The sequence below is a fragment of the Pigmentiphaga sp. genome (genome assembly GCF_033795525.1).
GTDB lineage: Bacteria > Pseudomonadota > Gammaproteobacteria > Burkholderiales > Burkholderiaceae_B > Pigmentiphaga.
Genome location: NZ_JARYGM010000014.1, coordinates 1 through 57671, shown reverse-complemented (window position 1 = coordinate 57671; position 57671 = coordinate 1). Strand labels below are relative to the sequence as shown.

The 57671-nt window shown below is 65.5% G+C and carries 45 protein-coding genes (1 of these 45 running past the window's edge); 36 read left to right on the top strand and 9 right to left on the bottom strand.

The annotated features are described in order from the left end of the window. The 3 genes in view from QHC78_RS19815 to QHC78_RS19805 are tightly spaced (at most 2 nt apart) and all read left to right on the top strand, a layout consistent with a single transcriptional unit that may run on beyond the window. Nucleotides 1–607, top strand: partial view of an ABC transporter permease subunit gene (locus QHC78_RS19815; RefSeq protein WP_319747656.1) — the 3' portion only. Its footprint begins 605 nt before the window's first position; only the last 607 of its 1212 coding nucleotides appear in the window; its start codon lies off the left edge, out of view; the stop codon is at nt 605–607. Beyond that, nucleotides 604–1407: an ABC transporter ATP-binding protein gene (locus tag QHC78_RS19810; RefSeq protein WP_413816495.1), complete on the top strand. Its 804-nt coding sequence runs from the start codon at nt 604–606 to the stop codon at nt 1405–1407. The genes QHC78_RS19815 and QHC78_RS19810 overlap by 4 nt, the downstream gene beginning before the upstream one ends. 2 nt (nt 1408–1409) lie before the next feature. After that, the gene (locus tag QHC78_RS19805) at nt 1410–2144 is read left to right on the top strand and encodes an ABC transporter ATP-binding protein (protein WP_319747654.1); all 735 of its coding nucleotides are present in this window, start codon (nt 1410–1412) and stop codon (nt 2142–2144) included. Nucleotides 2145–2178: 34 nt separating this feature from the next. Here QHC78_RS19805 and QHC78_RS19800 read toward each other — a convergent pair whose 3' ends face one another. Next, the gene (locus QHC78_RS19800) at nt 2179–3318 is read right to left on the bottom strand and encodes a branched-chain amino acid ABC transporter substrate-binding protein (protein ID WP_319747653.1); all 1140 of its coding nucleotides are present in this window, start codon (nt 3316–3318) and stop codon (nt 2179–2181) included. A gap of 139 nt (nt 3319–3457) precedes the next feature. Between QHC78_RS19800 and QHC78_RS19795 the strand changes: the two genes are divergently transcribed. The 3 genes from QHC78_RS19795 (at nt 3458) to QHC78_RS19785 (ending at nt 5852) form a co-directional block, all read left to right on the top strand. Then, nucleotides 3458–4321, top strand: coding sequence for a ParB N-terminal domain-containing protein (locus tag QHC78_RS19795; RefSeq protein WP_319747695.1), 864 nt, complete (start codon nt 3458–3460; stop codon nt 4319–4321). Nucleotides 4322–4484: 163 nt separating this feature from the next. After that, nucleotides 4485–5624 carry a DUF4382 domain-containing protein gene (locus QHC78_RS19790; RefSeq protein WP_319747693.1) on the top strand — a complete coding sequence of 380 codons (1140 nt, stop codon included), beginning with the start codon at nt 4485–4487 and terminating at the stop codon, nt 5622–5624. A 24-nt stretch (nt 5625–5648) separates the two neighbouring features. Beyond that, nucleotides 5649–5852, top strand: coding sequence for a hypothetical protein (locus tag QHC78_RS19785; RefSeq protein WP_319747651.1), 204 nt, complete (start codon nt 5649–5651; stop codon nt 5850–5852). Nucleotides 5853–5903: 51 nt separating this feature from the next. Here the strand turns inward: QHC78_RS19785 and QHC78_RS19780 are convergent, their stop codons facing one another. Next, on the bottom strand, nt 5904–7013 hold the full coding sequence (locus QHC78_RS19780; protein ID WP_319747650.1) for an alkene reductase: 1110 nt from the start codon (nt 7011–7013) through the stop codon (nt 5904–5906). A 188-nt stretch (nt 7014–7201) separates the two neighbouring features. On the opposite strand from QHC78_RS19780, the gene QHC78_RS19775 reads away from it, so the two are divergent. The 5 genes from QHC78_RS19775 (at nt 7202) to QHC78_RS19755 (ending at nt 14160) form a co-directional block, all read left to right on the top strand. Continuing rightward, nucleotides 7202–8377: an HPP family protein gene (locus tag QHC78_RS19775; protein ID WP_319747648.1), complete on the top strand. Its 1176-nt coding sequence runs from the start codon at nt 7202–7204 to the stop codon at nt 8375–8377. Between the two features lie 147 nt (nt 8378–8524). Then, nucleotides 8525–10222 (top strand): putative bifunctional diguanylate cyclase/phosphodiesterase, encoded by a 1698-nt coding sequence (locus QHC78_RS19770; protein WP_319747646.1) that lies wholly within the window; start codon nt 8525–8527, stop codon nt 10220–10222. Next, nucleotides 10222–11709, top strand: a complete 1488-nt coding sequence (locus QHC78_RS19765; protein WP_319747644.1) for an HDOD domain-containing protein — start codon at nt 10222–10224, stop codon at nt 11707–11709. The genes QHC78_RS19770 and QHC78_RS19765 overlap by 1 nt, the downstream gene beginning before the upstream one ends. 29 nt (nt 11710–11738) lie before the next feature. Beyond that, complete coding sequence (locus QHC78_RS19760; RefSeq protein WP_413816498.1) at nt 11739–13655, top strand: DUF2157 domain-containing protein; 1917 nt, start codon at nt 11739–11741, stop codon at nt 13653–13655. Continuing rightward, nucleotides 13648–14160 (top strand): GDYXXLXY domain-containing protein, encoded by a 513-nt coding sequence (locus tag QHC78_RS19755; protein ID WP_319747640.1) that lies wholly within the window; start codon nt 13648–13650, stop codon nt 14158–14160. Before QHC78_RS19760 ends, QHC78_RS19755 begins: the two co-directional genes overlap by 8 nt. A 39-nt stretch (nt 14161–14199) precedes the next feature. On the opposite strand, the gene epsC is transcribed toward QHC78_RS19755, so the two are convergent. After that, nucleotides 14200–15120, bottom strand: coding sequence for a serine O-acetyltransferase EpsC (epsC, locus tag QHC78_RS19750; RefSeq protein ID WP_319747638.1), 921 nt, complete (start codon nt 15118–15120; stop codon nt 14200–14202). A 231-nt stretch (nt 15121–15351) separates the two neighbouring features. Between epsC and QHC78_RS19745 the strand changes: the two genes are divergently transcribed. The 6 genes from QHC78_RS19745 (at nt 15352) to QHC78_RS19720 (ending at nt 20711) form a co-directional block, all read left to right on the top strand. After that, nucleotides 15352–16503: an ABC transporter substrate-binding protein gene (locus QHC78_RS19745; protein WP_319747636.1), complete on the top strand. Its 1152-nt coding sequence runs from the start codon at nt 15352–15354 to the stop codon at nt 16501–16503. 248 nt (nt 16504–16751) lie between these two features. Continuing rightward, nucleotides 16752–17633, top strand: coding sequence for a branched-chain amino acid ABC transporter permease (locus QHC78_RS19740; protein WP_319747635.1), 882 nt, complete (start codon nt 16752–16754; stop codon nt 17631–17633). 14 nt (nt 17634–17647) lie between these two features. Further along, nucleotides 17648–18514: a branched-chain amino acid ABC transporter permease gene (locus QHC78_RS19735; protein ID WP_319747633.1), complete on the top strand. Its 867-nt coding sequence runs from the start codon at nt 17648–17650 to the stop codon at nt 18512–18514. A 9-nt stretch (nt 18515–18523) separates the two neighbouring features. Further along, entirely contained in the window at nt 18524–19303 is a 780-nt protein-coding gene (locus QHC78_RS19730) for an ABC transporter ATP-binding protein (protein ID WP_319747632.1), read from the top strand. After that, on the top strand, nt 19300–20013 hold the full coding sequence (locus QHC78_RS19725) for an ABC transporter ATP-binding protein (RefSeq protein ID WP_319747630.1): 714 nt from the start codon (nt 19300–19302) through the stop codon (nt 20011–20013). Before QHC78_RS19730 ends, QHC78_RS19725 begins: the two co-directional genes overlap by 4 nt. A gap of 209 nt (nt 20014–20222) precedes the next feature. Then, complete coding sequence (locus QHC78_RS19720; RefSeq protein ID WP_319747628.1) at nt 20223–20711, top strand: histone; 489 nt, start codon at nt 20223–20225, stop codon at nt 20709–20711. Between the two features lie 83 nt (nt 20712–20794). On the opposite strand, the gene QHC78_RS19715 is transcribed toward QHC78_RS19720, so the two are convergent. Continuing rightward, nucleotides 20795–21532, bottom strand: a complete 738-nt coding sequence (locus QHC78_RS19715; protein WP_319747627.1) for an ABC transporter ATP-binding protein — start codon at nt 21530–21532, stop codon at nt 20795–20797. A 73-nt stretch (nt 21533–21605) separates the two neighbouring features. Here QHC78_RS19715 and QHC78_RS19710 point away from each other — a divergent pair, with 73 nt between their 5' ends. Next, nucleotides 21606–21962: a hypothetical protein gene (locus tag QHC78_RS19710; RefSeq protein WP_319747625.1), complete on the top strand. Its 357-nt coding sequence runs from the start codon at nt 21606–21608 to the stop codon at nt 21960–21962. Here the strand turns inward: QHC78_RS19710 and QHC78_RS19705 are convergent. Continuing rightward, nucleotides 21950–22933 carry a threo-3-hydroxy-L-aspartate ammonia-lyase gene (locus QHC78_RS19705; protein WP_319747624.1) on the bottom strand — a complete coding sequence of 328 codons (984 nt, stop codon included), beginning with the start codon at nt 22931–22933 and terminating at the stop codon, nt 21950–21952. The two genes, QHC78_RS19710 and QHC78_RS19705, sit on opposite strands and share 13 nt — an antisense overlap. Before the next feature lie 380 nt (nt 22934–23313). On the opposite strand from QHC78_RS19705, the gene QHC78_RS19700 reads away from it, so the two are divergent. The 3 genes from QHC78_RS19700 to QHC78_RS19690 all read left to right on the top strand — a co-directional run bounded on the left by QHC78_RS19700 (nt 23314) and on the right by QHC78_RS19690 (nt 27354). Then, nucleotides 23314–24036, top strand: coding sequence for a TerC family protein (locus tag QHC78_RS19700; RefSeq protein WP_319747622.1), 723 nt, complete (start codon nt 23314–23316; stop codon nt 24034–24036). Nucleotides 24037–24288: 252 nt separating this feature from the next. Further along, the gene (locus tag QHC78_RS19695; protein ID WP_319747620.1) at nt 24289–25929 is read left to right on the top strand and encodes a sulfatase-like hydrolase/transferase; all 1641 of its coding nucleotides are present in this window, start codon (nt 24289–24291) and stop codon (nt 25927–25929) included. Between the two features lie 24 nt (nt 25930–25953). After that, the gene (locus QHC78_RS19690; protein ID WP_319747619.1) at nt 25954–27354 is read left to right on the top strand and encodes an MFS transporter; all 1401 of its coding nucleotides are present in this window, start codon (nt 25954–25956) and stop codon (nt 27352–27354) included. A 22-nt stretch (nt 27355–27376) separates the two neighbouring features. Here the strand turns inward: QHC78_RS19690 and QHC78_RS19685 are convergent, their stop codons facing one another. Together QHC78_RS19685 and mdtD are read right to left on the bottom strand one after the other, a co-directional pair. Further along, nucleotides 27377–28279 carry a recombination-associated protein RdgC gene (locus QHC78_RS19685; RefSeq protein ID WP_319747617.1) on the bottom strand — a complete coding sequence of 301 codons (903 nt, stop codon included), beginning with the start codon at nt 28277–28279 and terminating at the stop codon, nt 27377–27379. Nucleotides 28280–28329: 50 nt separating this feature from the next. Next, on the bottom strand, nt 28330–29748 hold the full coding sequence (gene mdtD, locus QHC78_RS19680) for a multidrug transporter subunit MdtD (RefSeq protein ID WP_319747615.1): 1419 nt from the start codon (nt 29746–29748) through the stop codon (nt 28330–28332). A gap of 135 nt (nt 29749–29883) precedes the next feature. Here mdtD and QHC78_RS19675 point away from each other — a divergent pair, with 135 nt between their 5' ends. From QHC78_RS19675 to QHC78_RS19650, 6 genes are all read left to right on the top strand, one after another. Then, nucleotides 29884–30102, top strand: coding sequence for a dodecin (locus QHC78_RS19675; protein ID WP_319747614.1), 219 nt, complete (start codon nt 29884–29886; stop codon nt 30100–30102). A gap of 159 nt (nt 30103–30261) precedes the next feature. Beyond that, nucleotides 30262–30900 carry a PepSY-associated TM helix domain-containing protein gene (locus tag QHC78_RS19670; protein ID WP_319747612.1) on the top strand — a complete coding sequence of 213 codons (639 nt, stop codon included), beginning with the start codon at nt 30262–30264 and terminating at the stop codon, nt 30898–30900. Nucleotides 30901–30913: 13 nt separating this feature from the next. Next, a complete protein-coding gene (locus QHC78_RS19665; RefSeq protein WP_319747610.1) occupies nt 30914–31426 on the top strand; it encodes a DUF2271 domain-containing protein in 513 nt (170 codons plus the stop codon). A 31-nt stretch (nt 31427–31457) separates the two neighbouring features. Next, nucleotides 31458–32267, top strand: a complete 810-nt coding sequence (locus QHC78_RS19660; protein WP_319747609.1) for a DUF4198 domain-containing protein — start codon at nt 31458–31460, stop codon at nt 32265–32267. Between the two features lie 97 nt (nt 32268–32364). Further along, on the top strand, nt 32365–33387 hold the full coding sequence (locus QHC78_RS19655) for an FAD:protein FMN transferase (RefSeq protein ID WP_319747607.1): 1023 nt from the start codon (nt 32365–32367) through the stop codon (nt 33385–33387). Further along, nucleotides 33384–35009, top strand: coding sequence for a sulfite reductase subunit alpha (locus tag QHC78_RS19650; protein WP_319747605.1), 1626 nt, complete (start codon nt 33384–33386; stop codon nt 35007–35009). The genes QHC78_RS19655 and QHC78_RS19650 overlap by 4 nt, the downstream gene beginning before the upstream one ends. On the opposite strand, the gene QHC78_RS19645 is transcribed toward QHC78_RS19650, so the two are convergent. Next, nucleotides 35010–36425 (bottom strand): MFS transporter, encoded by a 1416-nt coding sequence (locus QHC78_RS19645; protein ID WP_319747603.1) that lies wholly within the window; start codon nt 36423–36425, stop codon nt 35010–35012. 105 nt (nt 36426–36530) lie between these two features. Here QHC78_RS19645 and QHC78_RS19640 point away from each other — a divergent pair, with 105 nt between their 5' ends. Beyond that, nucleotides 36531–37739: an MFS transporter gene (locus QHC78_RS19640; protein WP_319747601.1), complete on the top strand. Its 1209-nt coding sequence runs from the start codon at nt 36531–36533 to the stop codon at nt 37737–37739. Between the two features lie 9 nt (nt 37740–37748). Here QHC78_RS19640 and QHC78_RS19635 read toward each other — a convergent pair whose 3' ends face one another. After that, entirely contained in the window at nt 37749–38147 is a 399-nt protein-coding gene (locus tag QHC78_RS19635) for an ankyrin repeat domain-containing protein (RefSeq protein WP_319747600.1), read from the bottom strand. A 329-nt stretch (nt 38148–38476) separates the two neighbouring features. On the opposite strand from QHC78_RS19635, the gene glgA reads away from it, so the two are divergent. The 8 genes from glgA (at nt 38477) to treY (ending at nt 57533) form a co-directional block, all read left to right on the top strand. After that, complete coding sequence (gene glgA, locus QHC78_RS19630) at nt 38477–40003, top strand: glycogen synthase GlgA (RefSeq protein WP_319747598.1); 1527 nt, start codon at nt 38477–38479, stop codon at nt 40001–40003. Beyond that, nucleotides 40003–43173 (top strand): alpha-1,4-glucan--maltose-1-phosphate maltosyltransferase, encoded by a 3171-nt coding sequence (locus QHC78_RS19625; RefSeq protein WP_319747596.1) that lies wholly within the window; start codon nt 40003–40005, stop codon nt 43171–43173. Before glgA ends, QHC78_RS19625 begins: the two co-directional genes overlap by 1 nt. A gap of 23 nt (nt 43174–43196) precedes the next feature. Then, a complete protein-coding gene (treS, locus tag QHC78_RS19620; protein WP_319747594.1) occupies nt 43197–46592 on the top strand; it encodes a maltose alpha-D-glucosyltransferase in 3396 nt (1131 codons plus the stop codon). After that, entirely contained in the window at nt 46570–48771 is a 2202-nt protein-coding gene (gene glgB / locus QHC78_RS19615; RefSeq protein ID WP_319747592.1) for a 1,4-alpha-glucan branching protein GlgB, read from the top strand. Before treS ends, glgB begins: the two co-directional genes overlap by 23 nt. 4 nt (nt 48772–48775) lie before the next feature. After that, entirely contained in the window at nt 48776–50863 is a 2088-nt protein-coding gene (gene glgX / locus QHC78_RS19610; RefSeq protein WP_319747590.1) for a glycogen debranching protein GlgX, read from the top strand. Nucleotides 50864–50935: 72 nt separating this feature from the next. Further along, nucleotides 50936–52726, top strand: a complete 1791-nt coding sequence (gene treZ, locus QHC78_RS19605) for a malto-oligosyltrehalose trehalohydrolase (RefSeq protein ID WP_319747588.1) — start codon at nt 50936–50938, stop codon at nt 52724–52726. After that, the gene (gene malQ / locus QHC78_RS19600) at nt 52723–54843 is read left to right on the top strand and encodes a 4-alpha-glucanotransferase (RefSeq protein ID WP_319747586.1); all 2121 of its coding nucleotides are present in this window, start codon (nt 52723–52725) and stop codon (nt 54841–54843) included. The genes treZ and malQ overlap by 4 nt, the downstream gene beginning before the upstream one ends. Further along, nucleotides 54840–57533 (top strand): malto-oligosyltrehalose synthase, encoded by a 2694-nt coding sequence (treY, locus tag QHC78_RS19595; RefSeq protein WP_319747584.1) that lies wholly within the window; start codon nt 54840–54842, stop codon nt 57531–57533. The genes malQ and treY overlap by 4 nt, the downstream gene beginning before the upstream one ends. Nucleotides 57534–57671: the final 138 nt, after the last annotated feature.

Genomic DNA, 57671 nt, shown 5'->3' with positions numbered 1-57671 from the left:
ATCGGGGTCGACCGTGCACGTGCTGGGCTTCAGCCTGCCATCGGTCAATGCCTACTATTTTCTTTTCCTGGCATTGTGCGCGACCAGCATCTTCATCTCGGTACGCTTGCAGCATTCGCGGCTGGGGCGTGCATGGGTGGCCCTGCGCGAGGACGAGGTCGCGGCGGCGGCCATGGGCATCAATACCCGCAACGTGAAACTGCTCGCGTTCGGCATGGGTGCCACCTTCGGAGGCGTGGCCGGCGCGATGTTCGCCGCGTTCCAGGGATTCGTGTCCCCAGAGTCGTTTTCCTTGACCGAGTCCATTGCCGTGCTGGCGATGGTCGTATTGGGCGGCATCGGCCATATTCCAGGCGTCGTGCTGGGCGGCATTTTGCTGGCGGCGCTGCCGGAAGTGCTGCGGCATGCAGTAGAGCCGCTGCAGCAGGATTTGCTGGGGCGGGTATGGGTGGATGCCGAAGTAATGAGGCAGCTGCTCTATGGATTGGCCATGGTGTTGATCATGCTGGCTCGGCCGGCCGGCTTGTGGCCCTCGCCCCGGCCGGAAGACCGGCCCGAGGCCGATCATCCGCATGGCAACGAAGCGGTCGGCGAGGTGAAGGCATGATGCCTGCCACCGTATCCGAAGAGGCTGTCGCGGGGGCCGCGCAACCCTTGCTCGAGGTGCGCGGCGCAAGCAAGCGGTTCGGCGGCCTCCAAGCCCTGTCCGACGTCCGGCTACGCATCCTGCCCGGGCAGATCTATGGCCTGATCGGCCCCAACGGTGCGGGCAAGACCACCTTCTTCAATGTCATCACCGGGCTTTATTCGCCCGATGCCGGCAGTTTCGAACTGCGCGGCATTGCCTATACGCCGTCGGCGCCGCACCGCGTGGCCAAGGCGGGTATTGCCCGTACCTTCCAGAACATCCGCCTGTTTGGCGATATGACGGCCCTCGAGAACGTGATGGTGGGCCGTCATGTGCGGACTTCGCAGGGCGTATTCGGCGCCGTATTCCGGCACCGCGCAGCCCGTGAAGAAGAAGCCGCCATCCGCGCCCGCGCGCGCGAGCTGCTCGAATTCGTAGGCATCGGCCACTTCGCGAACCGTACCGCACGCCATCTTTCCTACGGTGACCAGCGGCGGCTCGAGATCGCGCGCGCATTGGCAACCGATCCGCTGTTGCTGGCGCTGGACGAGCCCGCCGCGGGCATGAATCCCACCGAAAAGCTGGCGTTGCGCGAACTGCTTCAACGCATACGGAACGATGGCCGGACCATCCTGTTGATCGAGCACGACGTCAAGCTCGTCATGGGCCTGTGCGACCGCATCACCGTGCTGGACCATGGACGGGTTATTGCCGAGGGCCCGCCGTCCGCGGTGCAGAAGGATCCGGCCGTGATCGCGGCGTACCTGGGGGCCGGCTGACGATGGCGACCGTATCTGCAAACATCCTGGCCGTCCACGACCTGCGGGTGGCCTACGGCGGCATCCAGGCCCTCAAGGGGGTGTCGCTGGACGTGCACCAAGGCGAACTGGTGGCGTTGATCGGTGCCAACGGCGCGGGCAAGACCACGACCCTCAAGGCCATTACGGGGACCTTGCCCCGGAGCACAGTGGAAGGACACATCGATTATCTGGGCCAGCCTCTGAAGGGCTTGAAGTCCTTCCAGCTGCTCGAGCGCAGGCTGGCCATGGTGCCCGAAGGACGCGGCGTGTTCGCGCGCATGAGCGTGAAGGAAAATCTCCTGATGGGGGCCTATACCGTTTCCGACAAGCGGCAGGTCGCCGAGGACATCGAGCGGTGGTACCAGGTTTTTCCCCGCCTGAAAGAGCGGGCGTCGCAGTCCGCCGGCGCCCTGTCCGGCGGCGAGCAGCAGATGCTGGCCATGGCGCGGGCCCTGATGTGCCGCCCCCGGCTGCTGCTGCTGGACGAGCCTTCCATGGGGTTGGCACCGATGATGGTGCAGCGGATTTTCGAGGTGATCCGCGAGGTGTCCGCGCAGGGCGTGACCATCTTGCTGGTGGAGCAGAACGCGCGGCTGGCGCTGCAGGCGGCGCACCGGGCCTACGTGATGGAGTCCGGCTCCATCATCATGAGCGGCCCCGCCGCGGCCATGCTCGACGACCCGCGCATCCGGTCGGCCTATCTGGGCGAGGAGTGAGCGGATCCGCCGGCGCGGATCCGCAAACCCGCAGCTACTTCGTAACGGCGAGCAGCGTGCGCTGGCCGCCCTTGTAGGTATAGAGCGTCAGCGCCCCGTCCTTCAGGTCGCCCTTGCTGTCGAAGGCAATGTTGCCGGTAATGCCCTTGTAGCTGATCTTGGCCAGTTCCGGCAGGTATTTGCCCGGTTCCCAGGAATCGGCCTTTTGCATGGCGGCGACGACGGCCATCGTCGCGTCATAGGCGTACGCGGCGTTATAGACCACATCGATGCCGTAACGCTTTTTGTAGGCGGCGCGGAAATCGTCCAGGCCCTTTTTCTCGGACTCCTGAACGCCGCCCGCCTCGGCGCAAATCACTTGTTCCTCGCCCAGGCCAGCGCCTGCCAGGCCGGGCAGCGAGCCGGTGCAGATGCCGTCGCCGCCCATGAATTTCGAAGTGATGCCCAGCTGTTTCATCTGCCGCAGCATCGGTCCGCCCACGGCGTCCATCCCGCCGAAGAACACCACGTCCGGCCGGCGCGCCTTGATGGCGGTAAGGATGGCGTTGAAATCGGTGGCCTTGTTGTTGGTGTACTGGTTCGAGACGATCCGGCCGCCGGCGGCTTTCACGCCTTTGGCGAATTCCTCGGCCACGCCTTGCCCGTATGCCGTGCGGTCATCGATGACCGCAATGTTCTTGGCTCCCAGCGTCTTGACTGCGTACTGGCCGAGCACGTTGCCCAATTGCGCGTCGTTCGCCACCACCCGGAACGCGGTCTTGAATCCTTGCTGGGTGTAGCGGGGGTTGGTCGCAGACGGCGATACCTGGGGGATGCCGGCGTCGGCATAGATCTTGGAGGCCGGAATGGTCGTGCCGGAATTCAGGTGGCCGATGACCGCGGCGACCTTGGCGTCGACCAGTTTGGTGGCGGCAGCGGTTGCCTGCTTGGGGTCAGCCGCATCGTCCTCGGCCTGCAGCTCGAAGCGGATTTTCTTGCCCCCGAGCGTGATGCCCTTGGTATTGAGCTGCTCCACCGCCATGCGCGCGCCATTCTCGTTGTCCTTGCCCATATGGGCGTCGGGACCGGTGATCGGACCCACGTGGCCAATCTCGACGATTTGCTCCTGGGCGCTGGCGCCTGCTGCGAGCAAGAGGCCGCTGAAAAGCGCGGCGGCGGGGAACGTATGCTTCATGGGTTTCCTTTGTTGTGGTGGCAGATACGGGACCAAGGCCGCCCGCGGCGGGCGTGTCGCGGCCTTAGTATGCTCCCATCGGCGCGCCGCGGGGAAGGGTGTGGATTACACTGCCGGGCGATCCGCAATGAAGGTCCCGATGGAAATAGAAATCAACGAAGAGTTGCGCGCCTATATCGATCCGTTGACCGCGGACGAATACGCGGCGCTGGAGAAAAGCCTGCTGGCCGAAGGATGCCGGGATGCCTTGGTGCTCTGGGGCAATGTGCTGGTCGACGGGCACAATCGCTACGGCATCTGCAAAAAGCATGGCATCGAGTTTCGGACGGTGCAGAACAGCACTTTCCGGTCCATGGATGACGTCCGGCTGTGGATGATCGACAATCATCTCGGCCGCCGGAGCATTTCCGATTTCCAGCGAGGCGTCCTGGCCCTGCGCAAGAAGGAGATCCTGGAGGCGCGCGTGGCGGCGAACCCTTCCGATGCCGCGTCCGTCGCCCCCGGACCGGACCAGGCGCCCGCCGCGCCATCCGACAGCGGGCAGCCGGCGGCCAGGGCAGCCCAGCCGCTGGCGACGCGCCAGGCCGTGGCGAAAGCGGCACGGCTGAGCCCCGCCACCGTCAGCCAGATAGAGAAAATCCAGAAAGCGGCGGCTCCCGAACTGGTGGCGGCGGTCAGATCCGGCACCATTTCCATCAGCGCCGCCGCGGCCGTCGCGTCACTGCCCGCCCAGGAGCAGGTCGCCGCCGTCGCCGAAGGAAAGGAAGGGCTGCGGCGAACCGCCCGCCAGTTGCGCGAGCAAAAAGCGAAGCTGCGGGTGCCGGACGGTGCGGCGGCCGAGGGCGGGGTGCAGGACGCGCAAGGGGACTTGCCTCCCGAAAGCACGGATGTGGACGAACTGCAACGCCTGGTCCGTGCCCTCAGGGCCGAGAACGCCGAGCTGAAGAAAAGGGTGGCGAACCTGGCCGTAGCACTCAAGGAAGCGCGGAGCGGCAAGGAATAAGACCTCGCCTTGCTCATTTGTAAGATCGGCGGCCCCGCCCGTTTACACAGCTTACACGCGGATTACACGGTATCTGCATCACCGGACGTATGCTCAGCCGGCGTTCACATTACCTAAGGAGATCGCCGTGGCAAGCAAAAAAAATCTGTGGGGCACGCTGCTCATGGGCTGTGCCGGCGTGGTCGGCTTGACGGCGTGCGGGGGAGGCGACGACTCGTCCGCTCCGGCGCAGGGCACGCTCCAGGTCTCGATGACCGACGCGCCCGCGTGTGGTTTTGACAACGTCTATGTAACCGTCAGCAAAATCCGCGTGAACGGCAATCCGGATGCGGACGAAAGCGGTTCCGGCTGGGTCGATATACCGGTCACGCCGGCTCGCCGCATCGATCTGCTCTCGTTGACCAACGGCGTGCTGGCGACCCTAGGCAAGGCCGCATTGCCGGCCGGCGAATACCAGCAGATACGCTTGGTCCTGGCCCCGACTGCGGGCCAACCGTACGCGAATGCCGTGGTGCAGACGGGCGGGGACGGGGCCGAAATCGCTTTGTCCACGCCCAGTGCCGCGCAGAGCGGCTACAAGATCATCCGCCCCTTTACCGTGGCGCCCGATACCCTGACCGACCTGGTGCTGGATTTCGACGCCTGCAGATCCATCGTGGCCCGCGGCAACGGCGGATTCAACCTCAAGCCCGTGGTGACGGCCATCCCCATGGTCGTGAGCGGCAAGATCCAGGGGTATGCGCCCGCGGGCTCCTATGTTTATGCGGAGCGCGGCGGCGTTGTGGTCAAGGGGACGGTAGCGACGAGCGCCGGCGCTTTTACCTTGTCGCCTGTCGAGCAGAGCAGCACGGCCGGGGACGTCGATGTCGTCGTCGTGCCGCCCGCGCAGGCGTCGGTCGGCGTGGGCATCATCCGGTCGGTGCCGGTGACCGCCGGGACCAGCACGACAGTGTCGACGCAAGCCCGCCCCATTTTGCCGCCTGCCTCGGCATGGGCCACCGTTTCCGGAACCGTGACGCCGCTGAGCGCCGAAGCCACGCTGCGCGCACTGCAGGCGACGGGCGGCGCGACCTTCGAAATTGCTTCGACTTTTGCGAGCCCGGCAACCGGCGCCTATAGCATGAGCTTGCCGGTGGCCGGCCCAGCCGTCGGTACGTACCAGACGACGCTGCCCATTCCCTTGACGCAGGACATGACGGCGGCGGGACGCTATACCGTGGAGGCTGCCAGCGCAGCCGGAGCCGTGCAGTCCGCACAGGTCGACCTGGGCGCGGGGCCCGCGACGCGTGATTTCGCGTTCTGAATTCGTTATTTTGGAGAAACAGCCATGAAGTCCTTTCTCATTGCCATCGCAGCGGCCGCTTCCCTTGCCGGTTGCGCCGTTTACACCCCGAGCGGTGTGGTGGTGGCGCCGGCACCCGGCGTCTACTACGAGTCCCCCGGTTACTACTACGATGTTCCCGGGTACTACGATTACCGACCGGGCCCCCGGTTCTGCCCGCCGGGGCAGGCCAAGAAAGGCCGGTGCTGATAGGCTGCTGCGGCGCGGCACACGGTTCGCGCCGCAGCAGGGACAGCCGTATCAGGGCAGGGCGGGGTAGTCGGTATAGCCTTTTTCCGTACCGCCGTAGAAGGTCGCATTATCCGGCGTGTTGAGCGGGGCCCGTTCACGGAAGCGCCGCACCAGATCGGGGTTGGCAATGAACAGCTTGCCGAAGGCGACCAGGTCGGCGGCGCCGCTTTCGACCGCAGCCTCGGCGGTGGCCTGGTCATAGCCGTTGTTGACCATCCATGCCCCTTTGCCGCCCGCCTTGGCGTAGGCGGCCTTGAGCGCCGCATAGTCGAATGGCGCATCGCCTTGCTGGAAGTCGCGGGCGCCGCCGGTTGCGCCTTCGATGACGTGGACGAAGGCCAGGTCATGCGCTGCCAGCTTTTGCGCGACGTATTCGAACAGCGGCTGGGGGTCTGGATCCGATGCGTCGTTGGCCGGGGTGACGGGCGAGATCCGGACGCCGGTGCGCCCGCCGCCAATCTCCGAGGTGATCGCTTCCAGCACTTCGTTCAGCAGGCGCGCGCGATTCTCGATCGGACCGCCATAGGCGTCATCGCGCTGGTTGCTTCCTGAGCGCAGGAACTGGTCGATCAGGTAGCCGTTGGCGGCGTGCAGCTCGACACCGTCGAAACCCGCATCGATGGCGGCGCGGGCAGCGCGCCGGTAGTCGGCCACGATGCCGGGCAACTCGTCCAGCCGCAGCGCCCGAGGTTCGGACGTGGGGGCGAAGCCGCCGCCGTCCGGCCCAACGAGGTAGGTCTTGGCATTGGCGCGTATGGCCGACGGTGCCACCGGCGCGCCGCCGCCGGGTTGCAGCGACGTATGCGACACCCGTCCCACATGCCACATTTGCACCACGATCTTGCCGCCCGCGGCGTGCACGGCATCGGTCACGCGGCGCCAGCCGGCCAGTTGCTCATCCGAATACAGCCCCGGTACGTCGGCATAGCCCTGGCCCTGCTGGCTGATGGCGGTGGCCTCGGTAATGAGCAGGCCGGCGCTCGCGCGTTGGGCATAGTAGGTAGCGGTGATAGGCTGGGGGACGGCCCGGGGCGAGCGGTTGCGGGTCAGCGGGGCCATGACGACGCGGTTGGCAAGGTGGATGTCACCGACGGTAATGGGGTCGAACAGCGTTGGCATGATGGTTGATCCTGGATGAGGCAGTGCTTGCTACCAATATCGGCAAGCCTCGAATCATATATCGTGGGTTGACGATATAGGCCGATGGCCGCGGCGGCGTCGGGGTTATGGAAAAGGCGGCGCCCGCAGATCCAGTACTATGCCGGGCTTGTTCCAGACCGCCGCACCGCGTTCATCGTCGTTTTTTCATGTCCGACCGTTTCGCTTCCCCGTCCACCGGTCCAGCCTGGCTCTCCGCTACCCGCTTCGCTGCCTTGAAAGCGTGGTTGGCTTCCTTCCGCCCGGGCCGCGTCCGCATCAATGGCACGGAACGCTTGCGCATCATCGGTGGCGCCATGGCCGGGGTGCTCCTGGCGGGCTGGGCTTGCCGGTTGTTTGCGGAGCCGGGCGCGGCCTGGCTCGTGGCTCCGCTGGGGGCAAGCGCGGTCCTGGTATTTGCCGTGCCCGCCAGTCCGCTGGCCCAGCCCTGGTCGGTAATAGGGGGCAACACGCTGTCGACCCTGCTGGGCATCGCCTGCGCTACGCATATAGGCGATCCAGTGCTGGCCGCGGCCGTCGCCATAGGCGGTGCGCTCGCCCTTATGCTGGCGCTGCGTTGCCTTCACCCGCCGGGGGGCGCCGCCGCGTTGACCGCGGTGCTCGCGCAAGCGGCGGATTATCGTTTTGCCCTGTTTCCGGTGCTGGTGAATTCGGTGCTGCTGGTGCTCGCGGGGCTGGCCTACAACAGCCTGACCGGGCGGCGCTATCCGCATGCCCAGGCTGCGCCGGCGTCCACGCAGCGTTCGCGCTTCACGCCGGCGGACCTCGATGCCGCGCTGGCGCACTACAACCAGGTGCTGGACGTCAGCCGCGACGATCTCGAACACTTGCTTCATCATGCCGAAATGGCGGCCTATCGCCGCAACCTCGGCGAATTGCGCTGCCGGGACATCATGACGCGCGAACCTCTGACGGCCGCGCCCGACTTGCCGCTGGGCGAGGCCTGGGAGCTGATGCGGCGGCGTCGGATCAAGGCCTTGCCCGTGATCGACCGGGCCGGCAGCATCGTCGGCATCGTCACCGTGGCGGATTTCATGCGGCAGCTGGACATGGACCGGCCGGACGGACTGGGCAGCCGCCTGAGGGCGCTGATCGGACTGGGGGCTGCCACCGAGCGGCCCAGCGTCATCGCCCAGATCATGACGAGGCAGGTGCGGGTGGTCAGCTCGGGCCGGTTCGTGATCGAACTCATCCCGCTTTTCGCAGACGGCGGCCATCACCACATTCCCATCATCGACGAAGACCGGAAACTGGTCGGCATCATCACGCAGACCGATCTCGTCAAGGCTCTGGCCAAGGCGGTCGGCGCGGGAACAGAGGCCTGAATACGGGTTTTTTCCGAGGCGGCGCAAATATCAACTTGCGCCCGGGAACGCCGTTAACACCGGAACAAGTAGATTGATCGGAGAACAGGCCTCGCTCGTCTGCTGATGTCCAAGCGCGGCGCCGGATCTCCTCCAAGACCGTCCCCCATGCGACTTGATGCCCCTGACCGTGCCTGCTCCGTATCCCTGTCCTCCCTCGAGGACGCCATCGATTTCTTCGCGCGTATCGATCCGCAGGGCCGGTTTCTCCATATCTCGGCACCGGCGCTGGCCTTCATCGGCTATCACCGCGAGTATCTGCGCATCATCGCCTTGCGCGACCTGGTGGCTCAGGAAGATGTCCCGCTGCTCGATGCCTGCCTCAGGCAGGCGCAATCGACCGGCGAGGTGCAGAAGTGCACGCTGCACCTGATCAAGACACTGACCTATCCGCGCCTGGTCGAACTGCGCATCGCTCCCGATGCCGACCGGCCCGGGCAACTGCTGGTAGTCGGGCATGACGTATCGGCCTGGGCCGACAACGAGCAGTGCCTTACCTACGCCATGTACCACGACGTGCTGACGGGGCTGGACAACCTGGCGTCGGCACGCCACGAAGTCGAGCGGGCCAAGCAGGAGGCCGTGGATAACGGTTTCCGCATCGCCCTCTTACAGATCGATATCGACGAGTTTCACCGCGTCAACCAGGCCTTCGGCTACGAAGTCGGCGACCGCATCCTGCACGAGACGGCGCTGCGTCTCAAAAGTGCCTGCCATGCCAGGGAGTTCGTGGCGCGCTGCTATAGCGACGCGTTTCTGATCCTGTTGCGCGAGGTTCCCGGTCGCGATTATGTCGAGGAATTCGCCCGGCGCATTTCCGACGCCATCCAGCTTCCGTACTCGCACGAGGGGCAGACTCTGCAGCTGTCGGTCAGCATCGGCGCCGCCATGTATCCCGATCCGGCCAACGGCAGCGACCAACTGCTCCATCATGTCGACGAGGCGCTGGCCCAGGCGGGGCGTAATCGCGGCTACAGTTTCGCGTTCTACGAGCGGCGGCCCGCCGGCGGCCGGTCCGATACCCTCAAGTTGGAATTCGATTTGCACAGCGGGATCCGCAACGGCGAATTCTCGCTCCATTACCAACCCATCGTGGAAGCGCGCGGCGGGCGGGTCGTGGCGATCGAGGCGCTGATGCGCTGGCAGCATCCGGTACTGGGGCCCATCGCCCCCGATGTCTTCATTTCCCTGGCGGAATCGGCGGGCCTGATCAACTTCCTGGGCGGCTGGGCGCTCAAGAATGCCTGCATGCAGCTCACGCAATGGGATGCCCGCGGCATCCACCTTCAGTACGCCAGCGTCAACGTGTCGGCCAGGCAATTCCGGGACAAACGTTTTCCCGCGGCGGTGCGCGAGGCTTTCCGGCTCACGGGGCTCGAGCCTCGACGCATCGTGCTCGAGATCACCGAAAGCGTGCTGATGGAAGAGCCCGATCAGGCCAAGCGGCTGCTCGAGGAGCTTACCGATCTTGGCGTTCGTTTTGCCGTGGACGATTTCGGTACCGGCTATTCAAGCCTCGCCTATCTGCAAAGTTTTCCGCTGGCCGCCCTCAAGATCGACCGCCGCTTCATCAGCAACTTGCCGTCATCGCGCAACGACCAGGCCATTGTCGAGGCCGTGGTCGGCCTGGCACGCACGCTGGGCCTGGATCTCATCGCCGAGGGCGTGGAGACCGAAGCGCAGCGCGAGCTGCTGGTGGCCAGCGGCTGCGAGCTGATCCAGGGCTGGTTGGCCTGCGAGGCCTTGCCCATTACCGAGCTGGTGCGCAAGTTCGAGGCGGGCGAGCTGCGGGCGCTGGACCGCTGATGCCGGATCCGTCGCAACGCCATGCGGTGACCAGCAAGCTTTGGTCGCGCATCAACGAGCGGGGAGATTTCCCGCTGCTGTCCGATTCCCTGCGCGTAACGATCTCCGCGATGCAAGGGGACGACCGCGCCATCACCTCCCTGGCGCAGATCGTCCTTTCCGATTTCACGCTTACCCAGCGCGTGCTGCGACTGGCCAATTCCGCCATGTACATGGCGTTCGGCGGCAACATCACGACGGTATCGCGGGCGCTGGTGGTGCTCGGTGTCGAAGCGGTGGCGCACCTCGTGCTGGGCCTCAAGCTCGTCGATCACTTCCAGCAGTGCCATCTGCAGTTGCAGCGGCTCGACGCGAAGCTGGAACTGAATCGCGCCATGCTGGCCGGCTGCATAGCCCGCAAGGTGTGCGCTGCGCGAGACGTGCGGGCCGGCGAGGAGGCGGTCGTATGCACCTTGATGCGCCAGCTCGGCCGGTTGTTGTGCATTTTCTACCTGGAGCACGAGTGGGCGCAGATCCGGGCGCGGGCGCTTGCCGGGTGCTGCACGGACGACGAGCTATCGGCCCAGGTTCTGGGCATCAGCTTCGACGAGCTGGGCGAGGAGGCGGCCGAGCGCTGGGGACTGCCGGAAGTGATCCGGCGCGGGATGCTGCCGTTCGACTTTTCCGCGCCGCCCACCGGTCCGCAGGCCGGTGCCGAGTGCGACCATTGGCTGCGGGCCGTCTCGTCGTTCTCGGTCGAGATGTCCCGCAGCATGACCGACGCCGCCGACGATGCCGGCTCGCGCAGCCGGCGTGTGCTGGAGACGGTCCAGTGCTACGCGGCCGCGTTGTCGCTGGGGGTGGAAGCGTTGCGCGGCATGATGGGCGAATTGGTCAAGGACGAGGCGAGCCGGCATTTCCTCCGGGAAATCGACGAGCTGCAGGCGGCGTCTGCAGGAGATGCGCCGCACAGCGCCGAACGGACGCTGCGAGACGGGTTGCGAGGCCTCCGGCTGCTGCCTTCGCTACACCATCTCGGACCGGTGCTCGCGATGGCGTCCGAGGCCATGCTGGCGGGCATGAGATTTTCCCGGGCCATCATATTCGTTCGCGATCCGCGCCGGCATGCCTTCGAGGCCAGGCTGGGGTTCGGGGCCGGTATCGAGCAATTGCTCCCTCAATTGCGCTTTAATGAGATATTCTCCGGTGACGTCTTTCACCTGGCCATTACCAATCCGGTGGGAATCTTCATCGAGAACGCCTGCAATCCCAAGTTCGGCGCCCATATTCCGCGCTGGTTCCGCGAGGTCGTGTCCGATGCCCACGCGTTCGTGCTGTTGCCCGTGCGCGCGGGCAGCGATACGGTTGCCCTGGTCTACGGCGACTGGAACAGCGCCGAGCAGGCGCGGACCATGGGCCCCGGGGAAATGGCTGCGCTGAACGAGCTGGCGCAGGAGCTGGGCCGATTCTTCGGCCAGGCGCGCGTGGCGGCTCCCGCTGCGCCTTGACCGCGCGGGCGCCGGTTCGCGAGCCATGGATGCGGCGGGTGCGGCGCGGGCAACTACCGCCGGCGCCAGCCGAGCAGGGCTTGCAACCGGCCGGCGGTCCGCCTGGCGCCGCGGCCTGGCGCCGTTTCCTCGAACGGCTTTGTACCTATGCGGGCGCGGTGGCTTGCGCCGCGGCCGTGGTTTTTCTCGTGGCTTTCAATTGGCAGGGGTGGCCTCCGGTCGTCAAGTCCGGCGCATTGCAGGCGGTGCTGATTGCCGCGGCCATGCTGGCCTGCTACTTCGGAACCTCGCGTCTGCCGGGCAAGGCGGCCTTGCTGTTCGCCATGCTGGCTTGCGGGGCATTGTTGGCCTATCTGGGGCAGCGTTATCAGTCCGGCGCCGACAGCTACGAACTGTTCCTGACCTGGGCGGTGCTCATTCTGCCGTGGGTGTTCGCAGCGCGGTCGGGGGTAGCCTGGGCGCTTCTGCTGGTCCTGGCGAATCTCGCGGTGCATCTCTATACAGGGCGCTTCTCGCCTCTATTGCTCGACGCCATCGTGGGCAGCGGCATCATGCAGCCGCCGCTGTTCTGGCTCGACCTGGCTGCTGTCGCGCTTGCCGAGTGGCGGGCCGGAACGGCAGGCCCCGGCCTGGCAGCACGTTTTTTGCCGAGGTTGGCGGGAACCCTGCTGCTGGCAGTAGCGACCCTCGGCCTGGTGCAGGGAGTGGTGGACGGCCGTGCAGCCGATGCCTGGCTCTGGGCCACCCGCGGCGCGATGGTCGTGGCACTCGGCGGCGGATTTTTGCTCTATCGATGGCGCCGTGACTTGCTGATGCTGACGTTGTGCTGGGCGGCCGCCATCGCGGTCGCGACTGTGCTGCTCGTACGCCTGCTGGCCGACAGCGCCGGCGGGAAGGCCAGCCTCGTCATCGCAGGCGGCTTTCTGCTTGCCGCGTCGGCCGCTGCGGCCATGTGGCTGCGGCAGGTACAACGGCAGTGGGTCAAGGCAACCGAGCCCCCCGCGGCCTGGCATATCCGGGCGCTGCTGGCCGTGTGCGGCTGGGCGGGCGGACTCATGCTGCTTGTATTTGTCGGCTTGGTCCTGCCCGATCCGTTCGGGGCATACACCCTTGCCGCGGCTGGCGCGCTGTCGCTGGTTGCCGCCTGGGCATTGTTTCGAGGCACGCCTTCCGAGCTGCGGGCCCAGTTCGCATTGAGCCTGTGCGTGGCGGGCATGGGAGCCCTCGCCGTAGCGTTCACGGACTGGCTGCCCATGGCTGGCGCGCTGCTGACTACTTCGTTGCTGGGCGCTGCCGTGGCCATCGCCATGCCCCAAGGGCTGGCCCGCGGTTTCGGCGTGGTCTGCGCCTTGCTGGCCCTGGAAGGGGCTGTGCGGGTCGGTGGTTGGCCAAGTCCGGTCGGCGCTGTTGCAGCATGGATATGCGCGGCGTGCTGGCTGCTACGGACCCGGAGCGCCTATTGGCTGGCGGACCGGCATGCTCCGCTGGCCTGGGGCGCGACGCTGGCGCTCTGGATGCTCGGGGTCGGCCAGTATTTATGGGAGGGCGCCGGAGAGACCTCGTCTGCGGCTTGGCAATGGGGGGCCGCAGGGTGGGCGTGGCTCGCCGCTGCGCCGCTGGTCTGGGCGGCGTGGCGTTTGTCTTCCCGCACGCCGGCGACGCTGCGCAAGGCGACGGTCGGGCTCGCCCTGGGGGTATCCCTGGCGGGCATCTGGATGCCCGCCGTCGCGGGCGGGCTTCTGACCGTGGTGCTCGGCTTCGCGCGGTGCCACGGCGCGCTATGGAAAGGCGGGCTGTTGGTGGCGCTGTATGGCGTTGCGGGGTTCTACTATCAGTTGGCCTGGAGTCTTCCGGTCAAGGCGGCTACGCTGCTGGCCCTCGGCCTTGTGCTGCTGCTGGCCGCATATCTCTTGAACAAGGCGGGGAAAGAGGCCGGCCATGGGTGAACGCGCCACTCGCGGACTGATAGCCGCCGGCCTGGTCCTGGTTCTGGCCGTGGTCAACGCGTCCATCTGGCGCAACCAGACCTTGCTTAGGCATGGGACGCTGATTTCGCTCGAGCTGGCGCCGGTCGATCCCCGTTCGCTGATGCAGGGCGACTACATGGCGCTGGACTGGGCCATCGCGCGTGAACTCCGGGACCGCCTGGGCACGGCGCTTCCCGCTTCGGGCGCCATGGTCGTCCGGCGCGCGGCCGGTTCCACGCGGGCAACGCTGGTCCGGCTGGACCGCGGCGAGCCCTTGGCGGATGGCGAAAGCCGGATTGCCTACGCGGTGCGGGACGGGCGGATCCGCATAGCCACCGATGCCTATTATTTCCAGGAAGGTCAGGCGGACGTCTATGCGCGTGCCCGTTATGGCGCCCTGCGCGTGGACGAACGGGGGAGGGCCTTGCTGGTCGGACTGCAGGATGCCGAACTGGCCTGGCTCGGGCCGTTACCGGATCGCTGAGGCAGGCCGCCGCCGACGCGTGGCGCGGCCCCCGCGATGTCAGTCCTTCTGGGTCTTGGCCTGGGTGACGTTGGTGCCCGGCGGAACGCTTTGTGTCAGCCAGACATTGCCCCCGACGGTAGAGCCGCGGCCGATGGTAATGCGTCCGAGAATGGTGGCGCCGGCGTAGATCACCACGTCGTCCTCGACGATGGGATGCCGCGCGATGCCCTTGGTGAGCTTGCCGTCGGGGTCTGCCGGGAAGCGCTTGGCGCCCAGCGTTACCGCCTGGTAGAGGCGCACGCGTTCGCCGATGATGGTGGTTTCGCCGATGACTACGCCCGTGCCATGGTCGATGAAGAAGCTGGCGCCGATCTGCGCGGCCGGGTGGATGTCGATACCGGTGGCCGAGTGCGCGATGTCCGAGATCAGGCGGGCCAGGAATGGCGCCCCCAGCTCGTGGATGGCATGCGCCAGCCGGTAATGGATGATGGCCTTGATGCCCGGATACGAGAGCAGGATTTCCGAGATGCTGGTCGCCGCCGGATCGCCCTGGTAGGCGGCATGCAGGTCACTGACCAGCACGGCGCGGATGGCGGGCAGCCGGGCCGCGAAGCGCCGTGTGATGTCGACCGCCTTGGACTGCAGCGTTTCTTTGTCGTGGGTGTCCGGCGCCTCGGAGAAATACAAGGCGCGGCGGACCTGCTCGCACAGCAAGTTGAGTGTGTTGTTGAGGGTATGGCCGACGAAATAGTCGATGCTGTCGTCGGTCAGCCTGCAACGTCCGTAGTGGGTCGGGAACAGGGCCGCCGACAGCCCCTCCAGAACGGTGACCAGCATTTCGCGCGAGGGCAGTTCGCGTACGCGGTCGAGGTAGCGGATCTTGTGCTCGACCTCGCGCGAGACGCGCAGCTGCTCGACGATGTCGGCCAGGTGCCATTCGGGCGAGTCGTCCGGGGAGAGGGTATGCGATGGCGTCATGATGGAACGAAAACCGGTTGCGTGAGCAATGCCGACAAGCATAGTCGAAGCGGCGCATTCCGCTAGGGGAAACCCTTTTGACTCGTCTGGTATGGCCCGAAACGGTAGAATATCGCCCCAAGTCGCCGCGCCCAGGGGCTTGCACCGCCGTGCGTAACGGCGGTTCAACGGCAGTTCGGCAGTTCGAACGGGAGCCCAGGCGCAACGTCGACACCTACAGGGACATACATTATGAACCGCATTTTCAGTCAATCGCTGCTGGCCGCGGCCGCGCTCGGTACCGCGGCGTTCGCCAACGCCGCGGAAGTCAAGATCGGCGTGGCGGCGGCATTGTCCGGCGGTGCCGGCCAGTACGGCGCTGCCATTCGCAATGGTTTCCAGCTTGCCGCCGACCAGATCAACGCCGCCGGCGGCGTCAACGGCAACACCATCAAGCTGGTCATTGAAGACGAGCAGGGCAAGAAAGAAGAAGCCATCAACGTTTTCAAGAAACTGATTTTCCAGGACCGGGTCGTGCTGATCTTCGGGCCGACGCTGTCCAATTCGGCCCAGGCCGCGGACCCCGTTGCCCAGGGCGCCAAGACGCCGGTGTTCGGCACCTCGAACACGGCCGACGGAATTACCTCCATCGGTAACTACGTCTTCCGCAACTCGGTCACCGAGGCCGACGTGCTGCCCGAGACCATCCGTATCGCCGCCAAGCACAACAACATCAAGAAGGTCGCGGTCTTCTACGGCAACGACGACGTTTTCACCAAGAGCGGCTACGACAATTTCAAGAAGGCGCTGGAAGACCTGAAGATCCCGGTCACCACCACCGAGACCTTTGCCAAGGGCGACGTCGACTTCAAGGCCCAACTGACCAAGATCAAGGCTACCAACCCCGATGCCGTCGTGCTCTCGGCGCTGATCGCCGAGGGCGGCCCCATCATGGTCCAGGCACGCCAGCTGGGCCTGAACGTGCCCTTCATCGGCGGCAATGGCATGAACTCGGTCAAGGTCTTCGACCTGGCCAAGGACAAGGCCGATGGCCTGTGGGTGGGCAGCCCCTGGTCGATCGAGAACGCCACGCCCGAGAACACCAAGTTCATCTCCGCTTACAAGGCGAAGTACAATGTGGCGCCGGATCAGTTCGCCGCCCAGGCCTACGACGCGATGTACATCGTGGCCGAGGCCCTGAAGAAGGTGAAGATCTCCGGCAACGTGCAAGCCGACCGCCAAGCCCTCCAGACGGCGCTGCCCGAAGTCAAGACCACGGGCGCCACAGGCGCCTTCCAGTTCCGTCAGGCCCAGGGCGCACGCGGCAAGCCGGGCGGCTACGATGCGGTGCAGACCCCCATCGTCATGGTCACTCGTGGTGGCCGCTACGTAATCGAAAAGTAATCGATGGCATTGCCGAAGCCGCCGGTCGTCCCGGCGGCTTGCACAGGGGCGCAGAGTTTTCCGCGCCCTTTGCAAGAAGCGGGGCTCGCGCCCGTCCTTGTCTTGTGAACCCAACCGCATCGCGCTCACATCACGGTCCGACACATCCCCCCGGCCCGAACGAGGGCGCAGGGGACCCGGCCTAGCCGGTCCGCCAGCGCCGCCCCTGCAGGGCACGCGAAGCGCGTAGGGGGGGGCTGGTATATAACATGTTGGAGCAGCAACTCGTCAACGCACTCTCGCTGGGGTGCGTTTACGCTCTGTTCGCGCTGGGTTTCACGCTGGTATTCGGCGTGCTGGGCGTCATCAATCTCTCGCATGGCGCCGTGTTCATGATCGGCGCCTATGTGGCCCTGCAGCTGGTGTCGCAACTCGGCCTGCCGCTCTGGGCGGCGCTGGTCGGGGCCGCGCTGGGCAGCGGACTCGTCGGCATCCTGATCGACGTGCTCATTCTCAAGCGGCTGCGCAAGCGCAACGCGCCTCACCTCATCCCCATGATCGCCACCATAGGCGTTGCCATCGCCCTCAACAGCGGCGTGCAAGGCATCTACGGCGCGGCCAACATGCGCTTCCCGGCCGGACTGGTGCCCGACGACGCCATAGAGATCGGCGGCCTGCACATGACGGTCATCGAGTTGATCATCATCTTCCTGTCGTTCGCGCTCATGGCCGCGCTGATGGTGATCATGAAGAAAACCCAGCTTGGCAGGGCGCTGCGCGCCATCGCCGAATCGCCCAAGGCGGCGTCCTTGCTGGGCATCAACGTCGAGGGCCTGTTCCTGCTGACTTCGTTTGCGGCCGCCGCGCTGGGCGGGGTGGCCGGCGTGCTGATCGGACTCTATTCCAACGCCGTCTTTCCGCTGATGGGGCAGCCCATGCTGCACAAGGGCATCGCGGTGATCATCCTGGGCGGAATGGGCGACATCCGGGGCGCCATGATAGGCGGGCTCTTCCTGGGCTTCGCCGAAGTCCTGTCGGTTGCCTACGTCGGGTCCACCATGCGGGACGCCGTGGCGTTCGGCCTGTTGTTCCTGATCCTGCTGGTCCGCCCGCAAGGCCTGTTCGGCAAGGTGCTGGAGCGCAAGGCTTAAAGGACGATCAAAAAATGGAATGGTTCGAGAATTTCTGGGCGATCTACAGCAACCTCGTGCTGACGCTCGGCACCAACGCCTTGCTGGCGCTGTCTATCTACCTGACGCTGTCCTGCGGCATGCTGGCAATGGCCAATGCGGCTTTCATGGGCATCGGCGCCTATACCGCTTCCCTGCTTACCATGAACTGGGAGATGCCGTTCCCGGTCGCGCTGCTGGGCGGCATGGCGGCGCCCATGCTGGTGGCCTTCATCATCGGCAAGCCGACGCTGCGCCTCTCCGGGGTCTATCTGGCCATGGCGACGCTGGGGTTCGGTGAAGTCGTGCGGGTGGTGATCCTGAATACCGAGTCCTGGACCGGCGGCGCGCTGGGCCTGAACGGTATTCCGCAACTGACCCAATGGTGGCACATCGCGCTGGCGGTGGTGCTGGCACTGGCCGTGTTGTACCGGTTGCGGCGCTCCAAGGTCGGCCGCGCGTTCGAAGCCATCAAGGAAGACGAAACCGCCGCCGGCCTGATGGGGATAGACGTCAACAATACCAAGATGCTGGCCTTCGTCCTGGGCGCCTTGCTCGCGGGCCTGGCCGGCGGGTTGAATGCCCATCTGACGTTCTTCATCGGCCCCAATGAATACGGGTTCGATCGCGGCGTAGAAATCCTGACCATGACGATTCTCGGCGGGATCGGCAGCCTTGCCGGCCCGGTGGTCGGCAGCGTGATACTGACGCTGCTGCCCGAGACCTTGCGCGCGTTCAATGATTTCCGTCTGGTCATCAACGGCGTGATCCTGGTGCTGATCGTCCTCTTCCTGCCCAAGGGAATCTGGGACCCCGCACTGCTGCGCAACGCCCTGCGAGGCGCGTCGCGCAACGCCCGGTGAACGACTGATATGCTCAAACTCCTATCCATTTCCAAGAGTTTTGGCGGACTGCACGTTTTGCAGAACGTCAATATCGAGGTCCCGCAGGGGACCATCTTCGGCCTGATCGGTCCCAACGGCGCCGGCAAGACGACGGTGTTCAACCTCATCACCGGCTTGCTCGAGCCGTCTGGCGGGACGCTGACCTTCGACGGCCACGACCTGGTCGGGACCAAACCGCACCGGATTACCCGGCTGGGCATTTCCCGCACGTTCCAGAACATCCGCATCTTCAAGGAAATGTCGCTGCTCGAGAATGTCGTGGTAGGCATGCACCGCCATCTCGACTATGGCCCGGCGGGTTTGCTGCTGTCGCTTCCCGGATACCGGGCCCAGGAACGCCGGGCCCGGGAACGGGCGCTGGAATTGCTGTCGTGGGTAAAGCTCGAGCACAAGGCGCACCAGACTGCCGACAACCTTTCCTATGGCGACCAGCGCAAACTGGAACTGGCCCGCGCATTGGCGACCGAGCCCAAGCTGCTGTTGCTGGACGAGCCTGTGGCCGGCATGAATACCGGCGAAAAAGTGGACCTGATGGCCGAAATCCAGAACATCAAGGCACGGGGCTATACGATTTTCATGATCGAGCACGACATGCGTTTCGTGATGGGTTTGTGCGACCGGATCTCGGTTCTCAATTTCGGACGCATCATTGCCGAGGGGCGCCCCGAGGAAATCCGCAGCAATCCGCTGGTCATCGAGGCCTACCTCGGGCGCGAAGACGAGGTGGCAGACGGGGTGCAGCAATGAATCCGTTGTTGAAGGTATCCGGGCTCCAGGTCTCGTACGGCCATATCGCGGCAGTCAAAGGCATCGACTTCGAACTGCACGAGGGCGAGATCACTACGCTGGTCGGCGCCAATGGCGCGGGCAAGTCCACGACGCTGCTGGCCCTGTCCGGGTTGGTGCCCAAAGCGTCGGGTTCGGCATGGTTCGACGGCGAGGACATCTCGCGCCTCGCCCCGCACAAGATCGTTGCCAAGGGTATCGTCCAGGTCGCCGAAGGGCGGGCCATCCTGACCACGATGACCGTGCGCGAAAACCTGGAGCTCGGCGCCTACACGCGCCGGGACAAAGGCGAGGTCGAGTCCGACCTGGACCGCGTGTTCGAACTTTTCCCGCGGCTCAAGGAACGCCTGGACGGCACGGCGGGCAACCTGTCGGGCGGCGAGCAGCAGATGCTCGCCATCGGCCGCGCTCTCATGGCCAAGCCGCGCTTGCTGCTGCTGGACGAACCATCCATGGGCCTGGCTCCCATCATCGTGCAGGAAATCTTCCGGACGCTGCGCGAGATCAACCGGCAGGGGTTGACCATATTCCTGGTCGAACAGAACGTACGCCAGGCGCTCAAGATCGCCCACCGGGCCTATGTGCTCGAGACCGGCACGATCGCGTTGTCGGGGAGCGGCAAGGAACTGCTCGATGATCGTCGCCTCGTGGATGCTTATCTGGGGGGTTAGCAGTCGAAGTGGCGAGGGATTCTCGCGGCAGGAAAAGCACGTCGTCATGACGTGCTTTTTTTTGCGGACCTTGGTCAAGGTGACGCGCAGAGTGCGTTCGATGAACGAATGCACGGAAAAATTGGAGCGCGGCGTTTCTTTAGTGCCAAAAGGGTTGACATTGTTCGGTGCACCATTAACACTTCGGGCCTCGACTTTTAGAGATTGATATGGTCAAAAAATCGCAACCCGTTAAGGCCGCCGCGAAACCGGCAGCCAAGAAGCCGGCCGCGAAGGTCGCCAAGAAGTCTGCTCCCGCCAAGACTGGTGGAGCCGGCGTGCTGGCGAAACTCGAAGCTGCCGCCGTGCGCCTGGGCGAAGCTGCAAAGAAAGCGCTCGAGCGTTCGGAAAAAGCCCGCAAGGAAGCCGCTCAACGCGTGAGCCTTTATGAAAAGGCCGTCAAGGCCGCCATGAAGGAAGCCAAGGCTGTCGTGGCCGCAGGCGACAAGAAGCCTGCTGCCAAGAAAGCCAAGGCTGCTTCCAAGGTCGCGGCGCCGGCCAAGAAAGCCAAGCCGGTAGCCAAGGCTGCCAAGCCGGCCGCCAAGCCCGCTGCCAAGAAGCCCGCCGCCAAGCGCGTGGTGCGCAAGAAGGCGTCGGCGCCCGCCGCCGCGCCGGTTGCCGAGTCGCAAGCCGCTTCGGCTGCACCGACCGCCGCCTGAGCTGCGCTTTGCTCAAGAAAATGCCGCCCACAAGGGCGGCATTTTTTTTGCATCGATGTCGACCATAGGACAGCCTTGCGACATCAGGCCACGGCGTTTTTTTTCAGGCAGGTGCGAACGACGGTGATGTCCGAGAAAACCATGCCGACGCTACCTTCGGCGATCTTCGCGCCGCGGTTCAGAACCACGCAGCGATCGCACAAGGCATGCACGGCTTCCATGACCTGCTCACTCAGAATGATGGCCATGCCTTCTTCCTTGAGCGAGCGAATCAAGGAGATGCCCGCTTGCAGTTCGGACGGTTCGACGCCTCCCAACCATTCGTCGAGCAACAACAGCCGTGGTTCGAGCGCCAGCGCCCGTGCGAGTTCCAGCCGCTTCCGATCGGCGTAGGCAAGCTCGGCCGCGCGCGTGTCCGCTTGGTCCGTCAGCCCGACCCGGCCCAGCAGCGAGCGGGCGCGGGCCGTGGCACGGATTCCCCACCTTGGATGCCGGCCGAAAGCTAGGCTCGCGGCCACGTTCTCCAGGGCCGTCATCTCGCGTAGCACCCGCACCAGTTGAAATGTGCGTGCCACGCCCGCCTGGGCAGCCCGGTAAGAATCCATGCCCGCAATCGACTGTCCTGCCAGCAGGATCTCGCCGGCATCCGGCGACAGTGCGCCCGAAATCAGGTTGATGACCGTCGTCTTGCCCGACCCCTTGGGGCCGAGCAGGCCCAGGACCTCCCCGGCGTGGACCGCAAAGTCCAAGTCACTGACGGCGGCCAGGCCGCCAAAGGTTTTGCGCAGCGCTGAAATGCGAAGCAGGGCAGCGGTACTCATGCGGCCTCCTCGGACGCGGGACTCCATTACACTTTGGCGTTATTTCTCTTCCTGTGCTGCCGTGAAGCTATTCGTGAATCGAGATTTGTCGTGGGGGGCGCTGGCTGGGGCCTTGGCCCTCATGTTCCTGGTATCGAGCGCGCTGCGCGGACCCTTGCCTGGAGGACCGTTCAGCGAGCGTGTGCCGGTGCTTGCCCAATATGCCGGGGCATTCCTCGCGGCGGCGCTGATGGGCGCTTTCATCGTGCTGGTCATCTGGGGATTCAAACGGTTTCGTTCCGAGCCGTACGCGACGCCGCGGCGCGACCTGGCACTGGCGATACTGTTGATGACCATCGTCACCTTCCGCCCCGCGCAAGCCGCAGCGGCCGGGGTTCCCGACATGCCGGGAGATCTTGGCCGGCCGTGCCAGGTGCTTCATGTTTCGTAGGCGGTCCGCCCGCGGGCCAGGTACGGTGCCAGCGCGAACAGGTCCACGTTGCCGCCGGAAATGATGACGCCCACGCGTTTGCCCCGCACATCGATCTTGCCGGACAGCAGGGCGGCCGCGCCGAGCGCGCCGGTTGGTTCGACGACGAACTTCATGCGCTCCATCAGGAAGAACATCGTGCGCAGCAGCTCGTCGTCGGTCACCGTAAGCATGTCGTGCACATAGGACAAAATCAGCGGAAACGTATATTTGCCCGCCGACTGGGTCCGGGCGCCGTCGGCGATGGTGTCGGGGTTGTCCACCGTCTGCAGGCTTCCGCTGCGGAACGACCGGTTGACGTCGTCGCCCGCGGCGGGCTCTACGCCTATCACTTTGATGCCCGGGGCGCAGCCGCTGGCTGCGATGGCCGATCCGGACAACAGTCCGCCGCCGCCGCAAGGCACCAGCAGGTAATCGAGCGGACCGGTCTCGCGCAGCAGCTCGAGGGCAGCGGTGCCTTGGCCCGCGATCACATCCGGGTGGTCGAAAGGGGGGATGGTAGTCAGTCCTTCCCGCTGCGCCAGTTCGGCGGCGATATGTTCGCGTTTCTGGGTTGCGCGGTCGTAGATGACGACGCGCGCACCGTAGCCGCGGGTGGCCTCGAGCTTGACCCGCGGCGCGTCGTTCGGCATGACGATGGTGGCGGGAATGCCGAGCAGCTGTCCCGCCAGCGCGACGGCTTGCGCATGGTTGCCCGACGAGTAGGCCACGACGCCGCGTTTGCGCGCTTGGTCGGGAAGCCTGGCGAGGGCGTTGTAGGCGCCGCGGAACTTGAAGGCGCCCATGCGCTGGAAGTTTTCACACTTGAAGAACACCGAGGCATGCGTGCGCGCATCGACGGTGCACGAGGTCAGCACGGGCGTGCGATGCGCGTGGCCCGCGAGCAGCGCGGCGGCTGCCTCGACGGAATGGAAGGCGACGGACATGGACATTTCACGATGAATGCCGGCCGGAGATGGCCGATGCTGGAAGCATAGTCCAATCGGCGCAAAAGCGCGGCCATCGCCAGGCCTAGGCCAAGTGGACGGCAGTTCAGGGTATCCCCTGGTGTTGACGCCCGGCCATGGTGCAGCGACAATGCGCCCTGACGTATTAACCGTACGTTCCTCCAAAGGGGAGTAGTTCGGGAGCCCTCGCAGGCTCTTTCGCACGATCGTCAATACGTGGAAGTCTGCTTCCTCCGGTCGTGCGGATCACCGCCCGGTGATCGAACAAGACCTTTGCAGCCTGGCACCAGGTCCTGCAAGGGTACTTCCGTTCCCGGTCATTCCTGTTGCCAGCAGAGGTCGACAACTTCTCTGGAGATATTCGCGTGGAATGGCTATCGGCATTTGCCGCAGAAACCTTTACGACCCAGTTCCTCTTCGCACTGGCGTCCATCATCGTGATCGATATCGTGCTGGCCGGCGACAACGCCATTGTCATCGCGCTGGCCGCACGCAACCTGCCACCGGCCTTGCAGAAAAAGGCCATCATCTGGGGAACGGTCGGCGCCATCGTCGTGCGTACCCTGATGACGTTGGCTGTGGTGTGGCTGCTCAAGATCCCAGGCCTCATGCTGGTGGGCGGTCTGGCCCTGCTGTGGATTGCGTACCGTTTGCTCACTTCCGATGACGACGGGCACGGGTCGGCGGAAGTCAATACGAGCTTCGCCGCTGCCATCAAGACCATCGTGATCGCCGATGCCGTCATGGGGGTGGACAATGTGCTGGCCGTGGCCGGCGCTGCACACGGCAGCTTCCTGCTGGTGGTGCTGGGCCTCTTGATCAGCGTGCCTATCATGGTCTGGGGCAGCCGCCTGATCCTGCGCCTGATGGAGCGCTATCCTGTCATCATCTACATCGGTGCGGGCGTGCTGGTCGTCACCGCGGTCAAGATGGTGGTGGGCGAACCGCTGGTCAAGCCCTGGTTCGAAGCCAACGCGTGGGTGTCGTGGGCGCTCTATCCGCTTGCGCTGGTCGCCATTCTGGGCGGAAGCCGCATGGTTTTGGCCAATCGCGGGAAGGACAAGGCTCCCGAATCCAGCGCGGCGTGACCACCATCGTAACAAGCGCTGCCGCCGGGGCGGTTACTTTTTGCGGCCCCGAACTGGGGTAAGCTTGCGGCATCCGTCCCGGCGGTGAGGGATGCCGCGCCCGTAGAACGGCGTCCGGCTTCGGCCTGGCGCCGTTTGTCTATCAGCGGGCCGCCTGTCCGCTCAACTCTTTTGCGCATGACGACGAACGAACTTTCGACCTGCACACCACGGTCCGCGACATCGCGCTGGGGCAGCCTGGCAGTACGAGGCATGCTCGTACTGCTGACGACCGCGCTGCTGATGCTGGACGACTGGATCCAGCAGTGGTTCACTGCGGCGAACCAGGCCGACTTCGAACTCAACTATTTCCTGGCGCTGTGCGCTTTCAATCTTGGCTTGTGGCTGTCCGGAAGCCGGGTATTCGTCTCCTGCATCCTGGCGCTGCTGGGGGGCATGGAGCTGGTGCAGCTGGCGCATATTTCGTACGCCGGCAGGCCGCTCGATCCAGTCGGGCTGGCGAGTCTTTTCTCGGAATTCCACGACGTCAGGCAGGTCGCGTTCGCCGAGTTCTGGGATCACGTCCACGTGCTGCCGGCCGTGCTGGCCCCTTACGTGACCGCGTGGTGGCTGTTCATGGCTTACATGCGGTCCGATGTGCGGCGGTGGCAGCGCACGCTTGGACTGGTGCTGGTCGCCGCCGGGTTGCTCTCCAAGCCATATCGCGCCACCTACCGCGACCTCAACGCCTTTCTGCCCGGGCCTACCCGCAGCGGCCTCCACAATTCACTGAACACGTTCAGTTTCGTCCTGGTCGACAGCCTGTTGCGTGACGGCGTGCACGCTGCGCCGCTTGGTCCCGGCCCGAATCCGCCAGTGGTGACGTCGGTGCGGTCCGATGCCCGGCATGTGTGGCTTTTCGTGGCCGACTCCTTGCGCAGCGACCATCTGGGCATCATGGGTTACGAACGCAATACGACGCCCCGCCTCGCGCAGCGCCTGGAGCAGGGACTGGTTGCCCGCAAGGGCGTGGCAGCGGCCGTCTCCACGGCTGCCAGCATGCCGCTTATCCTCAACGCTGTTCGCGAGCCGGGGCAACTGGCGCAGATCAGGACACTATCGACCAACCTGTTCAAGTTCGCCAAGGAGGCCGGGTTCAAGACATACTGGATCTCGTCCCAGGAGTCCAAGCTGCTCAATGGCGTGGGCAGCCCGTATGTCGACGTTTCGATCACCCGCGAAGACGAACCCAGCCGCTTTCACGCCGAGGGCGATGAGGCGCTGCTGTCTTTGCTGAAAGAGCAGGAATGGCCCGAAAAAACGTTCGTGGTGGTGTTGCTTCGATCGGTACACGCTCCCTACGACGCCAATTATGCCCACGCGCGCGATCGGTTCGCGCGCTGGCCGGATGATCCAGGGCAGCCGCGCGAGGTACGCATGCGCAATGCCTACGACAATGCGGTGCTGTATCTCGATGACCTGCTGGACCGGATGATGGGCGAGTTCGACAAGCTGCCGGGCCAGCGCCATCTGGTGGTTACCGGGGACCACGGCCAATTGCTGGGAACGCATGGCTTGTGGGGACACAATGTCCTGGAGCCGGAGGTGGCCGACGTGCCGGTGCTGTCATGGAGCCGCGATGCGCCCCTCGAGGCCGGCGCGGCGATGGCCGGGCAGCGATGGGTCAGCCACTTCGAGATGTCGCGCTGGCTGGCTGGCGTGCTGGGCCGGGACATCCGGTCGCCGTCGGCCATCGATGGCGTGCATTATGTGCAAGGCAAGCATTTGTACGGCTCCAATACCTTCCGCGAAGTACACGAAGGCGTGGCACTGGAATTCTCCGAGGTCTTGCCGGTCGGCCATGCGCTACCTGTTCGCGCTTACAATCCGGTCCGCTCGCTGGTCGCACGTTGAGTGCGCGCGGTTCCGGATTTCCGTATGTCACCATCGTCCGAGTCATCGTCGCCGTTTGAACTCGTGAGGGGCGGCAATGCGCTGCGCTCGCTGGCCCTGGCTGGCGGCGTGGCGCTGCACGCGATCAATGTCTATGTCGTCACGACGATCATGCCGACGATCGTCCGCAGCATCGGCGGCCTGGCTTATTACGCCTGGAACACGACGTTGTTCGTGGTGGCGTCCATCCTGGGCTCGGCCTTGTCCTACCGGCTGATCGACCGCATGGGGCCGCGGCGGGCCTATTTGTGCGCGCTTGCGCTGTTCTGCACCGGCTCGCTGTTGTGCTCGGCGGCGCCGGCCATGTGGTGGCTGCTCGTCGGCCGCACCGTACAGGGGCTGGCCGGTGGCGTATTGCTGGCCTTGTCGTATGCGTTGATCCGGCTGGTGTACGAACCGCGGCTGTGGTCGCGCGCGTTGGCGTTCGTGTCGGCCATGTGGGGCGTGGCGACGCTGTCGGGGCCGGCGCTGGGAGGACTGTTCGCCTCTCTCGGCTGGTGGCGGCCCGCCTTCCTGTCGCTGCTTCCCGTGGCGGGTGCACTTGCCGTCATGGTCCACCGCCTGGTGCCGGCCACTGCGCCGGCATCGTCGTCCGGCGCCGGGATGCCCTGGGGACGACTGGGGCTGCTGGCAGGCTCGGTATTGGCTATTTCGGTTGGGAGTCTGTCCGGCCATCTTGCGTGGAATGCCGCGGGCCTGGCGATGGGCCTGGCCCTGGTCGCATGGATGGGACGCCTGGACCTGCGCGGCGCGTCGCCGCTGATGCCCGCCGAGGCCTATTCGCCTCGCACGGTGTTGGGCGCCTGCTATATCACCATGGCCATGCTCGTCATTGGCTTGACCAGCGAGATCTTCGTGCCGTATTTCCTGCAGACCATTCATGGCAGTACGCCATTGGCCGCCGGTTATCTCACGGCTGTCATGGCAGGCGGCTGGACCGTCGCGGCATTGATGTTCTCGGGGCGTGCCGGGCGCGCCGCGGCACGGTTGATGCACGACGGCCCCGTGGTTACCACCGTGGCGCTGGCGTGGCTGGCGATACTGATGCCAGGTCGCCTGGATGGCGCGTGGGCCTTCCCGGTCCTGTGCCTGGTCCTGGGGGCGGTGGGCTTCGGCATAGGGATGTGCTGGTCGCATTTCGTGACGCGCGTATTCCGATCGGCCCCGGCTGGCCAGGAAAACCTGGCGTCGGGAGCCGTGACCACCATCCAGCTCTATGCGATCGCGCTCGGGGCGGCCCTGGCGGGCATGGTGGCAAACGCCGCCGGCCTGGCCGATCCGGGCGGGTTGGAAGGCGCCCGCACGGCAGCCGGCTGGCTGTTTGGCGTCTTTGCATTGGCGCCGGCGGTGGCGGTATGGAGTGCGCGGCGGGCGGCCCGGTCCTGAGGCGGTACCGGCGCCGCCGGCTTCAATCGTGTTTTTCGCCGCCCAGGGCCTCGACGACGTCTGCGATCAGCTTGCCGAGTTCTCCCGACATCAGCGCGAAGTCGGCGTCGAAGCGTTCCGCATCGTTCTGTGCCAAGGTGTCGGCATTCTCCTTGAGCACGTCGAGTGGCGCGATCCGCTTGACGGCCAGCGACTCGGTCAGTACGAAGGACACCCGGTCAGCCCATGTCATGGCCAGGCGGGTGCATTGTTTGCCGGCCTCGATATGGCGGCGTACGTCCTCGGCCTCGACCGATTGCCGCACGTAGCGGACTGTCGCCCGCCCTTCGCCGCTGGAGCGCAATTCCGTGTCCTGGTCTATGGTGAAATTGGCCGGCGCCTCGCCGCCGGCCAGCCAGTCCGTCATGGCCGCCGCGGGAGAGGTCTGGACGTGCAGGTTGGCCAGGGGGAACTTGTCGATGGCCCGGTTCAGCAGTTGCAGCATTTCATCGCAGCGTGCCGATGAGGAAGCGTCGATGCACAGCCAGCCGTTGCGCGTGTCGATCCAGGCGCGGGTATCGCGCAGGATGCTGAAGGCGCGCGGCAGCAGCGTTTCCTTGACGTTTTCCTTGATTTCCTTCATCTGCTTGCGGCCGGGCTTGTAGCCTTGCTGCTCCTCGATTTCCTGGGCCTTGGCCTTGGCGACCTGGTTGACGACGGTAGCGGGCAGCAGTTTTTTTTCCGTACGCAGCGTGACCAGCAACTGGCCATCGACGCCGTGGGCCAGCAGGCTGCCGTTCTCGAGCGGCGGTGCCCATCCCTGGGTTTGCAGTTCGAGGCTGGAGCCGGGGGCAAAGGCGTGCGGCCGGAGCAATTCGTCGAGCCGCTCGGGCGTCATGGGCCAGGGAGCGGGAATGCGATAGATCTGCAGGTTCTTGAACCACATGGGAGGGGCCGGGCAAAAGGATCGATTCTATACGACCCGCCCGGCGCCCTTCATCCCAGGTCCAGCGAGCTGTCCTTCTTGGACTCGCGCGGTACGTCGGGTGACAACTGCCAGAATATCCATGCCGACGCGGCGGTGAGCAGGCCGATGCAGATGAAGGTGGCGTGGAACGCTGCCAGGGTGTCATCCGGGCTGCCATGGTCGATCAACTGGCTGAAGGCAGCGAGTATGCCGCCGGCAACCGTGACGCTCAGGCTCATCGCCAGCATTTGCGTCATGGACAGAATGCTGTTGCCGCTGCTGGCGCCTTGCTGGCCGAGGTCCTTGAGCGTGAGCGTGTTCATGGCAGTGAACTGGAGCGAGTTGACGGCGCCGAAGAAGGCCATCAGTACCGCCTGCGCCCATACCGGATGGGACGCGTCGACCAGCGAGAAGCTGGCAATCGTCAAACCGACCAGCACGGTATTGACTACCAGCACGTGCCGGTAGCCGAACCGGGTAATGAGCGCCGTCGCCATGCGCTTGCTGAGCATGCCGGCGGCCGCCACCGGCAGCATCATCAGGCCCGAATGCGTGGGCGAATACCCCAGGCTCAATTGCAACAGCAAAGGCAGCAGGAACGGCATGCCGCTGCTGCCCAGCCGCGCGAAGAGATTGCCCAGCAGGCCGATCGTAAAGGTGTGGATGTGGAACAGGGTAGGCGAGAAGAGCGGGGCGGCCTGCCGGGTGGCGCGCAGCCAGTACGTCACGATGCTGATCAGGCCGAACACCAGCATGAGCACGATGGGCGCATGACCGACGCCGCGCCCCGATATGCCGTCGAGCGCGAGCGAGATGGCGGCCATGCCGAACGCCAGCAGTCCGTAGCCGACGGTGTCGAATGCGGCTGGATGGGGCTCGCGCTTGTCGATCAGGAAAGCCCGCGTTGCCAGGCCACCGGCAAGCCCCACCGGAATGTTGATCAGGAACACCCAGTGCCATGAGAACTGTTCGGACAGCCAGCCGCCCAGGACCGGGCCGATCATGGGTCCGACCATGGCCGGGATGGCGACGAAGCTCAGCGCGGGCAACAGGCGCTGGTGAGGAAAGCTGCGCAGTATGGTCAGCCGGCCGACCGGCATGAGCATCGCGCCGCCCGCGCCCTGTATGACGCGCGAAGCCACCAGCTGATTCAGGTTCTGCGACAGTGCGCACAGCACCGATCCGATGGTGAAGAACACGATGGCGGTGAAGTACACGCGGCGCGTGCCGAAGCGGTCCGCAAGCCAGCCCGAGGCGGGTATCAGTACTGCCATGGTGAGGGCGTAGGAAATGACCACGGATTGCATGCGCAGGGGACTTTCGCCCAGGCTTGCGGCCATCGCCGGCAGCGCTGTGTTCACGATGGTGGTGTCCAGCGTCTGCATGAATAGCCCGATGGCGACCAGCCACAGGGTGATATTGAGCGATTTTTCCGTTTCCACAAGCATGCCCGGGTACATCGGTGCCATTAGGATAGCTTGATTCGTGGCGGCGGCATGGTCTAAGGTGGTATGGCCGGTATTCGGCGCGGCCTGCGGGCATGGCCTTTGCTGCCGGCATGCACAACCAACCGGGAGACGACGATGTCGGAACATGTATACAAGCAGCTCGAATTGGTCGGATCGTCCACCACGTCCAGCGACGACGCCATTCGTAACGCCATCGACCGCGCCGCGCTGACCATGCGCCATCTCGCATGGTTCGAGGTGACCCAGCTGCGGGGACACATCGAGGACGGCAAGGTCGCGCATTGGCAGGTGTGCCTGAAGGTCGGCGTGCGCCTGGAGGACACCAGGAAATAGGAGCCTCGGCCGGGGCAGAGCGGCGCGGCGGCCGGAAACCGGCCGCCGGGGGGCGCCGCGGGCGGGACGCAAGCCCGGGCGTGCGCTAGATGCTTTTCTTGAGAATTGTTATCATTACTGATCGGACGAATTCTCAAGCAGGTGCCGCGCACCCCCCGTATGGAAAAACAGTCAGATCGCTTCCTGGAACAGAAGCGCCGCTCATTCTGGTTGAAGCATCTGCATCAATGGCACTGGATCAGTTCGGCGGTCTGCCTGGTCGGCATGCTGCTATTCGCCGCGACCGGCATCACGCTTAACCACGCCTCGCAGATCGAGGCGCATCCCAGGGTCGTATCCAAAGAAGGGCAACTGCCGCCCGAGCTGGCACGCGCCTTGGCCGAAGCCAAGGCGGCGGACAAGGCGCCGCTGCCGGCTCCCCTGCGGTTATGGCTGCAAGGCCAACTGGCCGTCACGGTCGGGGAGCAGCCCGCGGAATGGTCGCCCGACGAAATCTATCTTTCCCTGCCGCGTCCGGGCGGCGACGCCTGGTTGAGCGTGGAGCTGCCGGACGGCGCCGTGCGCTACGAAAGCACCGATCGGGGATGGATTTCCTATTTCAACGATTTGCACAAGGGACGCAACACAGGCGAGGCCTGGAAGTGGTTCCTGGATGTCTTCGCGGTCGCCTGCCTGGTGTTCTGCGTGACGGGATTCTTCCTGCTGCACATCCATGCCCGCAACCGGCCCGTGACCTGGCCCATGGTGGCTCTGGGCGTGGCCGTGCCCTTGTTCCTTGCGCTCGTTTTCATTCACTGAAGAGGTTTTGGCTATGCGTACGCTGATCCCGGTGGCCGTGGGCGGCCTGTTGGTGGGACAGGCCCAGGCCGCCGACATGGCGGTGAGGATAGAAATTCCCCGCTTGAACGTCGCTGAATACCACCGTCCCTACGTGGCCGTCTGGGTCGAGGGACCGGACCAGAAGGTCGCCGCCAACCTGGCCGTCTGGTATGACGTCAAGCTCAAGAATGACGAAGGCACGAAATGGCTCAAGGACATGCGGCAATGGTGGCGCCGCAGCGGCCGCGAATTGACCATGCCGGCCGACGGCATCAGCGGCGCGACCCGCCCGGTCGGCGAGCACCAGTTGTCGTTCAATGAAGGCAAACCGCCGCTGGGCAAACTGGCGGCGGGCAAGTACGAACTGGTAGTCGAGGCCGCCCGCGAAGTCGGCGGCCGGGAGCTGCTGCGCATCCCGTTCCAGTGGCCGCCGACGGCGCCGGCCAAATCCGAAGCGCGGGGCGAGCATGAGCTCGGCCGAGTGGCGCTCGAACTCAAACCCTGATCCTTGGCAATCTCCCTCATAGGAAACCGCAATGAAGACGTCCCTGAAACTGGCCGCGCTGGCCCTGGCGTTCAGCCTGCCGCTCTCCGTCCAGGCGCACCGCATGTGGATGCTGCCTTCGGCCACCGTGCTGTCGGGCGCCGACCCCTGGGTGACCGTGGATGCCGCCATATCCAACGACCTGTTCTATTTCGAGCATTTCCCGCTGCAGTTGGCCAACCTCGCGGTAACCGCGCCGGACGGCAAGCCGGCCAAGGCGGAGAACCAATCCACGGGCCGTTATCGCAGCACCTTCGACGTACACCTGACCCAGACCGGCACCTACAAGATGGCGGTAGTCAACAACGGCTTGTTCGCTTCCTACAAGGAAGATGGCAAGAACAAGCGCTGGCGCGGATCGGCCGAGAAGTTTGCGCAGGAGGTTCCGGCCAACGCGCAGGATCTGCGGGTCACGCAGACGAACAGCCGGCTCGAGACTTTCGTGACCGTCGGAAAGCCCACCGATACGGTGCTTCGTCCTACCGGCCAGGGGCTGGAGCTCGAACCCATCACGCACCCCAACGACCTGTTCGCCAAGGAGGAAGCAAGCTTCCGCCTGCTGCTGGACGGCAAGCCCGCCGCAAATATCGAGGTATCCATCGTGCCGGGCGGGATCCGCTATCGCGATCAGTTGCACGAAATCAAGACGCGCACCGACGCGGATGGCAAGTTCTCGGTGACCTGGCCCGAGCCGGGCATGTACTGGATGGAGGCCGAGACGCGCGACGACAAGACCACCATCGGCGCGGCCAAGGAGCGGCGTTCCACCTACGCCGCCACGTTCGAAGTGCTGCCCGAATAAACCTGCGGCGCCCCGGCCTGCCCCAGGTGTATGGGGAAGGGGCCGCGGCTGCTTCGCCTGGCACCTGGTGCCCCCATCGGGGGCTTTTTTTCTGCTGATGAACCGCGTCCTCGTCCCCCTCGTCCTGTCGCCCGATGCGCGCCGCGGCCATGCTCCGCAAGCGCGGCTGTGCGTCCTGGGCGGGCCCACCATGGGGACCAGCTGGTCGGTCAAGTTCGTCGATGACGGCACCGCGCCTGCCGACCTGGAAGCGCAGATACGGGCCGAGCTGGACGAAGTCATCAACCAGATGAGCACTTGGCTGGACAGTTCGGACTTGAGCCGTTTCAACGCGGCACCCGCCGGCAGTTGGCACGTGTTGCCGCCGGCATTGTTCCTGGTCCTGGAACAGGCGTTGGCGATCGCCGGGGAAAGCGGCGGAGCCTATGATCCGACCGTCGGCCCGCTCGTGGAGATATGGGGCTTCGGGCCGGAAGGGCCGCATGCGCGGCCCGCGGAAGCCGACATCCAGGCCCAGCGCTCGCGCGTGGGCTGGCACCGCATCGAACTGGACCCGGTGCGCCGGCGCGCGCGCCAGCCGGGCGGTGCCTACGTGGACCTGTCCGGCATTGCCAAGGGATACGCCGTGGACGCCGTCGCTCGCCGCCTGCGGCGAGCCGGCGTGGCCGGCTACCTGGTCGAGATCGGCGGCGAGCTTTACGGGCACGGAGTCAAGCCGGATGGCCAGCCGTGGTGGGTCGAATTGGAGCAGCCAGCGGGCGGTCCGCTTGCCATGGGCGAAGACAAGGGCCCGGCGGCCGCGACATGGGCGGCATTGGACGACCTGGCGATTGCCACCTCGGGCGACTACCGGCGCTACGTGTCCGATGGCCAAGGCGTGTATAGCCATACCATAGACCCGCGCAGCGGCGCGCCCATCGACAACGGCCTGGCGTCGGTCACGGTGTTGCATCCCGAATGCATGGCGGCCGATGCACTGGCCACCGCGCTGACCGTCATGGGGCCGGATGCGGGCCTGGCCTGGGCCAGTCGCCGAGGCCTGGCCGCGCTGTTCGTCCAGCGTACGGCAGATGGTCTCAAGGAAACGATGACGCCCAATTTCGCGGCGATGATGGAATGAAAGAAAAGCCTGATCTTGTGCCGGCGAGACTGGCCGGCGGGGCCGTGCTGGTGCTGCTGGCGGCTTTGGCGCTGGCCATGCGGACCGGGCTGCCGTGGTCGCCGGACGTCCGCCGCGCCGCGGCCGGCCTGCTGGTAGTGGCCTGCTATGTGGCGTTCTGCGCCTGGATCGGTCTACGCCGGCGTCGGGCTGCGGCCGGAACAGGGGCGGTGGCAACAGGGCCCGATGCCCTGCTGGTGGCGTACGCCAGCCAGACCGGCTTTGCCGAGCAGATCGCTCGCAAGAGTGCGCAGGCGCTACAGGCCGCCGGTCTTCCGGTGCGGCTGGCAAACCTGGGCGAACTGGGCGGGACTGCTTTGCAGCAGTTCAGGAAGGCGCTGTTCGTAGTCAGTACCACGGGCGAGGGCGACGCGCCCGATAGCGTGGCCCGGTTCGCGCGCGGGACGCTGGCGCGGGAGCTTCCGCTGCGCGGCTTGAGCTACGGTGTGCTCGCGCTGGGAGACAGCAGCTACCGCCAATACTGCGCATTCGGGCAGGCGCTGGCCAATTGGCTGCATCGGCAGGGGGCAGAGCCATTGTTCGACCCCATCCTGGTGGATGACGGCGACGAAGGGGCGCTGCGTCACTGGCAGCATTATCTGAACGTGCTGGGGGCCAGCGCCGAAATGGAAGACTGGGCCCGGCCCAGCTATCAGCCATGGACGCTGGTGGAACGCCGCCTGCTGAACGAGAAGAGCCCGGGCGACCCGGCGTATCACCTGGCGCTGGTGCCCGGTGCCGGCGTCGACGCCAGCTGGGAGGCGGGGGATATCGCCGAAGTCGGTCCGCGCAACGATCTGCATGCGGTCGACGCGATGTTGGCTACGCTGGGTCTCGACGGTGCGCAATCCGTGGGGGAGGCGGGCGGCTCGGCATCCTTGCGTGAAGTGCTCGCCACGCGCCTGCTGCCGCATGACAAGGCCGGGCGGGCGGCATTGCACGGCCTGACGGCTGAACAATTGGCGGCAACGCTGCCGGTTATTCCACATCGCGAATATTCGATCGCTTCGCTGCCGTCGGATGGCCGTCTGGAACTGCTGGTTCGCCAGATGCGGTACCCCGAGGGGCGCCTGGGGCTGGGCTCCGGCTGGCTCACCCGGTATGCCGGGATAGGCGCGACAGTCGATCTCCGGCTGCGGCGCAACGGCAGTTTCCATGCCCCGCCTCCGGGCCTGCCCTTGATCCTGATCGGCAACGGTACCGGCATGGCCGGATTGCGTGCCCATTTGAAGGCCCGCGCCTTGGCCGGTGCCCGGCGAAACTGGCTGCTGTTCGGCGAACGTACGCCGGAATGCGATTTCTTCTACCGGGAAGAAATCGAGGCTTGGCAGGCCCATGGGCTGCTGTCACGCGTCGACCTTGCGTTCTCGCGCGCGCCGGGCTGGCCACGCTATGTGCAGGATTGCCTGCCTGCGGTCGCGGCCGAGGTGCGGGCCTGGCTCGAGGAAGGCGCCGCCATTTATGTATGCGGCAGCCTGCAGGGAATGGCCGCAGGGGTAGCGGCGGAACTGGAGCGGATACTGGGGCGCGATCGGCTCGACGAGCTGGCCGAGCAGGGCCGGTACAGGCGCGACGTGTACTGATCAGGCTGCCGTGCCGGTAGGCCGGTGGCCACTGACCTCGGCCCCGGCATCGCGGCGCAGCCGGGAGAAACTCAGCAGGCTGCTCAGCGCAAGCAAGCCTACCAGCAGAAAGGTGATCCGGAAGTCGACGACCTGGTATGCGCCCGCAGCATCTCCCCGCAACGCGGCACACAGATGCAGGAACACCGCACCTACGGCAATGCCCAGCCCCATGGACATCTGCTGCGTCGTGCTGAAGAGGGTATTGGCGCTGCTCATCTGAGGCTGCGGCACTTCGGCAAAGGCCATCGACGTCAAGCCTGTGAACTGCATAGACCGGGTCATGCCGCATATCAGCATGATGAGGATAGTCAGCACAACAGGGGTCTGCGCGGACAGCACCGCACACACGGCGATCGAGGCCGCCGCCAGGGCGCCGTTGAAGACCAGGACGTTGCGGAATCCGAAGCGGCGCAATGCCTGGGTAGTGACGAGCTTCATGCCCAGGTTGCCCAGCATGCTCGCCAGGTACAGCATGCCGGCCTCGAACGCGTTCAGGCCGAACCCGACCTGGAATAGCAGCGGCAGCAGGAAGGGCATGGCGCTGATGGCCGTCCTGGAGATCGTCCCGCCGATCATGACGGCGCGGAACGAGGCGACGCGCATGACGCCAGGATCGATCAGGGGGTGGGCATGCCGGCGCAGGTGGACCCCCAGCCAGACACCGCAGGCGATGCCCGCGCCGATCAGCGCCACGCCCCACTGCCAGTGGCCGCCATAACCCAGCATCTCCACGCCGACCATTACGGCACTCAGGGCCAGGGCACTGAGCACGAAGCCGGCCAGGTCCAGGGGACGCCGCTCCTGCGGCGCCGATTCAGGGATGTAGGCGCGGATCAGGAAGATGCCGGCGATCCCGAACGGCACGTTCAATAGAAAAATCCACTGCCAACTCAAGTAGGTGGCCAGGAATCCGCCCAGTGGCGGGCCGATCACCGGCGCGATCAAGCCTGGCCAGACGATGAACGCCATGGCGCGGACCAGGTCCTCCTTGCCGGTATTGCGCAACACCGCCAGGCGGCCGACGGGAACCATCATGGCCCCCGCCATGCCCTGGAACACGCGGGCAGCCGTGAATTGGGCGACGCTGGTACTGAGCGCGCACAGCACGGAAGCTACGGTAAAGGCGGCGACCGCCCAGGCGAAAACGCGGCGCGTACCCAGCCGGTCGGCCACCCAGCCGCTGATCGGTATGAAGACCGCCAGCGTTACGAGATAGGACGTCATGCCTATGCTGAGGTTGACCGGGTTGGTGCCGAAGGTGACCGCCATTTGGGGCAGCGCAGTGGCGATGACCGTGCCGTCCAGCGTTTCCATGAAGAAGGCGGCGGCGACGATGAGCCAGATGATATTGGGCTTGGCAGGGGCGGCGGTCATAGGGCTGCGCGGGCGGGCATGGCCGGGGCAGTATATCGCCGCTCCGGCGCATCCGGCAGGCGGCACGGCAAATAACTTAGAATCGTAAGAAAACGAGGGGCGAGGATGACGCAAGCAAATCCGCAAGCATTGAATGACCGGACCGTGCGCCGCAATGCACTGGTGCTCAGCTGCGCGCAGGCATTGGGCGGCGCGAGCCCGGCCATCGTCATCTCCCTCGGCGGCCTGGTGGGCCAGACGCTGGCTTCCGACAAGGCGCTGGCGACCTTGCCGGTCAGCCTCTACAACCTCGGCCTGGCGTTGGGGACCATCCCGGCGGCGATGCTGATGCGCCGCCTGGGCCGGCGCGCCGCCTATATGCTGGGCGCGGCGCTGGGCGCCGGCGCGGGCCTGTTGGGTGCCTACAGTATTACCGCCTCATGGTTTGCCCTGTTCTGCCTGGCAACCGCCATTGCCGGCATGTACGGCGCCTGCGTGCAGAGCTATCGTTTCGGCGCTACCGATGGCGCCGACGCGGCGTTCCGTGCCCGCGCCATTTCCTGGGTCATGGTCGGCGGTCTTGCCGGCGCGGTCATCGGCCCGCAGACCGTCATCTGGACACGGGACGCCATCGGCGCCATTCCGTTCGCCGGCAGCTTCCTCGGCCAGGCGGGCTTGGCGCTGGCCGCCATTCCGGTCCTGATGCTGCTGCGGGGGTCGGCACGGCCGGCGGCCGAACAGAGCGGCGGCCGCCCGTTGAAGGAAATCGTGGCTTCGAGCCGTTTCGTGGTGGCCGTCATCGCCGGCATCGTCTCGTTCGGCATGATGAGCTTCGTGATGACGGCTGCGCCGATCGCCATGGTCGCGTGCGGACATACCGTGGGCGAAGCCGCGCTGGGGATCCAGTGGCATGTGCTGGCCATGTTCGCGCCGAGTTTTTTCACCGGACGCCTGATCTCCCGTTTCGGCAAGGAACGCATCACGATGGCCGGTCTGATCCTGATGGCGGTCTCGGGCACCGTGGCGCTTGCGGGCCTGAGCGTGGCGCATTTCTGGCTTTCCCTGGTATTTCTGGGGGTAGGGTGGAACCTCGGATTCATCGGCGCCACCGCCCTGGTCACCGATTGCTACCGGCCCGAAGAACGTACCAAGGTGCAGGCGCTCAATGACTTCCTGGTATTCGGCTCGGTGGCGCTGGCCTCATTCTCGTCGGGCAAGCTGCTCAATGCGGCAGGCTGGGAAACCATCAATTGGCTGCTTTATCCCGCCGTGGCGATCGTGCTGGTACCGCTGCTTTGGCAGTCCGGGCGCGTGGCCCGGGCCCCGGCTGCCTGACGCCCGGCGCTAGTTCGCGGCGTCGAAATACCCGGAACGGCCGAACATCCGCGCCGTATCCCGGGCCGACGGCGTACCGAGGTCCGGGTCTGCACCGCCGTCGAGCAAGGCGCGCACCACATCATCGCTGCCCTTGAACACCGCGCCCGCCAATGGGCTCTGGCCGCGGTCGTTCACCCGGTTGGGGTCGGCCCCGTGTTCCAGTAGTTTTCTGACTGTTTCCACATGGCCGTGGTAGGCGGCCAGCATTACCAAGCTGTCACCCTTGTGATTGGTGAGGTCCGGCGGGGCGCCCGCCTGCAAGTAGGCCACCAGCATATCGGTCTTTCCTTCCCGCGCGAGGTCGAAAAGCTTGCCGGCAAGGGCCTGGACGGAGTCGCTGGGCTGGTAGGAATCGGTTGGGCTCATGATCGGGCTCCGCGTGGGAAAGAGAGAGGCGAAGAAGGACATCGTTACAAATGCCCGCTACGCGCTGTCGTACGCATGACGCATTGTGGCATGCATATTGCCCTTGTCGCTGCAAGGGATACAACTCCTTGGAATTGCCCGCGCAGGACGTGTACATCTTACCCACAGCGGTAATTTTTATCGGCGAGTATTAACCACTCTCCTACCTCCAGTACACGACCCGGGAGGATGCGCCAGGGTTCCCCGGGGATGTAAGCCCTTGACCCCTTTTACCGAGCGACCCGTCGGGGAGCGCCATTTCCCGGAGAAAAATCTTGCTGCCGAGAGTCATGCTAGTAACGTCAGAAGCCTTGCCACTTGCGAAGACCGGGGGTTTGGGGGACGCAGTGAGCGGGCTCACGCGCGCCTTGCGCGACGCGCACGTGGATGCGACTATTTTCATGCCTGCCTACGAGAGCGCGATGGATGCCGCATGCGATCTTGTCCAGGTAGCGGAACTGCCCGGGCTGATCGGAGGCGACGCCACCGTGTGGGCCGGATGGGTGGCCGATAGCGAAATACCCGTTTTGCTTTTGCGCAACGACGATTTGTATATGCGTCCTGGTAATCCTTATCTCGATGAGCGGGGAAAGGAGTTTCCCGACAACGGAATACGCTTTGCGGCGCTCGCGCAGGCGACAAAGCGGATTTCGGTGGCCGACACGCCGATACGGGTGCCGCACGTGGTGCATGCGCACGACTGGCATGCGGCCCTGGCGCCTCTGTACTTGCACGCCGCAGGCGCCAAGCGGCCCAAGACGGTGCTGACCATCCACAACCTGGCCTTCCAGGGATTGTTTCCGATGAGGCTGGCCGACGACCTCGGCATTCCTCATGCCTATCGCGGCAGCGATGGCGCCGAGTTCTGGGGCAACCTGAGTTTCATGAAGGCCGGCCTGCGCTATGCGGACCGGCTCACCACGGTCAGCGCAAGTTATGCGCGCGAGATCCTGACGCCCCAGTTCGGCCATGGCCTGGATGGCGTCCTGCGCGAGCGCGCGCACGAGTTGCATGCCATTCCCAACGGTATCGATACGGAAGTCTGGGATCCCGGCAGCGATCCTTTTCTTCCCGAGCATTTCACGGTGCTCGACATGCGCGGGAAGGTGCGCAACAAGCTCGAAATGCAGCGGGCCTTTGGTTTGCCGACCGATCCCGAGGCACCCTTGCTGGCGATGGGCAGCCGCCTGACCTCGCAAAAAATGGCGGACTTGGCGGTGGAGGTATTCCCCTCGCTGCTGGCGGCCCATCCTCGGTTGCAGATCGCCGTACTGGGCTGCGGCGAGCCTGCGATCGAAGAGTCGATGCGGGCGTTGGCCAGGCGCCATCCGCGCCATGTCGGCGTCCACATCGGCTACGACGAAGCCCGCGGCCATCTGCTCCATGCGGGCGCAGACATGTTGCTGCACGGCAGCCGGTTCGAGCCCTTCGGCCTGACGCCGATTTATTCCATGCGGTATGGAACTGTGCCGATTGCTTCCCGCGTGGGGGGATTGGCCGATAGCATCGTAGGCTTGCCGGCCGACCCGGAAGCGGAGGTGGGCACCGCCACCGGCATTCTCTTCGATGGCGACACCACGGCCGATATGCTGGCCGCGGTCGAGCGTGCACTGGAGACGTTCGCGCAACCGCAGCGATGGTCCGCCATGCAGAAAAACGGCATGACGACCCATTTCGGCTGGGAAGCCTCCGCGGCGCAGTACGTCGAGTTGTACCGCATGCTTGCGCCGGTCGCTCCGGTGGGAGCGCCCATGGTTGCCCCGAGGCCCGAGGCGGCCAGCGCTCCAGTGGCCGCGACCATGCGGAAACGGGCCTGATGGCGGCGGGCAGGCAGAATCCGCTCCGGATCTACCAGGCGCGCGCGGCTGTCCTGGGCCCCGTGCTCGGCGAGGAAGGAAAGCTCGCCGGGCCGTGGCGCGCCGTGCTGGAAACCGCGTCCAGCCTGGGGTTCGGACAGATATTGGTGGAAGGCCGCAGCCTCGGGCGCGAGCGGGGCGCCTGCGCGGCGCTCACGCGCGCCGCGGCCCGGCGGCGCCTGGGACTCTACGTCGACTGGGCCCTGCATGCCGGCCGAGGTGCGCGCCCGGCCAACGTCGGCGAGGGCGGCGTGATCGACCCTCGCCTGCTTCGCTGCGACGAGCAAGAAGAAACCGACGCCGGTCAAGACGAGGACTGGGCCACGTCCGCGCTGCAATGGCGCGAGCAAGGTGTCCGCGGCGTGTTGTTGCGCGGCCTGCGCGATGTACCGGCGCAGGCGCTGCGCGAACGGATCGCGCCCCTTGCAGCGGGCGAGCAGGGGCTGGACTTTCTTGCGTGGACCCCCGGCTTGTCCAGGGAAGCCGTGCGTGCGCTCCGCGACGTCGGCTTCTCCCATGTTTTTTCGTCGCTGGCCTGGTGGGATTTCCGCAGTGCGTGGTTCATGGACGAGCGCCACGCCTTGGACGAAGTCGGGGGCGTGCTTTCGTTCCCGGTGGACCCGTATGGGCCCGGCGCCGCGGGTGTCGGCGTGCCGGGCGCGGAAGTGCGCCGGCGCGCCGCGGTGCGGGCGTTGTGGGCGGCTGCTTCGTGCGGCGCCGGCTGGCTCGTGCCCCTGGGCTTCGAGCGGTACGGCCTGGACGGCGCGCCCCACGATCAGCTCGATCTCGCCGCCGAAATCCGTGCCGCCAATCGCTGGCTGGCCGGCGTACCGGTTTCCGACGTAGAACTGTCCCCGCTGGGCGGCACCGATGCGGCAATCTCGATGCTGGTGCGCCGGGCCATGGGGCCCCGCGGCAGCCGGACGCATTTGCTGCTTTTCAATCCCGACGTGGCGGCAGAGGCGGACGTCGATTGGCCCGCGCTCCAGTCTCGGCTGCCGGATGGCATACAGCGGCCGGTTCGAGCCCGCGAGGACGCCAGGTTGCCGGCCTTGCGCTCGCACGTACCCGCCCGGCTCGACCCGGGCGCGGTGGTGATCGTGGAACTGGGGCCGGCGCCGCCTGTGTTAGGTGGTCCGCCCCGCCGCCGCTCCTTGACGGCGGCCATGGCGGCGCCGCGGGTCGCGATCGAGGCGGTCGCCCCGGCCATCGAGCATGGCCGTTTCGCCATCAAGCGCACTCCAGGCGAAGCGCTGCGCGTGCAGGCCGACATCTTCATGGATGGCCACGACAAGCTGGCAGCCGATTTGCTGTGGCGCGCGGCCGACGAGGAAGAGTGGACGCGGGTCTCGATGAGGCATCTCGGCAACGACCGCTGGGAAGCCGTGTGCCGCCCCGAGCGTATAGGCATGGGTTTCTACGCGGTGGAAGCCTGGCGCGATACGTTTGCAACCTTCCTCGACGAGTTGCGCAAGAAGACCGATGCCGGCGTGGACGTCGCGGTGGAAGTGGAGGAGGTCAGGTCGTGGGTGGCGCAGGTCCTCGAGGCCTGCGGTCCGCATGCCGATGAGGACGTGCGCATATCGGCCGCCGAGGCAGCGCAACGACTGGCGGATCTGTCTACCGCCGCTTGCCTGGAGTGGATCCGGTCGCAAGAAGCCGCCACGCTGATGCGAGCGCTGGACCCGCGTGAGTTTGCCTCGCGCTCGCCGGAGTTCCCCGTGCGGGTGGAGCGGCGGCGCGCCCGGTATTCCAGCTGGTACGAACTTTTTCCCCGATCCCAGAGCGGCGATTCCGGTCGGCATGGGACCTTCGCCGACGTCGGCGCCCGGTTGCCGGCCATCCGGGACATGGGGTTCGACGTACTGTATTTCCCGCCCATTCATCCCATCGGCCGCAAGAACCGGAAGGGGCGCAACAACAGCCTCATAGCCGGTCCCGGCGATCCAGGCAGTCCCTATGCCATCGGCTCTCACGAGGGCGGCCATGATGCCATCCATCCCGAACTGGGCACGCTCGACGATTTTCGCTGGCTCGTGCGGGAGGCCGCCCGGCATGGGCTCGAGATCGCGCTCGATTTTGCCATCCAGTGCTCGCCCGACCATCCCTGGCTGTCCCAGCATCCGGACTGGTTCGCGTGGCGGGCGGACGGCTCGCTGCGCTATGCGGAGAATCCGCCCAAGAAGTACGAGGACATCGTCAACGTCGATTTCTATGCCCGGGGCCGCGGCGGGCGCGATGCCGCGCCGGGACTATGGCTGGCCTTGCTCGACGTAGTGTTGTTCTGGGTTGCCGAGGGTGTGCGGATCTTCCGCGTCGATAATCCCCATACCAAACCGCTTCCTTTCTGGGAATGGCTGATCTCCCAGGTCCACGCCCGCCATCCCGACGCGGTATTCCTCTCCGAAGCCTTTACGCGGCCCAAGATGATGTACCGGCTCGCCAAACTCGGCTTCTCGCAGTCCTACACGTATTTCACCTGGCGCGACACCAAATGGGAACTGACGGACTATCTCAACGAGATTTCGCGGCCGCCGGTATCGGACTTTTTCCGGCCCAATTTTTTCGTCAATACTCCCGACATCAACCCGCGCTACCTGCAGACATCAGGGCGCCCGGGCTTCCTGATCCGTGCCGCGCTGGCGGCGACCATGTCCGGGTCCTGGGGCATGTACAACGGATTCGAGTTGTGCGAGGGCACGCCCGTTCCGGGCAAAGAGGAATATCTGGATTCGGAAAAGTACGAAATCCGGGCCTGGGACTGGACGCGGCCGGGCAATATCGTGGCCGAAATCAGCATGCTCAACCGCATCCGCCGCGACAATCCCGCCTTGCACACCCATACAGGCATCGGTTTCCTGAACACCGATAACGACAGTGTGATCGCCTACACCAAGGCAACGCCGGAGCGCGACAACGTGGTGCTCGTGGTGGTGAATCTGGATCCCCACGCCGGCCAGGGCGCCCATGTCGAGTTGCCGCTTTGGGAGTTCGGGCTGCCGGACGACGGCACGCTGCATGCCGAGGATCTCTTGCGGGGATACCGCTTCGATTGGCATGGCAAGACCCAGTACGTACGGCTCGAACCCCACGGCCCCTATGGGATATGGCGGATTTCCCGGCGGTTCTAGGGATCCATCGCTAGCGAGGACGCATGAACAGCAAGCGCGAGACATCGGTGAATGCCGTCAACCGCGGTGATCCGCTCTGGTACAAGGATGCGGTGATCTACCAGCTGCACGTGAAGTCGTTCTTCGATGCCAACAACGACGGCATCGGCGATTTTGCCGGCTTGCTCGCCAAGCTCGATTACATTGCCGAGCTGGGTGTCGATACCATCTGGCTGCTGCCGTTCTATCCGTCGCCGCGTCGTGACGACGGCTATGACATCGCCGAGTATCGTGGCGTGCATCCCGACTACGGCGAGCTGACCGACGTGCGCCGCTTCATTAATGCGGCGCATGAACGCGGCATGCGCGTCATCACCGAGCTGGTGGTGAACCATACGTCGGACCAGCACCCTTGGTTCCAGCGCGCGCGCCATGCCAAGCCCGGGTCTGCTGCCCGCAATTTCTACGTCTGGTCGGACAACGATCAGGCGTATGCAGGCACGCGCATCATCTTTCTCGATACCGAGAAATCGAACTGGACCTGGGATCCCGTGGCGGGCGCCTATTTCTGGCATCGCTTCTATTCGCACCAGCCCGACCTCAACTACGACAATCCCCGGGTGCTCAAGGCCATCCTGAGCGTCATGCATTTCTGGCTGGATCTGGGAGTGGACGGGCTCAGGCTGGATGCAGTGCCCTATCTGGTGGAACGCGAGGGAACCAACAACGAGAACCTGCCTGAGACGCACGCGATACTGCGGCGCATCCGGCAGGACCTGGACGCTTCCTACGACGACCGCATGCTGCTGGCCGAGGCCAACCAGTGGCCCGAGGATGCACAGGAGTATTTCGGGCAAGGCGACGAATGCCACATGTCGTTCCACTTCCCGCTGATGCCGCGCATGTACATGGCGATCGCCCGGGAAGACCGCTTTCCCATTACCGACATCATGCACCAGACGCCGGATATTCCGTCCAATTGCCAATGGGCCATATTCCTGCGCAACCATGATGAATTGACGCTCGAGATGGTGACCAGCAGCGAGCGGGATTATCTGTGGGAGGTCTACGCGGCGGACCGGCGGGCGCGACTCAACCTCGGGATACGCCGGCGCCTGGCGCCACTGATGGAGCGCGACCGGCGGCGCATCGAATTGATGAACAGCCTGTTGCTGACCATGCCGGGTACCCCCGTCATCTACTACGGCGACGAGATCGGCATGGGCGACAACGTGCACCTTGGCGATCGCGACGGCGTGCGTACACCCATGCAGTGGTCGCCAGACCGGAACGGCGGTTTTTCCCGCGCCGATCCCGAACGGCTGGTGTTGCCGCCGCTGATGGGTAACTTGTACGGCTATGAGGCCGTCAACGTCGAGGCCCAGGCGGGCGATGCCCATTCGCTCCTGAACTGGACGCGGCGCATGCTGGCCAAGCGGCGGCAGTATCGGGTGTTCGGCCGCGGCACCTTGCGCTTTCTGTATCCCGGCAACCGAAAAATCCTCGCCTACCTGAGGGAGTACGAAGAGACCACGATCCTGTGCGTGGCCAATCTGTCGCACACGCCGCAGGCGGTCGAGCTGGATTTGGCGGAGTTCGATGGACGGGTGCCGGTCGAGCTCATGGGCGGTACCTCTTTCCCGGCCATCGGGCGTCTGACTTATTTGTTGACCCTTCCGCCTTACGGTTTCTATTGGTTCGAACTGAGCACGACCGCGACGCCTCCGACCTGGCACCTGGCGACCGCAGATCAGCTGCGCGAGTTCCGGACCCTCGTGCTGAGAGGCAAGGTCGGTTACGACCTGATGGCAGAGTCGCGCCGCACGCTCGAACAGGTGGTCCTGCCGGAGTATTTGTCGCTGCGGCGCTGGTTCGCTTCGAAGAATGAGCGCATTTTGTCAGGGCACGTCGTCTACGGCGTGCGGCTGCCGGCCGCCGACGAGCTGTACCTGGCGGAGATCGAGGCCAATCTGGGCGAGCGGCGCGAGCGCTATGTCGTGCCGCTCGGCCTGATCTGGGAAGAGACATTGCCTCCCCTGCAGCAACAGCTCGCGCTGGCCCGCGTGCGGCGGGGTCCGCTGGTGGGCATGGTGACCGATGCCTTCAGCCTGCAGAGCTTCGCCGTGGCGGTATTCGACAGCCTGAAGAGCGGACTCGAACTGGAGTCGCGCAACGCCTCCGATGGCGGCGGTGCGGCGCGGATACGGTTCCTCCCCGAGCCTGGCCTGGACGCAGTGACCGTCACTGCCGAGACGCCCATCCAGTGGCTGTCGGCCGAGCAATCCAACAGCTCGCTGGTGCTGGCGAACGAAGCGGTGCTCAAGATCGTACGGCGGGTGACGGCGGGTGTTCATCCCGAGGGCGAGATGACGCGCTACCTGACCCGGCTGGGGTTCCGCAATACGGCGGCGCTGCTGGGTGAAGTGGTACGCGTGGACGAGGACGGTACGCCCCATACGCTGATGCTGGTCCAGCAATACGTGGGCAACCAGGGCGACGCCTGGAACTGGACGCTGGAGTACTTGCGCCGCACGTTGGACGACGCGACGTTCACCGACGAAAGCGCCGAGGACTACGGGCAGGAACTGCGCGGCTACGCGGCGTTTGCCGCGGCCATGGGCAAGCGGCTGGGCGAGCTGCACGCAGCGCTTGCCGTGCCCAGCGACGACCCCGCTTTTTCCCCCGTCGAGGCACACGACCAGGATGTAGCGCGCTGGGTCGAGGATGCCCGCCAGAGCATGGACCGGGCGATGGCCATCCTCGCGGACGGGCGGGATTGGGGCGATGCCGCCGCCGACGTCTCCATGCTGCTGGACAACCGCCATGTGCTGGCCGCTGCGCTCGCCAGGCTGGGGCAGGGAGTGAAGCGCGCGCGCTTGACGCGCGTGCACGGCGACTTCCACCTCGGCCAGGTGCTGGTCGCCCAGAACGACGCGTACATCATCGATTTCGAGGGCGAGCCGGCTCGTACGATGGAGGAGCGGCGGCGCAAGAGCAATCCGATCCGGGATGTGGCGGGCCTGCTGCGCTCGTTCGACTATGCCGCGGCGGTCGCGCGTGATATGGGTACGGCGGCTGCCGGAGCCAGTCCGATCGCGGGGCCGTCGATCGATACCGTCGCCCAGCGCCGCGATGTACTGCTCGAGCGGTTCCGTTCGGAAGCGTCGCATGCCTTTCTCGACGCCTATCGCGAAGTGGCGGCCGTCGCACCGCATGCCTGGGTCGACATGGAAGAGGCTGAAGCGTTGCTGCTGCTGTTCCTGGTCGAGAAGGCTGCCTACGAGATCAGTTACGAAGCCGCCAACCGGCCCAACTGGATAAGTGTGCCGGTGCGCGGATTGGCGTCGCTGGCCGCTCGAATCGAACCGTCGATCCGGAGAGAAGAAGACCCGTCGATCCGGAGGGAAGAAGACTTTGATGAGCACGGACAGCAATCTTGACGGCGGGGTGGCGGCCGCCGATATCGACGCCCTCGTGGCGGGCCGGCATGCGGATCCCTTTGCCGTGCTAGGGCCGCACAACGAGGGCGATACGGTTTGCATACGGGCTTTCCTGCCCGGCGCACTGCACGTGGAGGCCGTTTCGGATGCCGGCGCGGTGCTGCCGCTCGCGCACGTCCGGGAAGGCTTGTTCCAGGGGTGTGCCGAGGCGGGTTTCCTGGCTCGGCGCACCGGTTACCGCCTGCGCATCCAATGGCCGGGGGCGGTCCAGGAAACCGAGGATCCTTATGCGTTCGGCGTCATCCTCGGCGAAGACGATCTGGCCTTGATCGCTCAGGGCGCCCACGAGGCGGTGGATGACTGCCTCGGCGCCCACTGCACCGAAATCGACGGCGTGCCCGGAGTACGCTTCGCCGTGTGGGCACCCAACGCCAAGCGCGTGTCGGTGGTGGGTAATTTCAACGCATGGGACGGCCGCCGCCATCCTATGCGGCTGCGCTATGCCGCCGGGGTCTGGGAGCTGTTCGTGCCCCGGCTCTCTCATGGCGAGGCCTACAAGTACGAACTGATCGGGGTGGACGGCAGCGTGCTGGCGCAGAAGGCCGACCCATATGCCCGGCAGGCGGAGCACGCGCCGGGCTCGGCCTCCATCGTGGCTGATCCCGCTCCGTTTTCCTGGACCGACCAGGCTTGGATGGGGGAGCGGGCAGCGCGCCACGCGCCGGCGGCTCCCATCTCGGTCTACGAAGTACACGCCGGTTCGTGGTTGCGGGGCGAAAGCGGCCAGACCTGCGGGTGGCACGAGTTAGCCGACCGGCTGATTCCGTATGTGCGTGAGATGGGATTTACCCATATCGAACTGATGCCCGTCATGGAGCACCCGTTCGGCGGGTCGTGGGGATATCAGCCGCTGGGGCTGTTTGCCCCGACCTCGCGCTATGGGTCGCCTCGCGATTTCGCTGCTTTCGTCGACCGGTGCCATGGCGCCGGGGTAGGGGTGATCCTGGACTGGGTGCCGGCGCATTTTCCTACCGATCCTTACGGCCTCGCCCGCTTCGACGGCACGGCGCTCTACGAGTACCAGGATCCGCGGGAAGGCTTCCACCAGGATTGGAATACCTATATCTACAACCTGGGCCGAAATGAAGTCCGTAACTTCATCTGGGCTAGCGGGCTGGCGCTATTGAAGCGCTATCACGTGGACGGGCTGCGTGTGGATGCCGTGGCGTCCATGCTGTATCGGGACTACAGCCGCCGCGAAGGAGAGTGGATACCGAATTTCTACGGTGGACGCGAAAACCTGGAGGCGATCTCCTTCTTGCGGGAGTTGAATGAACGGGTGCGCCGGCAGGTGCCCGATGCGATCATGATTGCCGAGGAATCCACGGCATGGCCTGGTGTGACGGCGCCGGTGGAGGCCGGGGGCCTCGGGTTCCACTACAAGTGGAACATGGGCTGGATGCACGACACCTTGCGCTACATGCACAGGGACCCCTTGTACCGCCAGTATCACCACAACGACATGACCTTCGGGATGGTGTATGCCTATTCCGAAAAATTCATGCTGCCGCTCTCGCACGACGAGGTGGTGCACGGCAAGGGATCGTTGATCGCCAAGATGCCGGGAGACCGGTGGCAGCGGTTCGCCAACCTCCGGGCCTATTTCGGTTTCATGTGGGGCCATCCCGGCAAGAAACTCCTGTTCATGGGCGGTGAGATCGCGCAGGAGCGGGAGTGGGACCACGATGGACAACTGGCCTGGGATGCGCTTTCCGACCCGCTCCACGCCGGAGTGCAGCGCCTGGTGCGCGACCTGAACCGGGCCTATGTTTCGCTGCCGGCGCTGCACCGGCTCGATGCCGACCCGGCTGGGTTCCGCTGGATCGTGGGAGACGACGATCGCAACTGTGTCTTTGCCTACTTGCGCACAGACGGCGAGCGCCACGTGCTGGTGGTCTGCAATATGACGCCCGTGGTGCGCAGCGGATACCGGGTCGGGGTTCCGGGCGGTGGACGTTGGCGGGAGGTCCTCAATAGCGACGCGTCCGATTACGGAGGCTCGGGCGTGGGCAACGGCGGGGCTATCGATGCCCAGGATCAGGGTGCCCATGGGTTTCCGCATTCGCTCTCCTTGACGCTGCCGCCGTTGGCAACCTTGTTGCTCGAACCCCTGGCGTAGCGCCATGCGAACCGTCGCCGATCGATTGTTGCCCGGCCGGCCTTTCCCGCTCGGCGCTCATTGTGACGGGATGGGCGTGAACTTCGCGGTCTTTTCCGCCCATGCCTCCAGGATCGATCTTTGCCTGTTCGATGAATCGGGACGCAAGGAGCTCCTGCGCATGCCCATGCCCGAGTGCACCAACGAGGTCTGGCACGGGTACTTGCCCCAGGCTGGGCCAGGACTGGTCTATGGCTATCGGGCCTTCGGCGCCTACGAACCCCAGCATGGCCATCGCTTCAATCCCCATAAACTCTTGCTGGATCCCTATGCCCGCAAACTCGTGGGGTCGTTGCGGTGGACCGACGCGCTGAACGGCTATCGCGGAGAAGGGCGCGGCATGGACCGCCGCGACAGCGCCGCGGCCATGCCCAAGTGCGTGGTCGTCGACGATGCCTTCGATTGGCACGGCGACCAGCGGCCCGAATGGCCCTGGGGCCAGACCTTGATCTACGAGGCCCACGTGCGCGGACTCTCCATGCTGCGCGAGGATCTGCGGCCCATCGAGCGCGGCACCTTCCAGGCTTTGCGAGACCCGAAACTCATCGATCATCTGCTGTCGCTGGGTGTGACTTCCGTCGAGTTGCTCCCCATTCACGCGCACGTGAACGACCGCTTCCTGGTCGAACGAGGCCTGCGCAATTACTGGGGCTACAGCACGCTGTCTTTTTTTTCTCCCGAGGCGACCTATCTTTCGCGCAACAGCCTGGACGAAATCCGGGTGGCCGTGCGCAATCTGCATGCGGCCGGCATCGAAGTCATTCTGGACGTGGTCTACAACCATACGTGCGAAGGCAGCGAAACCGGCCCCACGCTGTGCTGGCGCGGCCTGGACAATGCCAGCTACTACCGCTTGATTCCTGGAGACGAGCGCCACTACATCAACGATACCGGCTGCGGCAACACGCTCAACCTTTCGCATCCGCGGGTGCTGCAGATGGTCATGGATTCATTGCGCTACTGGGCCGAGGCATTCCATGTGGACGGGTTCCGTTTCGACCTGGGCGTGACGCTGGGGCGGGAGGCGACAGGGTTCGATCCGGGGGCTGGATTCTTTGATGCCTTGCTGCAGGACCCCTTGCTGTCCCGGCTGAAGCTGATCTCGGAACCCTGGGATATCGGTCCGGGCGGCTACCACGTCGGTCACCATCCACCAGGCTTTGCCGAGTGGAATGACCGCTTTCGCGACGGCGTGCGCCGGTTCTGGCGCGGCGACGAGGGCATGCGGCCCGATCTCGCGACACGGCTGTGCGGGTCGGGCGATTTGTTCAACCGGCGCCATCGCAAGACATGGGCATCGGTGAATTTCGTGACCTCGCACGACGGCTTTACGTTGGCGGACTTGGTCAGCTATGCGGAAAAGCACAACGATGCGAATGGCGAGGAAGGGCGCGACGGCCATAACGGCAACTACAGCAGCAACTGGGGCGTCGAAGGGCCGACGGACGACCCTTCCATCCTGGCGACACGCGAGGCGGTCGCCCGCGCCATGCTGACCACACTGTTCTGTTCCCATGGCACGCCCATGCTGCTCGGCGGCGACGAATTCGGCCGGACCCAGCTCGGCAACAACAATGCCTATTGCCAGGACAACGAGATCTCCTGGTTCGACTGGCAGCTTGCCGAATCGGATGGCGGGCGGACGCGGGCGGCCTTTGTTTCGCGCCTTGCCGCGCTGCGCCACGATTACGCTTCGCTACGCAGCGAGCGTTTCATGGTCAACAACCACTACGTTGCCGAGGGCCTGCCCGAGATCGCCTGGTTCGACGAGCATGGGGAGCCCATCTGGGACGACGCCTGGAACGATCCTCAGCGGCGCACCCTGGCGCTGCGCCGCGCCGTCAGGCAGCACGACGAAATCGAAGCCACGTTGTTCATGGTCAATGGTAATGGACATGCAGTGGTGTTTGCCTTGCCGCCATCGGCCATGGCGTGGCGCATATTGATAGACAGCGCCCGGCCCGAGCAGCCGGAAACCGGGCTGGACCAACCGTCGATCGAGCTCCTGCCACGCAGCGCGGTACTGCTCGGATGCAGGACGAACACACCATGAATACAGCACTTCCCACGCGTTTACCGCTCGCGGCCTCCGGGGGCGTGCTTTTCATCTCGGGATGGCCTAGCAATGAAAAAGACGCTTCTTGCCGATAGATTCGGCGCCAAGTTGCTCGGCGCCGACCGAACGCGTTTCAGGCTATGGGCGCCCGGTCAGCGGGCGATGTCGGTGGAGCTGGAGCCTGGCCGTCCCCAGGCAGCAGTCGTTCCCATGCAGGCGAAACGCGACGGGTGGTTCGAGGCCGAGGCGCGCTGCGGCGCGGGAACGCGCTACCGGTACCGGCTCGAGGACGGATCGTCGATCCCCGACCCGGCATCTCGCATGCAGGATGGCGACGTGCATGATGCCAGCGTGGTGGTGGACCCCGCCGCCTACCGCTGGCGGCACGCGCGTTGGCGCGGCCGCCCCTGGAGCGAGACGGTGATTTATGAACTGCACGCCGGCCTGCTGGGCGGCTTCCAGGGTGTACGCAGCCATTTGCCTCGCCTTGCCGAGCTGGGCGTGACGGCGATCGAACTGATGCCTATCGCCGATTTCCCCGGACCCAGGAATTGGGGCTATGACGGGGTGCTTCCCTATGCGCCGGATCGTGCGTACGGCACGCCCGAGGATCTCAAGGCGTTGATCGATGACGCACATGGCTTGGGCCTGATGGTGTTCCTGGACGTGGTCTACAACCATTTCGGTCCCGATGGAAATTACCTTCATGCCTACGCGCCATCCTTTTTTCGGGAAGACGTGCAGACGCCGTGGGGACCGGCCATCGACTTCCGGCGCAAGCCGGTGCGTGAATTCTTTACCGGCAATGCCGTCTACTGGTTGCAGGAATACCGTTTCGACGGACTGCGCTTCGACGCGGTGCATGCGATCGCCGAGCAGGACTGGCTCGAAGAAATGGCCAACGTCGTGCGCCTATCCACGGACCGGCAGCGGCACGTGCACCTGGTGATCGAACACGACGGCAACGCCGTCTCGCTGCTCGAGCACGAATTCGACGCCCAGTGGAATGACGACGGGCATCACGTGTTGCATCGCTTGCTTACCGGCGAAAACCAGGGCTATTACCGCGACTACGACGACCAGCCCGCCCGGCAGCTGGCGCGCTGCCTGGCCGAGGGATTCGTTTACCAGGGCGAGCCTTCTCCGCATCGGGAGGGCAAGCCGCGCGGCAAGCCTTCGGCGCATTTGCCGCCGACGAGCTTCGTCCTGTTCCTGCAGAACCATGACCAGATCGGCAATCGCGCGCTGGGCGAGCGCCTTCAGACCTTGGTCCGCCAGCAGGGCCGGACGCAGGCCCTCAAGGCCGCGGTTGCGCTGCTTCTGCTGGCGCCGCAGATTCCGTTGATCTTCATGGGCGAAGAATACGGCGCCGAAACGCCGTTCTTGTACTTCACCAGCCATGGTCCCGAGCTGGCTGAGGCGGTGAGGGAAGGCCGCCGCAAGGAGTTCGCCAGTTTTGCAGAATTCGCGGATGCCGGGGCGGCGATTCCGGATCCGAACGACGCTGCGACCTTCGAAGCCTCTCGCCGGGATATCTTCGAGGCGCGGGATGAGTGGCCCGCTTATTACCAGGCACTGTTGAGCTGCCGTCGTGATGTCTTGGTGCCTCATCTCGACTCGGCGCGGGCACTGGGGGCGGAGGCGGTCGGGCCGGAGGCCGTGAAAGCGCGGTGGAGCCTGGGCGATGGGCGGGCATGGGCAATTTATGCCAACTTCGACAATGCCCCCGTGGCGGTCGATCCGCCCCCCGCCGCGGCCACGCTGCTTTTCGAAAGCAGCCCGGAGGCGGCACGGAGCTTGCGACAGGGCACCCTTGCGCCCGCATGCACGGTCGCCTGGATGGAGGCAGAAACGCCATGAGCTCGCCCGATAACGATCTCGAACAACTGGCCCACGCGGCCGGCATAGCGGTGCATTGGAAAGACGCCATGGGCCGGGATCACGCGGTGGCGCCGGACGTCCTGCGGACCATTCTTACCGAGTTCGGCATCCAGGCCGATACCCCGGCCCAGATCTCGGCCAGCCTGGCCTTCCTGATGCAGCTCGAGGCGCGCGAGCCGGCCGCGCTGAGGACAGCCGTACAGAGCGAGCCCATCGAGGTGCCGATGCCCGGCACTGCGCAACAGGCCGCTTATCACGTCCAGTTCGAGGACGGTGGCAGCTACGACGGCGTAGCGCGGCGCAATGAGTCGGGGCACCTGGTGCTGTCCGGCATCGACAGGCCGGGATACCATACGCTGCAGCTCGAGGGCGCGAGCTGCACGCTGGCCGTGGCGCCGCGCCGCAGCTTCGGCGTGGCCGACGCCATGCACCGCGAACAGGGACGCATATGGGCGCTGGGCGCGCAACTCTACAGCCTGCGGCGTGGCCAGGGTGCGGTTGCCGCGCCTGGGTGCGCCGGTTTCGGCGATTTCACCGCCTTGCAGCAACTGGCCCGGGAGGCGGCCGCGCGCGGGGCGGCCGCCGTGGCGATCAGCCCGGTACATGCGTCGTTCAGCGCCGACCCGGCGCGCTACAGTCCCTATGCGCCATCGAGCCGCTTATTCCTGAATGCCCTGTACATCGATCCCGAGACCGTGTTCGGAGAGCAGGCATGGGCGGCGGTATCGGCCAAGGGACTGGGCGGAGAACTGGCGCGGCTCGCCGGGCTGGACTTGGTCGATTGGCCGGCAGCCGGCCAGGCCAAGTTGACGGTATTGCGCGCGCTGTTCGACGACTTTCCGAGCAATGTCGAGCCGCGTGTCTACCAGGAGTTCTTGGCATTCGAGCGCCGGGGCGGCCAGCCGCTGGAGGCTCACGCACGCTTCGAGGCCATCCATGCCTGGCGTGTCGCCGAAACCGGCGACAAGACCGGATGGCGGCACTGGCCGGCGGCGTTCCGTTCGCCGGCCAGCCCGGAGGTCGAAAGGTTTGCGCTTCACCATGCGCAGGAAGTGCGGTTCCATTCCTTTCTCCAATGGCTGGCGACACGTGGCTTGGCGGGTGCCCAGGGCGCGGCCCGCGCGGCGGGTATGCCCATAGGCCTGATTTCCGACTTGGCAGTCGGTAGCGATCCCGACGGCAGCCACGCGTGGATGCGCCAGGAAGAGGTGCTGGCAAGGCTGTCGCCGGGGGCGCCGCCGGACGTCTTCAACCCCAAGGGCCAGGCCTGGGGATTGGCCGCCTTTTCCCCCCGGGCGCTGCGGTCCAATGGCTATCGCGCGTTTATCGAAGTCCTGCGCGCGAGCCTGGCTCACGCCGGCGGCGTACGTATCGACCATGCCCTGGGGCTGTCCAGGATGTGGCTGGTGCCCGAAGGCGCGTCACCCGCTGAAGGTGCGTATGTGCGTTACCCCTTCCGTGACATGATGCGCCTCATCGCCCTGGAGTCGTGGCGTTCGCGCGCCATCGTCATCGGCGAAAATCTCGGCACGGTCCCCGAAGGTTTCAATGCCGAGATCGCGCAGGCAGGCATGCTGGGCATGGATGTACTGTGGTTCACCAGGGAAGGGGGATGGCCGGGGGCGCCATTTCGGCAACCGGGCGAATGGTCTACGCATGCACTGGCCACGACGACGACGCACGACTTGCCCACCGTGGCGGGATGGTGGCGGGGCACGGACATTCAATGGCGCGAGAAGTTGGGTTTGCTGGCGGACGGCAGCGGCGAGCCGCCGCCCATGGCCGCGCGCGAGCAGGACCGCGCGCGATTGTGGGAGGACCTGGTCCGCGCCGGCGCCCAGCCCGAGCCGGGGCCGGTGCCGCAAGATCCGCCGGTGAAGGCGATACTGCGCTTCGTCTCCGATACGCCTGCCCCGCTGGCCGTTGTGCCGCTGGAGGACATGCTGGGCCTGGACGAGCAACCCAACCTGCCGGGCACGATCGACAGCCACCCCAACTGGCGGCGCCGCATGCCGGTGTCGGTGGAGTCCCTGTTCGCGCAAGAAGAAGTAGCGGAACGGGCCGCCGAATTGTCACGCACCCGGGGAATCGCATGAGCGCCCGCGTCGCCCCCGCGGCTACCGCCCGCCCGCCCGAGGTGGCGCCGGGCGTGCCCCGGGCTACGGTGCGCCTGCAGTTCCATGCCGGTTTCACCTTCGACGATGCCGCCGGGCAAGTGGAGTATTTCCACGGCCTCGGTATCAGTCATGTGTATGCCTCGCCTATTACGCGGGCACGCCCGGGCTCCATGCACGGGTATGACACGGTGGACTACGGTACCGTCAACCCAGAACTCGGAGGAGAAGAGGGTCTGCGCCGGCTGGTAGCCCGGCTGCGGGCGCACGGCATGGGACTGATCGTCGACATCGTTCCCAACCACATGGGTGTCGGCCCGGACAACGCGTGGTGGTGGAGCGTTCTGAAGCTGGGGCACGCCAGCCCCTATGCGGAATACTTCGACATCGACTGGGACCCCGCCGATACGGCACTGTGCGGCAAGGTCCTGGCGCCTTTCCTGGGCGACCAGTACGGCCAGGTGCTGGTGGACGGGCAGCTGTCCTTGCAGCGCGACGAGCGTACGGGCGATTCCGTCATCGCCTATTTCGATGCATGTTTTCCGGTGGCCCCCGAATTCGAGGCCGAGATCGCTGCCCAGCCTCCCGGATCGTATGACGCGTCGCAGCCTGAAGGAAGGGTGCGTCTTCATGCATTGCTGGAGCGTCAGCACTATCGCCTTGCATGGTGGCGCAGTGCAGCGGAAGAAATCAATTGGCGGCGGTTCTTCGAAGTCAGCGACTTGATCGGGGTGCGCGTCGAGCGTGAGGACACGCGCGAGGCCATCCATCAACTGCTATTCCGCCTGTATGCCGAAGGGCTGGTCGACGGTGTGCGGGTGGACCATATCGACGGGCTGGCCGATCCGGAAGGATACTGCCGCTACCTGAGGGAGAGTCTCGTCGCGCTCAACCCCCGGCGGCCCGAGGCCTGCCCGCGCGATGTGCCGTACATCGTGGTTGAAAAGATACTCGCGGCCGAAGAACATCTTCCGGCTGCGTGGCGGGTGCACGGCACCACCGGCTACGACTTCATGAACGAGGTCGGTGCCTTGTTGCACCACCCGGGCGGGGAGCCGCCGCTGACTGCCCAATGGCAGTCCGTGTCGGGCGAGTCCCGCGGTTTTCGGTCGCTGGTGCTCGAGGTCCGGCGCAAGCTCATCGCGCAGAACTTCGGCGGCGAATTCGACGCGCTGGTCCGCGTGCTCCATCGTATCGCCCGTGCCGATCTCCTGAGCCGCGACTGGGGCTTGCCCGCTATCCGGCGCGTGCTCGCCGAGCTGCTGGTGCATTTTCCGGTTTACCGGACCTATGCAGGCGGCGAAACGCCCCAGGCCGCCGACGAAGTCTTCATGCGGATCGCCTGCAAGGGCGCGCGGCACGTCCTGCGGCGGGCCGATTACCGGTTGCTCGACCTGCTGGCCCAATGGCTGGGGCATGCCCCCGACGCAACCATTACGCCGGCAGTGCGGACGTGGCGCCGGGAAGCGATCCGGCGGTTCCAGCAGTTGACGGCACCGCTGGCCGCCAAGTCGGTGGAAGACACGGGCTTCTATCGCTATGGGCGCCTGCTGTCTCGCAACGAGGTGGGCGCCGATCCCGGCACGTTCTCGCTCGGCATCGACGATTTCCACCGCAAGGTTCTGGCCCGCGCCGCGCGTTCCCCCGATTCGATGCTGGCTACCGCGACCCATGACCACAAGCGTGGCGAAGACGTCCGCGCCCGGCTTGCCGTATTGAGTGAACTCGACCGGGAATGGCTGCGCCAGGTGGAAGTCTGGATGCGCCGCCACGAGGTGTTCAAGGCCAGGGAAGGGCCACGGCCGGCTGCCGCCGATGAGTACATGCTGTATCAGATGATCTTTGGGGCGTGGCCCCTGGACCTGTTCATCGATGACGAGGCCGGCATCGCGGCGCTGGCCGAGCGGATTGCGGAATGGCAGACCAAGTCGCTGCGGGAGGCCAAGCTGCGCTCGAGTTGGGTCACGCCGGCCGACGAGTACGAGCGCGCATGCAACGACTTTCTGCGCGCGGTGCTCGATACCCGGCGCAATGGCCGGACGCTGCTCGAGCTGTCGGCCTTCGTGGCCCGCGCCGGCGCTGCGGGCGCGCTGAATAGCCTGGTGCAGGCGCTGCTGCGCCTGACCACGCCTGGCGTGCCGGATCTGTATCAAGGCACTGAATTCTGGGACTTCAGCCTGGTCGACCCGGATAACCGGCGGCCGGTGGACTACGCGCGGCGGCGGGAGGCCTTGCAGTGCGATGCCGACAACGCCTCGCTGATCGCCCGCTGGCGCGACGGATGCATCAAGTTCGAGTCGATCCGCAGGGTCCTGGCGCTGCGCCGGCGCGACCCGGAACTGTTCCGCCGCGGCGACTACTTGCCCTTGGCGGCCAGCGGCGATGCCGCCGAATCCGTGCTGGCCTTTGCCCGCCGCTACCAGGATCGTGTCGCGCTGGTGGTGGTGCCGCACTGCGCAGCCGGACTGGTACTGGCCGCGGCCGGCCCCGCGCCGGTGCCTCACGTGCCGCCTGCGGCATGGGGCGACACGGTGGTCGAAACCGCAGGCGTGGTGGCGCCGGCGGGGATGCTGCGCAATGTGCTGGGCGGCCCGGATTGCGGCATCGAAGGCGGCACGATACGCGTAGCCGACCTCCTGCGCGAGTTCCCGGTCGCCCTGATGGTTGCCTGACACCCTTTCTCCCTCATCCTAGGCTGTTGGCGCGAGGCTACCCACTCTCCGGGCGCAGCCTCTAACAGGCCGTTGAAAAAGTGGGCATCGAACGCATCAGGGACGCTGTTTTCGAAGAAACGAGTGGCCCAGACGCGT

Coding starts and splice junctions, on each gene's coding strand:
- QHC78_RS19670 (WP_319747612.1), top strand. CDS start 30,262: ATGGAAAAACAGTCAGATCGCTTCCTGGAACAGAAGCGCCGCTCATTC.
- mdtD (WP_319747615.1), bottom strand. CDS start 29,748: ATGCTTGTGGAAACGGAAAAATCGCTCAATATCACCCTGTGGCTGGTC.
- QHC78_RS19720 (WP_319747628.1), top strand. CDS start 20,223: ATGGTCAAAAAATCGCAACCCGTTAAGGCCGCCGCGAAACCGGCAGCC.
- QHC78_RS19790 (WP_319747693.1), top strand. CDS start 4,485: ATGGGCTGTGCCGGCGTGGTCGGCTTGACGGCGTGCGGGGGAGGCGAC.
- QHC78_RS19745 (WP_319747636.1), top strand. CDS start 15,352: ATGAACCGCATTTTCAGTCAATCGCTGCTGGCCGCGGCCGCGCTCGGT.
- QHC78_RS19645 (WP_319747603.1), bottom strand. CDS start 36,425: ATGACCGCCGCCCCTGCCAAGCCCAATATCATCTGGCTCATCGTCGCC.
- QHC78_RS19725 (WP_319747630.1), top strand. CDS start 19,300: ATGAATCCGTTGTTGAAGGTATCCGGGCTCCAGGTCTCGTACGGCCAT.
- QHC78_RS19675 (WP_319747614.1), top strand. CDS start 29,884: ATGTCGGAACATGTATACAAGCAGCTCGAATTGGTCGGATCGTCCACC.
- glgA (WP_319747598.1), top strand. CDS start 38,477: ATGCTAGTAACGTCAGAAGCCTTGCCACTTGCGAAGACCGGGGGTTTG.
- QHC78_RS19735 (WP_319747633.1), top strand. CDS start 17,648: ATGGAATGGTTCGAGAATTTCTGGGCGATCTACAGCAACCTCGTGCTG.
- QHC78_RS19765 (WP_319747644.1), top strand. CDS start 10,222: ATGCCGGATCCGTCGCAACGCCATGCGGTGACCAGCAAGCTTTGGTCG.
- QHC78_RS19640 (WP_319747601.1), top strand. CDS start 36,531: ATGACGCAAGCAAATCCGCAAGCATTGAATGACCGGACCGTGCGCCGC.
- QHC78_RS19730 (WP_319747632.1), top strand. CDS start 18,524: ATGCTCAAACTCCTATCCATTTCCAAGAGTTTTGGCGGACTGCACGTT.
- glgB (WP_319747592.1), top strand. CDS start 46,570: ATGAGCACGGACAGCAATCTTGACGGCGGGGTGGCGGCCGCCGATATC.
- QHC78_RS19705 (WP_319747624.1), bottom strand. CDS start 22,933: ATGTCCATGTCCGTCGCCTTCCATTCCGTCGAGGCAGCCGCCGCGCTG.
- QHC78_RS19685 (WP_319747617.1), bottom strand. CDS start 28,279: ATGTGGTTCAAGAACCTGCAGATCTATCGCATTCCCGCTCCCTGGCCC.
- QHC78_RS19785 (WP_319747651.1), top strand. CDS start 5,649: ATGAAGTCCTTTCTCATTGCCATCGCAGCGGCCGCTTCCCTTGCCGGT.
- epsC (WP_319747638.1), bottom strand. CDS start 15,120: ATGACGCCATCGCATACCCTCTCCCCGGACGACTCGCCCGAATGGCAC.
- QHC78_RS19695 (WP_319747620.1), top strand. CDS start 24,289: ATGCTCGTACTGCTGACGACCGCGCTGCTGATGCTGGACGACTGGATC.
- QHC78_RS19660 (WP_319747609.1), top strand. CDS start 31,458: ATGAAGACGTCCCTGAAACTGGCCGCGCTGGCCCTGGCGTTCAGCCTG.
- QHC78_RS19715 (WP_319747627.1), bottom strand. CDS start 21,532: ATGAGTACCGCTGCCCTGCTTCGCATTTCAGCGCTGCGCAAAACCTTT.
- QHC78_RS19780 (WP_319747650.1), bottom strand. CDS start 7,013: ATGCCAACGCTGTTCGACCCCATTACCGTCGGTGACATCCACCTTGCC.
- QHC78_RS19805 (WP_319747654.1), top strand. CDS start 1,410: ATGGCGACCGTATCTGCAAACATCCTGGCCGTCCACGACCTGCGGGTG.
- QHC78_RS19740 (WP_319747635.1), top strand. CDS start 16,752: ATGTTGGAGCAGCAACTCGTCAACGCACTCTCGCTGGGGTGCGTTTAC.
- QHC78_RS19795 (WP_319747695.1), top strand. CDS start 3,458: ATGGAAATAGAAATCAACGAAGAGTTGCGCGCCTATATCGATCCGTTG.
- QHC78_RS19775 (WP_319747648.1), top strand. CDS start 7,202: ATGTCCGACCGTTTCGCTTCCCCGTCCACCGGTCCAGCCTGGCTCTCC.
- QHC78_RS19655 (WP_319747607.1), top strand. CDS start 32,365: ATGAACCGCGTCCTCGTCCCCCTCGTCCTGTCGCCCGATGCGCGCCGC.
- QHC78_RS19625 (WP_319747596.1), top strand. CDS start 40,003: ATGGCGGCGGGCAGGCAGAATCCGCTCCGGATCTACCAGGCGCGCGCG.
- QHC78_RS19690 (WP_319747619.1), top strand. CDS start 25,954: ATGTCACCATCGTCCGAGTCATCGTCGCCGTTTGAACTCGTGAGGGGC.
- treS (WP_319747594.1), top strand. CDS start 43,197: ATGAACAGCAAGCGCGAGACATCGGTGAATGCCGTCAACCGCGGTGAT.
- QHC78_RS19755 (WP_319747640.1), top strand. CDS start 13,648: ATGGGTGAACGCGCCACTCGCGGACTGATAGCCGCCGGCCTGGTCCTG.
- QHC78_RS19665 (WP_319747610.1), top strand. CDS start 30,914: ATGCGTACGCTGATCCCGGTGGCCGTGGGCGGCCTGTTGGTGGGACAG.
- QHC78_RS19635 (WP_319747600.1), bottom strand. CDS start 38,147: ATGAGCCCAACCGATTCCTACCAGCCCAGCGACTCCGTCCAGGCCCTT.
- treY (WP_319747584.1), top strand. CDS start 54,840: ATGAGCGCCCGCGTCGCCCCCGCGGCTACCGCCCGCCCGCCCGAGGTG.
- QHC78_RS19760 (WP_413816498.1), top strand. CDS start 11,739: ATGCGGCGGGTGCGGCGCGGGCAACTACCGCCGGCGCCAGCCGAGCAG.
- QHC78_RS19800 (WP_319747653.1), bottom strand. CDS start 3,318: ATGAAGCATACGTTCCCCGCCGCCGCGCTTTTCAGCGGCCTCTTGCTC.
- malQ (WP_319747586.1), top strand. CDS start 52,723: ATGAGCTCGCCCGATAACGATCTCGAACAACTGGCCCACGCGGCCGGC.
- QHC78_RS19650 (WP_319747605.1), top strand. CDS start 33,384: ATGAAAGAAAAGCCTGATCTTGTGCCGGCGAGACTGGCCGGCGGGGCC.
- glgX (WP_319747590.1), top strand. CDS start 48,776: ATGCGAACCGTCGCCGATCGATTGTTGCCCGGCCGGCCTTTCCCGCTC.
- QHC78_RS19770 (WP_319747646.1), top strand. CDS start 8,525: ATGCGACTTGATGCCCCTGACCGTGCCTGCTCCGTATCCCTGTCCTCC.
- treZ (WP_319747588.1), top strand. CDS start 50,936: ATGAAAAAGACGCTTCTTGCCGATAGATTCGGCGCCAAGTTGCTCGGC.
- QHC78_RS19810 (WP_413816495.1), top strand. CDS start 604: ATGATGCCTGCCACCGTATCCGAAGAGGCTGTCGCGGGGGCCGCGCAA.